Source organism: Nostoc sp. DedSLP03 (genome assembly GCF_034530815.1).
Lineage (GTDB): Bacteria > Cyanobacteriota > Cyanobacteriia > Cyanobacteriales > Nostocaceae > Nostoc.
Genome location: NZ_JAVRCK010000045.1, coordinates 1 through 57,671, shown reverse-complemented (window position 1 = coordinate 57,671; position 57,671 = coordinate 1). Strand labels below are relative to the sequence as shown.

At 41.7% G+C, this 57,671-nt stretch carries 44 protein-coding genes and 1 pseudogene (1 of these 45 running past the window's edge); 20 read left to right on the top strand and 25 right to left on the bottom strand.

Annotation, left to right across the window (positions count from 1 at the left end; genetic code table 11):
* From RM368_RS21495 to RM368_RS21475, 5 genes are all read right to left on the bottom strand, one after another.
* Positions 1-428 carry the 5' end (the start) of a DNA double-strand break repair nuclease NurA gene (locus RM368_RS21495; protein ID WP_322695914.1) on the bottom strand. The gene continues 751 nt to the left of window position 1, outside the view, so 428 of the gene's 1,179 nt are visible here — the first part of the coding sequence; its start codon is at positions 426-428; the stop codon falls past the left edge of the window.
* 105 nt (positions 429-533) lie between these two features.
* Positions 534-1,319 (bottom strand): HAD family hydrolase, encoded by a 786-nt coding sequence (locus tag RM368_RS21490; RefSeq protein ID WP_322695913.1) that lies wholly within the window; start codon positions 1,317-1,319, stop codon positions 534-536.
* Positions 1,320-1,457: 138 nt separating this feature from the next.
* A complete protein-coding gene (locus tag RM368_RS21485; RefSeq protein WP_322695912.1) occupies positions 1,458-1,646 on the bottom strand; it encodes a hypothetical protein in 189 nt (62 codons plus the stop codon).
* Positions 1,621-2,316 carry a pentapeptide repeat-containing protein gene (locus tag RM368_RS21480; protein ID WP_322695911.1) on the bottom strand — a complete coding sequence of 232 codons (696 nt, stop codon included), beginning with the start codon at positions 2,314-2,316 and terminating at the stop codon, positions 1,621-1,623. Before RM368_RS21480 ends, RM368_RS21485 begins: the two co-directional genes overlap by 26 nt.
* A gap of 176 nt (positions 2,317-2,492) precedes the next feature.
* Entirely contained in the window at positions 2,493-3,281 is a 789-nt protein-coding gene (locus RM368_RS21475) for a tryptophan-rich sensory protein (protein ID WP_322695910.1), read from the bottom strand.
* Between the two features lie 252 nt (positions 3,282-3,533).
* Here RM368_RS21475 and hisD point away from each other — a divergent pair, with 252 nt between their 5' ends.
* Entirely contained in the window at positions 3,534-4,811 is a 1,278-nt protein-coding gene (gene hisD, locus RM368_RS21470; RefSeq protein ID WP_322695909.1) for a histidinol dehydrogenase, read from the top strand.
* 42 nt (positions 4,812-4,853) lie between these two features.
* Entirely contained in the window at positions 4,854-7,256 is a 2,403-nt protein-coding gene (locus RM368_RS21465) for a filamentous hemagglutinin N-terminal domain-containing protein (RefSeq protein WP_322695908.1), read from the top strand.
* A 110-nt stretch (positions 7,257-7,366) separates the two neighbouring features.
* Here RM368_RS21465 and RM368_RS21460 read toward each other — a convergent pair whose 3' ends face one another.
* From RM368_RS21460 to RM368_RS21450, 3 genes are all read right to left on the bottom strand, one after another.
* The gene (locus RM368_RS21460) at positions 7,367-8,743 is read right to left on the bottom strand and encodes an alpha-amylase family glycosyl hydrolase (protein WP_322695907.1); all 1,377 of its coding nucleotides are present in this window, start codon (positions 8,741-8,743) and stop codon (positions 7,367-7,369) included.
* A gap of 320 nt (positions 8,744-9,063) precedes the next feature.
* Positions 9,064-12,195 carry an efflux RND transporter permease subunit gene (locus RM368_RS21455; RefSeq protein WP_322695906.1) on the bottom strand — a complete coding sequence of 1,044 codons (3,132 nt, stop codon included), beginning with the start codon at positions 12,193-12,195 and terminating at the stop codon, positions 9,064-9,066.
* A gap of 125 nt (positions 12,196-12,320) precedes the next feature.
* The gene (locus RM368_RS21450; RefSeq protein WP_322695905.1) at positions 12,321-13,778 is read right to left on the bottom strand and encodes an efflux RND transporter periplasmic adaptor subunit; all 1,458 of its coding nucleotides are present in this window, start codon (positions 13,776-13,778) and stop codon (positions 12,321-12,323) included.
* Positions 13,779-14,490: 712 nt separating this feature from the next.
* On the opposite strand from RM368_RS21450, the gene RM368_RS21445 reads away from it, so the two are divergent.
* Together RM368_RS21445 and RM368_RS21440 are read left to right on the top strand one after the other, a co-directional pair.
* On the top strand, positions 14,491-15,372 hold the full coding sequence (locus tag RM368_RS21445; protein WP_322695904.1) for an Npun_R2479 family HD domain-containing metalloprotein: 882 nt from the start codon (positions 14,491-14,493) through the stop codon (positions 15,370-15,372).
* A gap of 131 nt (positions 15,373-15,503) precedes the next feature.
* Positions 15,504-16,619 (top strand): ABC transporter permease, encoded by a 1,116-nt coding sequence (locus RM368_RS21440; protein WP_322695903.1) that lies wholly within the window; start codon positions 15,504-15,506, stop codon positions 16,617-16,619.
* On the opposite strand, the gene RM368_RS21435 is transcribed toward RM368_RS21440, so the two are convergent.
* The 3 genes from RM368_RS21435 to RM368_RS21425 form a co-directional block, all read right to left on the bottom strand.
* The gene (locus tag RM368_RS21435) at positions 16,566-16,895 is read right to left on the bottom strand and encodes a hypothetical protein (RefSeq protein ID WP_322695902.1); all 330 of its coding nucleotides are present in this window, start codon (positions 16,893-16,895) and stop codon (positions 16,566-16,568) included. The genes RM368_RS21440 and RM368_RS21435 overlap by 54 nt on opposite strands.
* 10 nt (positions 16,896-16,905) lie before the next feature.
* Positions 16,906-19,554 (bottom strand): AAA family ATPase, encoded by a 2,649-nt coding sequence (locus RM368_RS21430; protein WP_322695901.1) that lies wholly within the window; start codon positions 19,552-19,554, stop codon positions 16,906-16,908.
* 129 nt (positions 19,555-19,683) lie between these two features.
* Positions 19,684-20,754, bottom strand: coding sequence for an AAA family ATPase (locus RM368_RS21425; protein WP_322695900.1), 1,071 nt, complete (start codon positions 20,752-20,754; stop codon positions 19,684-19,686).
* Between the two features lie 191 nt (positions 20,755-20,945).
* Between RM368_RS21425 and RM368_RS21420 the strand changes: the two genes are divergently transcribed.
* Positions 20,946-21,491 carry a hypothetical protein gene (locus RM368_RS21420; protein ID WP_322695899.1) on the top strand — a complete coding sequence of 182 codons (546 nt, stop codon included), beginning with the start codon at positions 20,946-20,948 and terminating at the stop codon, positions 21,489-21,491.
* A 41-nt stretch (positions 21,492-21,532) separates the two neighbouring features.
* Positions 21,533-22,138: a hypothetical protein gene (locus RM368_RS21415; protein WP_322695898.1), complete on the top strand. Its 606-nt coding sequence runs from the start codon at positions 21,533-21,535 to the stop codon at positions 22,136-22,138.
* On the opposite strand, the gene RM368_RS21410 is transcribed toward RM368_RS21415, so the two are convergent.
* Complete coding sequence (locus RM368_RS21410; RefSeq protein WP_322695897.1) at positions 22,135-23,160, bottom strand: ABC transporter permease; 1,026 nt, start codon at positions 23,158-23,160, stop codon at positions 22,135-22,137. The two genes, RM368_RS21415 and RM368_RS21410, sit on opposite strands and share 4 nt — an antisense overlap.
* Before the next feature lie 221 nt (positions 23,161-23,381).
* The gene (locus RM368_RS21405; protein ID WP_322695896.1) at positions 23,382-25,034 is read right to left on the bottom strand and encodes an ABC transporter substrate-binding protein; all 1,653 of its coding nucleotides are present in this window, start codon (positions 25,032-25,034) and stop codon (positions 23,382-23,384) included.
* 533 nt (positions 25,035-25,567) lie between these two features.
* Between RM368_RS21405 and RM368_RS21400 the strand changes: the two genes are divergently transcribed.
* The 7 genes from RM368_RS21400 (at position 25,568) to RM368_RS21370 (ending at position 31,976) form a co-directional block, all read left to right on the top strand.
* On the top strand, positions 25,568-25,894 hold the full coding sequence (locus RM368_RS21400) for a hypothetical protein (RefSeq protein WP_322695895.1): 327 nt from the start codon (positions 25,568-25,570) through the stop codon (positions 25,892-25,894).
* 16 nt (positions 25,895-25,910) lie between these two features.
* Positions 25,911-26,219, top strand: a complete 309-nt coding sequence (locus RM368_RS21395; RefSeq protein ID WP_322695894.1) for a hypothetical protein — start codon at positions 25,911-25,913, stop codon at positions 26,217-26,219.
* Between the two features lie 142 nt (positions 26,220-26,361).
* Positions 26,362-27,891: a photosystem II chlorophyll-binding protein CP47 gene (psbB, locus tag RM368_RS21390; RefSeq protein ID WP_322695893.1), complete on the top strand. Its 1,530-nt coding sequence runs from the start codon at positions 26,362-26,364 to the stop codon at positions 27,889-27,891.
* A gap of 113 nt (positions 27,892-28,004) precedes the next feature.
* Positions 28,005-28,112, top strand: a complete 108-nt coding sequence (locus RM368_RS21385; RefSeq protein WP_084227385.1) for a photosystem II reaction center protein T — start codon at positions 28,005-28,007, stop codon at positions 28,110-28,112.
* Between the two features lie 361 nt (positions 28,113-28,473).
* Complete coding sequence (locus tag RM368_RS21380; protein WP_322695892.1) at positions 28,474-29,538, top strand: 30S ribosomal protein S1; 1,065 nt, start codon at positions 28,474-28,476, stop codon at positions 29,536-29,538.
* Between the two features lie 161 nt (positions 29,539-29,699).
* A complete protein-coding gene (locus tag RM368_RS21375; RefSeq protein ID WP_322695891.1) occupies positions 29,700-30,434 on the top strand; it encodes an HAD family hydrolase in 735 nt (244 codons plus the stop codon).
* Positions 30,435-30,845: 411 nt separating this feature from the next.
* Positions 30,846-31,976, top strand: a complete 1,131-nt coding sequence (locus RM368_RS21370) for a sensor domain-containing diguanylate cyclase (protein ID WP_322695890.1) — start codon at positions 30,846-30,848, stop codon at positions 31,974-31,976.
* Positions 31,977-32,356: 380 nt separating this feature from the next.
* Here the strand turns inward: RM368_RS21370 and RM368_RS21365 are convergent, their stop codons facing one another.
* From RM368_RS21365 to RM368_RS21345, 5 genes are all read right to left on the bottom strand, one after another.
* Positions 32,357-32,974: a DUF4231 domain-containing protein gene (locus tag RM368_RS21365; protein ID WP_322695889.1), complete on the bottom strand. Its 618-nt coding sequence runs from the start codon at positions 32,972-32,974 to the stop codon at positions 32,357-32,359.
* 9 nt (positions 32,975-32,983) lie between these two features.
* Positions 32,984-33,730 (bottom strand): hypothetical protein, encoded by a 747-nt coding sequence (locus tag RM368_RS21360; protein WP_322695888.1) that lies wholly within the window; start codon positions 33,728-33,730, stop codon positions 32,984-32,986.
* Between the two features lie 386 nt (positions 33,731-34,116).
* A complete protein-coding gene (locus tag RM368_RS21355; protein WP_322695887.1) occupies positions 34,117-35,220 on the bottom strand; it encodes an AI-2E family transporter in 1,104 nt (367 codons plus the stop codon).
* Positions 35,221-35,392: 172 nt separating this feature from the next.
* Positions 35,393-35,827, bottom strand: coding sequence for an NUDIX hydrolase (locus tag RM368_RS21350; RefSeq protein ID WP_322695886.1), 435 nt, complete (start codon positions 35,825-35,827; stop codon positions 35,393-35,395).
* 14 nt (positions 35,828-35,841) lie between these two features.
* Entirely contained in the window at positions 35,842-36,258 is a 417-nt protein-coding gene (locus RM368_RS21345; protein WP_322695885.1) for a hypothetical protein, read from the bottom strand.
* A 292-nt stretch (positions 36,259-36,550) separates the two neighbouring features.
* Between RM368_RS21345 and folD the strand changes: the two genes are divergently transcribed.
* The 3 genes from folD (at position 36,551) to RM368_RS21330 (ending at position 39,266) form a co-directional block, all read left to right on the top strand.
* Positions 36,551-37,447 (top strand): bifunctional methylenetetrahydrofolate dehydrogenase/methenyltetrahydrofolate cyclohydrolase FolD, encoded by an 897-nt coding sequence (gene folD, locus RM368_RS21340; protein WP_322695884.1) that lies wholly within the window; start codon positions 36,551-36,553, stop codon positions 37,445-37,447.
* A gap of 150 nt (positions 37,448-37,597) precedes the next feature.
* On the top strand, positions 37,598-38,530 hold the full coding sequence (crtE, locus tag RM368_RS21335; protein ID WP_322695883.1) for a geranylgeranyl diphosphate synthase CrtE: 933 nt from the start codon (positions 37,598-37,600) through the stop codon (positions 38,528-38,530).
* A gap of 280 nt (positions 38,531-38,810) precedes the next feature.
* A complete protein-coding gene (locus RM368_RS21330; protein ID WP_094350479.1) occupies positions 38,811-39,266 on the top strand; it encodes a divergent PAP2 family protein in 456 nt (151 codons plus the stop codon).
* A gap of 277 nt (positions 39,267-39,543) precedes the next feature.
* On the opposite strand, the gene RM368_RS21325 is transcribed toward RM368_RS21330, so the two are convergent.
* The 4 genes from RM368_RS21325 to RM368_RS21310 all read right to left on the bottom strand — a co-directional run bounded on the left by RM368_RS21325 (position 39,544) and on the right by RM368_RS21310 (position 42,487).
* Positions 39,544-40,197, bottom strand: coding sequence for a hypothetical protein (locus RM368_RS21325; RefSeq protein WP_322695882.1), 654 nt, complete (start codon positions 40,195-40,197; stop codon positions 39,544-39,546).
* Between the two features lie 264 nt (positions 40,198-40,461).
* The gene (locus tag RM368_RS21320) at positions 40,462-40,791 is read right to left on the bottom strand and encodes an MgPME-cyclase complex family protein (RefSeq protein WP_322695881.1); all 330 of its coding nucleotides are present in this window, start codon (positions 40,789-40,791) and stop codon (positions 40,462-40,464) included.
* A 62-nt stretch (positions 40,792-40,853) separates the two neighbouring features.
* A complete protein-coding gene (locus RM368_RS21315; RefSeq protein WP_322695880.1) occupies positions 40,854-41,573 on the bottom strand; it encodes a SnoaL-like polyketide cyclase in 720 nt (239 codons plus the stop codon).
* A gap of 188 nt (positions 41,574-41,761) precedes the next feature.
* Positions 41,762-42,487, bottom strand: coding sequence for a pyridoxine 5'-phosphate synthase (locus RM368_RS21310; protein ID WP_322695879.1), 726 nt, complete (start codon positions 42,485-42,487; stop codon positions 41,762-41,764).
* A 164-nt stretch (positions 42,488-42,651) separates the two neighbouring features.
* Here RM368_RS21310 and RM368_RS21305 point away from each other — a divergent pair, with 164 nt between their 5' ends.
* From RM368_RS21305 to RM368_RS21290, 4 genes and pseudogenes are all read left to right on the top strand, one after another.
* A complete protein-coding gene (locus RM368_RS21305; RefSeq protein ID WP_322695878.1) occupies positions 42,652-48,606 on the top strand; it encodes an AAA family ATPase in 5,955 nt (1,984 codons plus the stop codon).
* Between the two features lie 98 nt (positions 48,607-48,704).
* A complete protein-coding gene (locus RM368_RS21300) occupies positions 48,705-50,624 on the top strand; it encodes an ATP-binding protein (RefSeq protein ID WP_322695877.1) in 1,920 nt (639 codons plus the stop codon).
* A 157-nt stretch (positions 50,625-50,781) separates the two neighbouring features.
* Positions 50,782-51,419: pseudogene (locus RM368_RS21295) on the top strand (Uma2 family endonuclease).
* Positions 51,420-51,455: 36 nt separating this feature from the next.
* The gene (locus RM368_RS21290) at positions 51,456-52,262 is read left to right on the top strand and encodes a Uma2 family endonuclease (RefSeq protein WP_322695876.1); all 807 of its coding nucleotides are present in this window, start codon (positions 51,456-51,458) and stop codon (positions 52,260-52,262) included.
* Between the two features lie 223 nt (positions 52,263-52,485).
* On the opposite strand, the gene RM368_RS21285 is transcribed toward RM368_RS21290, so the two are convergent.
* The 3 genes from RM368_RS21285 to ilvD all read right to left on the bottom strand — a co-directional run bounded on the left by RM368_RS21285 (position 52,486) and on the right by ilvD (position 57,519).
* A complete protein-coding gene (locus tag RM368_RS21285; RefSeq protein WP_322695875.1) occupies positions 52,486-55,008 on the bottom strand; it encodes a caspase, EACC1-associated type in 2,523 nt (840 codons plus the stop codon).
* Positions 55,009-55,038: 30 nt separating this feature from the next.
* Positions 55,039-55,416 carry a hypothetical protein gene (locus tag RM368_RS21280; protein WP_322695874.1) on the bottom strand — a complete coding sequence of 126 codons (378 nt, stop codon included), beginning with the start codon at positions 55,414-55,416 and terminating at the stop codon, positions 55,039-55,041.
* Positions 55,417-55,833: 417 nt separating this feature from the next.
* Positions 55,834-57,519: a dihydroxy-acid dehydratase gene (gene ilvD, locus RM368_RS21275; RefSeq protein ID WP_322695873.1), complete on the bottom strand. Its 1,686-nt coding sequence runs from the start codon at positions 57,517-57,519 to the stop codon at positions 55,834-55,836.
* Positions 57,520-57,671: the final 152 nt, after the last annotated feature.

The following is a 57,671-nucleotide window of genomic DNA, read 5'->3' as shown; positions in this document are numbered from 1 at the left end:
CTAATTCCCCATTGCCTAGACATATATAAATCTTCTGGGCGATAAAATACTTCTGGCAAACTATCGAGTAATGGATGGCGATTTTGTCCGTAGTGCAAGACGACTCTGCCAATATTTAGTAGATAACAGTAAGCAATTTCGTGATGGTTGGGGGCAATTTGGGAACCATCGGTAGCGATGACAGTATGAATTTTTGGGGGAACTGGGATATCGATGCAGGTTTCTAGCGCCTCAATTGGGGTAGCATTAGCAAAGAGAATGCGATCGCGCCATTTTTCCTGGCGATCGATTAAATCTTGTTGACACTCGTAAGCATTTTTTAAATGTTGTTGTGCCAGTTCTAAACGCTGACGACTAGCAGCAGCTTCTAAAGTAAGATGCTGACTTAAACCCTGCATTTGTCGCGCCAGTTTTGTTAGGTCAAGCATAAAAATAAGTGCGAAGTGATACGTCAGAAATTAAATATGCATTATTCAAAATCTTTATAGAGACGTAGCACTACTACGTCTCTTTTTGACTAGATATTTAATATATTAAAGCCAAGCTGAGAAATCTTTGGCAAACTGAGAAAGTGATAACAACTGAATTCGCGGATCGTTTTGAGCAGCTTCTCGTTCTACTTGAGTATTATAGCCCCAGTCTGCAAGAAAAAGTTTCACATCTTCAAGGTCTGCTTGCTGTTGAACTAATTGTAATGTCTTAAGTCTATCTTCTACAAACCAGAGACTAACAGATTTGTCTTCTGATGACTGAATTAATTCTCGCAAAATTTCATATTTGGGACGCTTAACTTCTTTCCCAATGATTGATTCTGGTGGAAAATTTACTCCTTCTTGTTGTAACAACTGCTGTACAAAACGCCCTTCTTTAGTTGTCACAATGTACAGCTTAACTCCGCTGTCAATAGTTAATTTGATTTTTTCGACTACAGCCGGATAAAATCTATGCAGACTCAGCCAACCACTTAAATCCGTGGTAATCCATTCATCTCGTTGATTATCTAGTTTTGCACCAATTTCTCTTGCTTGGAGCTGATCATTTAACAAAATTTGTGGGGCAATACTCACCCATTCATGAAGAATCTTTTCGTCAGGAATTCCATCTATCAAGGCTTTAATTAAAATGGGCATTTCCCAACCTGTTTCAATAACAGGTCTTAATCGATAGAATCTTAAAGCCAAATCATCTGGCGGTGTGTCGTTAGCAGAAGACCAAATTTCACAGTAGGTACGCCATGCTACCTCAAAATATTCAATTAATCCGTCGCAAATCACTCCATCAAAGTCCAGGGCTAAAATTTGGGGACTACTTGTGGTCATTGGGTTGAGAATAAAACTGCTGTTGTCAGCTTACCCGACAAATTTAAATCATGCAGTAATTTTTGTTAGTCTTTTATAATTCATAAATTTGCTGAAAAAGTGTGGTGGCATTGTAAAATTTGATTTGTTAATGGTAGGTTAACGAGCATCTACAGCAGGTTTGCGATCGACTAAACGAATTTGATTTTGCTTGACTACTACGGTGATTAGTGGTAAAGAACGTTTAGCTGGGTCACGAACAACTCGGCCCTGAGCTGGACTTGGGGTGGAATTGGCTAAAGGTAATACTTGAGTCAGGCGCTCATTGTTGAGCAAAAGCCAAGTCACTTTCAATTAACTTGGCTTTTGTTAGGTTAGCCCCACTCAAATTGCACAAGTGAAAATTTGCCCCTCTTAGGTCTGCTAGTGACAGATTAGCTCCTGTTAAATCTGCACCAGTGAGGTTGACTTCACTTAAGTTAGCACTACTCAGGTTAGCGCCCTGAAGTAAAGCTTGTTGCAGGTTTGCCTCGCTTAGGTTAGCCCTCATCAGGTATGCTTTACTTAAATCGGCTCCAGTTAAATTCGCTTGACTGAGGTCTGCTGCTGTTAAATCAGCTTTACTTAGATTGGCTTGACTTAAGTTTGCCCAACTCAATGAGGCATAACTTAAGTTAATTTCACTCAGCTTCATGGTCGCAAGTATTGCACACCTCAAATTAGCATTAACAAAATTTCTTTCTCCAATTGCATAACGGCGTAAAATTTCATCAGTTGTTACTCTGTTTAAAACAGCTTTTGATGCGCCTTGATAACACCATGTAGCTTGTAATAGTTTGGCAGCAGTGTTAACAGCTACCTCATCACTAGAAGCCACAATTACAGCATTGCAGCCATCCCATTGACCGTTAAGCATTAGAGCAATCTCATTAGCGGCAGCAATTGAGTCAAATAGTAAAACAGATTCTTTATGCGGTTTTAACCAGTTATTCCAACCAATCGAGATAATATTTTTCATTTCTATAAATTTTAAATTTTTTAGACGATTACGGCTTTAAAATCGTGTCCGCTAAAAGACTTATCATTAACACCGTAGTTATTGCTGGGAGCAGGAAAGCAGGAGAGAGGGTTTGAAGTTCTTACCCACAATTTAAATTGTGCAACTTGTACGCACAACAGTTTATGTCATCACACTTAAATATGTTCTTGTTGGGTGCGTAAGCTGTTAATCGTAGCGATGAAAAATAGGAAAATGGCCAAAACCAATACGGTATTTCTGAGCATTGAGCTATCAAAATGCTTGAGTGCGATCGCCACTAATGCCCAAAGTATTACTCCTGCATAAGCGATGTCTCGACACTGGATGACCATAACTGCTGCAACTGCTGTTGCTATCAATACCATGATGAGAGTCCAGATGACAGCAGAAATTCCCCAACCGTTCCACCTGTGAAAATCCAAGGCACACGCTACATTGACAATAGTCGCCACGCTAATCCAACCTAGATAAATGCTAATCGGAAAGTGAATACACCATTTTTTTAGCCAAGGTACACGCGATTTGCCAATTTCTAACTGCACATAAACACCAATTAGCGGCAACAGAATCAAGAGCATTGCAATTACAGAAAGAGCAAAAAGCCGAGACAGAAACAGATATACCCAAATACTTTGAGCAATACAGGCGATCGCCAACAGATAATCTGTCTTACGTAAATCAGGCTCATGTAGCTGGTTAGGTAGAGCTTGGTATACCCCAAAAGCAAACAACCCAAGGTAAATCAGCCCCCAGATAGCAAAGGCGTAATTGGCAGGGATAATCAAGACATTTTTAAACAAAGTATTGGAAATTTCCCCAATGCTAAGTCCATTGAGCGGAAAAATGTTCGATACTACATTGATAACAAAAGCACCAAAGATTGCAGCCAAAGTAACAAGCTGCCGCCAAAGATCCCGGTAATTGCCTCTTGTGAACTGCTGCATAGGATGTTAACTCATAATCGAATTCGCACGCTTGTAAAGCCCAAAGACTTATTGTATCCTCGTTAAGAGCCTAGAGGCTCTTAACCACTTGGGGCAAGGGCTGTATCTTAACAAGCGTGCCATTCAACTCATATCTTTTGTGCTTTTAGCTTACATCTGAAAAAGAGTGATGCATATAAACCACAGTCATATCTAGCAAGTTAATCAGGAGTTAAACTGATTATTGACCTCACTGCTTTTAAGGTACTGTCCATGCAGCTACTTCAAACTACCGACAAAGATTTTTCTGTCAAATTCCAAACTCTTGTAAGCGATCGCCGGGAAGTTACAGTTGATGTTAGTGGGACAGTACGTGAGATTCTAGCTGATGTCAAAGTGCGTGGTGATGCCGCAGTCAAAGACTATACTAGCCGCTTCGATCGCAACAATCTCCAGTCTTTGCATTTAAGCGAAACCTTTATTGCCGAACACGCAGCACAATGTCCTGCTGATGTCTTGGCTGCACTGGAATTTGCTGCTGAGAGGATTGTGGCTTTCCATGAAAAACAATTACCACAAGATATTGCCTACAGCGATGCAGTCGGGGTAAAACTGGGATTGAATTGGGTAGCGCTGTCGCAAGTGGGAATTTATGTACCAGGGGGACGGGCTAGCTATCCGAGTTCTTTGTTGATGAATGCCTTACCAGCTAAAATTGCTGGTGTTGAAAGAATTGTCATGACAGTACCAATGCCTGGCGGTGAGATTAATCCCGTGGTATTGGCTGCGGCTCAAGTTGCCGGTGTTACAGAAATATATGGCATTGGTGGGGCGCAAGCGATCGCAGCATTAGCTTATGGTACAGAAAGCATTGCCCCAGTAGATAAAATAGTTGGCCCTGGTAATGCTTATGTTGCTGAAGCCAAGCGTCAAGTCTTTGGCACTGTTGGCATTGATAGCATCGCTGGGCCTTCTGAAATTTTAGTGGTAGCCGACAGCCAGAACAACCCAGATTGGATTGCCTGGGATTTACTATCGCAAGCAGAACACGATCCTAGTGCCCAGTCAATCTTAATTACTGATTCCGAAATCTTCGCGCAACAAGTAATCAAGGCTGTTGAGAAAATTCTCGCCGATTTACCTACCAAAGAAGTTGCCAGTGCAAGTTGGCAAAATTATGCAGCCGTAATTCTAGTTAGCGATTTAGCCGAGAGTATACCACTGCTCAATCAACTAGCTCCAGAACATGTGGAATTGTGTGTGGACAACCCGCAACTCCTTGCTAATCAAATTAAGTGTGCCGGCAGCGTGTTTTTAGGACGTTATACTCCAGAAGCGATTGGCGATTATTTAGGAGGCCCCAACCATGTACTGCCAACTGCCCGTTCTGCCCGCTTTGCTTCTGGTTTGAGTGTCTATGACTTTCTCAAACGAATTACTTTTTTAGAATGTGACAAAGATTCATTACAGACAATAGGCAAAGCAGCTGTCACCTTAGCAGAAGCAGAAGGTTTGCCAGCTCATGCAGGTAGTGTATCTGTACGCTTGTAATAAAAGCTGCTGTTACAAAGCTTAGGGGGTAGAATGCTTGGGATGACTACTCGTTGGTGTTTGGGGATTGGGATGGGAGGTGCGATCGCTTTGGGTGCAAATTGTGCTTCTGCCCAAATCACCACCGATGGCACTTTGCCTAATAATTCCATCATCACATCAGATGGTAACACCATCAATATCACAGGGGGTACACAAGCTGGTGGTAACTTGTTTCACAGCTTTAGGGAGTTTTCTGTCATTACTGGTAGCACAGTTTACTTTAACAATGCAATCAATATTCAGAACATCATCAGTCGGGTGACAGGCAATTCTGTTTCTAATATAGATGGCATTCTCAAAGCTAACGGTGCAGCCAACGTATTTCTGATTAATCCTAACGGCATTGTTTTTGGGCCCAATGCTTCTTTAAATATTGGCGGTTCATTTGTGGCGAGTACGGCGAGTAGTTTGAACTTTGCTGATGGTACAAAGTTTAGTGCTACATCACCTCAAACTACACCTCTACTCACAGAAAGTGTTCCTATAGGTTTACAATTTGGAACAAATGCGGCGTCCATCCGCAATCAATCCCAAGCAAGTCCTAATAATGCAATTAATACCTTCGGACAAGGTGTTGGTCTACAGGTGCAGCAAGGCAAAACCTTAGCACTGATAGGTGGTGATATAACCCTAGAGGGCGGAAATTTAACAGCAAGTGGGGGAAGAATTGAGTTAGGAAGCGTTGCTGGCAATAGTTTGGTCAGTCTGAATTCAATGAATCAAGGTTGGGCATTAGGATATGAAGGTGTTCAAAATTTTCAGAACATTCAACTAACCCAGCAAAGTCAGATTCCATCTACTTTAGATACCAGTGGCAAAGGTGGCGGTAATATCCACCTACAAGGACAACGAGTACTGGTAAGTGACGGTTCACAAATTTTGGCTCTGACTCTGGGAGCGCAACCAGGAGGAAATTTAACACTGAAGGCTTCCGAGTCTGTAGAACTTGGACTAAATGCGCTCTTGGATACTGGGACTCTCGACACTGGAAACTCTGGAGATATAAATATCACTACCAGAAAGTTGATTGTCAAAGATGGAGCGCAAGTTGTAATGTTCAATCTTGGTTCGGGATTAGCGGGGCAATTGAGCATCAACGCCTCAGATTCCGTAGAACTAATTGCAGGTATGCCCATTGCTCCTTTGCCAGATGGTAGTGATTTAATATCGAGTGGATTATTTAGTGCAACTTATGGCGCTCAAAATGCTGGCAGCATAATAGTTAATACTGGAAAGTTACGTATCGAGGGAGGGGCCACAATATCAACAAGTTCTGAGGGTATACTTGGGCGTTTTTTTAACCAATTTATACCAGCTACAGGAAATGCAGGAGATTTGACAGTGAACGCCTTCGAGTCCGTAGAATTAATCGGAACTTCAGTAAATGGTTCTAGGCTCAGTAGCTTATTTGCTGGGACTCAAGGGCCTGGAAATGGCGGCAACTTGACCTTAATTACAGGGCGATTGGTTATCAAAGATGGGGCGGCAATAACTGTGAGCAGTGAAGCTCGAAAGGATGTTAACTATCAAGGGGGTGTACCCAATTTAGGTCTAGCAGGCGGACTCAATATAAACGCTCGTTCCATCCTGCTGGATAAAGGAAAACTTCTAGCTAATTCAGTAGCGGATCGTGGAGGAAATATTAATTTATCAGTACAAGATTTACTGCTGTTGCAGCGTAACAGTGAAATATCTACTGTCTCAGGCAATGAACCGGCTGGTGGAGACGGCGGCAATTTTACGCTTAATATGCCAGATGGCTTCATCTTCGCCACTCCCAATGAAAATAGCGATATCATTACTAACGCCTTCAATGGTAGGGGAGGTAAAATTACGATTACAGCCTTTGGGGTTTTTGGTATGGTAGTGCGTTCTCAAGAAGAATTAGTGAGATTGCTAAGAACTAACGATCCAAGCCAATTAGACCCACGTCGGCTGCCAACAAATGACATCACTTCATTTTCACAGACAGGCTCTTCCTTGGAAGGAACACCAGAACTACAGTTCACTAGAGGAGAACTACCCACAAACCTAGTAGATGCTTCCCAGCTACTTGACACTATCTGTAGCCCTAGAAGCAAGCAACAAGCTAATTCATTTATCATCACTGGACGCGGTGGTTTACCACCCAATCCCAAGGACATTCTCTCTCCTGACACAGTGCAAGTAGATTGGGTAACTCTCAATCCCAGCACCAGAGATGGCAAAAATCCACCTGTTCCCATCAAACCTACTACTGCTACGCCAAAATCCATTGTAGAAGCTACAGGGTGGGTGATAAATGCCAAAGGTGAGTTGGAACTCACAGCGAATGCACCCACTACGCCTCATGGTTTATGGCAGAATCCTGTATCTTGCCATGCTGCTTCTTATCGCTCTTTCATCACTCTCAGAAAACAATAATCGAAGCAGAAAACTGAAACTTTTGTGCTTTTTAGTCTAAAATCCAGATGATAGCGTTGACGCCGTTGCGAAAAAATGGATAAAGTCGAGCTAAGAGCGGCAGGGAACATTTACACTTGACATTGATTAAAAGGTTCTCGAATAAAATAGAGTGCATCGCGTTTTTGAACTTCCATACCGCCTCTATTCCAGCTTCCCCAACGAGTTATAAATTTTTTCCCACCTTGGCGACGTTCAATCGCAACAGTAAAATTATTACGGAGTTCTCGATAACATCCATCTAAATTCGTTAAGGTCAAATCCAGTGCTGGAATATTAAATTTATTCTCCCCTTTATTGACAACAAAAAATCCTTCACTGCCCCGCTCTATTAGCAATACAGTCGGACTATCAATTGCTGCTAAAACATTTTCTTTGGTATTTTTTCCCTGAGTTCCTCGTTGATGCATAATTTGGCGAAATTTGACACCATATTTGATAAAAGAAACATCTTTATTATCCCAGTTGAGTATTAAAGGAGTGCCACTTTCTCTTGCCAAGATATATGCTGTTGCGAGGAAAGAGTCAGAAGGATGGCTATAGGGGTTAATGGCATTAGAATTAATCTCGCGGATCGTATCGTGGTTTCTGCCAAAAGTAACGCTACGCGGATCGTTTATGGCTGTGGGAACTCGCAGAGAACGCAAATCTCCACCAAAACTGAAGGCATTTTTCATTGAATTGTAGAGAACATAATCTGTGACAACAGCAATCCAGTTATAATTTTCTGCACTGGTATCGCTATCTGTGATTACCTCAAGATAATTCCATGCTTTGCCTTTACTTTGTCGATCCACATAGCTAATGTACTCTTTAAGAACATCTGCTGGCATATGCTTGGCAGCATCAAACCGAAATCCATCAATTCCTAAATCTAGCAATTTTTTTAAATGAGCTTTTTGAATTTTTTTAACATTATTGGTAAATCTTAATTCAGGAAGTCCACCTAACCAACAATTAATTTCTGAATCTCTATTGCCATCACTATAATTAATGCTACAAGATTTTTTCCCTGGACGGTTTGAATCCGAATTAAAGTCATTTATAGAAAGACCTGGAAATTTAGTTAAATCTTCAAAATCATCATTGCCATCTAAATTAGCCATGTGATTGAAAACAATATCAGCAATCACTTTGACCTGGCAATTGTGGGCTTGATTAATAAGTTTTTTTAGATTTAAGAGTGAACCTCTACCTTCGATAATGCTGTAATCTACAGGTTGATAGCGGGCCCACCATTCTGGAGCGGGATTAGATTTTTGGGCTGGAGAAATTTGAATGTGAGAGTATCCTTGCTTCCCTATTTCACAGACAAACTTTTCAATATAAGTGTACTGCTGGTCAAATGCATGAAAAATCGCCGAAGGTTGTTCTCCTGCTAATGTCTGAATCGGATAAATACAAGTTGCGCAGATGACAATTGCACAGATGAAGATATTTTTGATCAAAGATATTACTCCTAATCTGTATTGTGTTTTACTATTAGTTGTTCAAGTGAAAGTCTCACACCGAGCAAATATCCCGCCCGGAACTAAAGTTCCGGGCTGATAAGCGAAAGTCCTCTAAAAGAGGACTAAACAAGAAATTTAGTTTAGTCCTCTTTTAGAGGACTTTCGTTATGAGACTCGGAATTTATTCCGAGGCGGGATAGATACACTGCACAAACACTTGTGTGTACACCGTAGCCTACCAGGAGAGGGGAGCAAAAACTTTTCTTTTCTCATTACTCCTTTCTCTCTTTACCCAGAAACCCAAAATTGATTGGGCATTATTGACGCGATGGTTTCTTACCAAAGCCATAGCGCATTGTATCCATAATCCAAGTTTGGAAGTTGTCAATGTAGCTAAATATCACTGGTACTACTACCAGTGTCAACAGAGTGGAAGTTGTAAAACCGCCCATAATGGCAATTCCCATTGGTTGGCGAACTTCAGAACCCGCGCCGATTCCCAATGCTAAGGGCAGAATCCCGGCGATCGTTGCGAAAGAAGTCATTAAAATCGGACGCAGACGTGATACGCCTGATTCAACGAGCGCCTGACGTTGGGTTTTGCCTTCTTGCATGTTGATGATGGTATAGTCAACTAACAGAATCGAGTTTTTGGTGACAATCCCCAACAGCAAGACGATACCAATCAAGGCATATATTCCCAGGGGTTTTTGAGCAACCATCAACGCTACCAATGCCCCGCCTAAACAAAAGGGTAAGGCTGCCATAATCGATAATGGATGGAGAAAGTTGTTATACAGCAACACCAGAATTGCATAGATACACATTAATGCCAGCCCCAATGCACCGCCAAAGCGACCAAAAATTTCTTGCATAATTTTGGCACTACCTGATGGTTGCTGTACTACTCCTGGCGGTAAGTTTTGCATTGCAGGTAGTTTGTTGATTGTCTGGACTGCCTCTCCTAAAGAAAGCCCTTGCAAATTCGCTTCTACAGCTACTTGACGGGCGCGATCGTAACGGTTGATGGTAGCAGGGCCGCTACCAAAGCGGATATCTGCCACTGCTATGAGGGGAACTAATCTGCCATTTTGACTGGGGACTTGGAGATTTGTGATTGTGTTGATATCAGCCCGCGCTTCGGGATCGATTTGCACGCGAATGGGGATTTGACGATCGCTTAAATTAAATTTCGCTAAGTTCGCCTCATTATCGCCGATGGTGGCAAGGGAAGCAGTCCGAGCGATCGCTTGCACTGTCACCCCCAAATCTGCTGCCCGTTGCGGGTTCGGAATTACCAAAATCTCTGGTTTTACCAAACTTGCAGTAGATGCCACTTCTACCAATCCAGCTAGCGATCGCATCTGCTTTTCTAAGGCATCAGCAGCTTGATTCAATGCTGCGGGATTTTCACTTCTGAGGACAATTGATAAACCTTTGCGACTGTCACCCGGTGACTGACTTTGAAAACTAATTCTAGCTCCAGGTATTTGTTCAAAGTCAGGACGCACTTGTTCTTCAAACTGTTTTTGGGAAATATTTCGTTCCTCTCTGGGTTTGAGATTAATCGCAAGACTAGCAGAATTGATCTCTTCTGTTGCTAGTACGCGTTCAACTACAGGATTTTGGCGGATGATATCAGTTGCTTGTGTGACTACCTTGTTAACGTCTTCTAATGTAGAACCAGGAGGAAGTTCTATAGATACATTGGAAATGCCGAAATCGCCATCATCAACAAAACCCTTGGGAATCAAGGGAACTAGCATCAGACTCGCAACAAAAAAAGCGAAAGCGATCGCCATTGTTGTCAATCTATGGCGTAACGCCCACTGTAAAAGCGATCTATAAGGTTGAAAGCCAGGACGCTTTTCAGTTCTAAGTTTTTTGTTTCCCCAGTTCCCACCTGGAAGTGTAAATTTAAAATTAAAAATTTTTATTACTCCCCCTGCTCCCTGCCCCCTGCCCCCTGCCTCTTTTAAAAGATACGCCCCCATCATCGGCGTCACCATCCGCGCCACCAGAGTTGAGAAAATTGTGGAAACGGCAACGGTAACGCCAAATGGTTGAAAAAATTGCCCCGGAATCCCACCCATAAAAGCAACGGGCAGAAACACAGCAATAATCGTCGCTGAACTGGCGATTACCGCTAACCCTACTTCGTCGGAAGACTCAAAAGCCGCTTCCCAAGCTGACTTGCCCATAGCCATGTGGCGTTCCATATTTTCAATTTCCACAACGGCATCATCTACCAAGTTGCCCACCGCCAGCGCTAATGCCAACAAAGTCATGTTGTTGAGGGTGTAACCAAGGGCTTGCTGCACTGCGAAGGTGGGAATTATTGACAAGGGTAAGGCAACAGCGGTAATCAATGTTGCTCGCCAGTCTCGCAAAAACACTAAAATAACGATGACCGCCAGCAGCGAAGCTTGAATCAATTCATCAATAGTGCTTTGGTAAGATTGGCGGACAATATCGGCTCTAGTAAAAATTAAATCCAGTTTGACATCGGGGGGAAGGGTTTTTTCCAGTTGTTTGACTGCTGCTTTCACTCCTTCTTCTACTGTCACCAGAACGCTGCCAGTACTACGTAAGACTTGAAAAGCTACCACGGGTTGATTATTCAAACGGGCGGCTTGGCGCACATCAGCAAATTTATCTTCTACAGTTCCCAGGCTAGATAAAGGTACGGAACCACCTTGTGGTAAAACGATTTCGTAGGTTTTCAAAATATCCACACTGGTGGCACTTCCTAAAGTACGGATACTTTGTTCGCTACCACCAACTTCGGCACGTCCCCCAGGTAAGTTAATATTCAAAGCGCGGATTTGGTCGTTTACCTGAGTGGCGGTGATCGCTAGAGATTGTAAGCGGTCTGGATTCAGATTAATCCGAATTTCTCGGTCAACGCCACCCACACGCTGAATTTGGGCTACGCCACGAACTCCCAACAAGGCACGGCTAATAGTTTGGTCTACGAGATTGCTTAACTCTTCTACAGAACGCCGATCTGATTTAACTGCGTAGGTAATCACCGGGCCGCCGGAAAATTCTAAGCGTTCCACAATGGGATCGTTAATGTCTTGGGGTAAATCTTGGCGAATTTGAGCGATCGCATTTCTAACATCATTGGTGGCGCGATCGCTATCTGTACCCAAAACAAAATTGATTGTCGTCTGAGAATTCCCATCGCTAACGGTAGAAATCATGTAATCGATATTGCCCAACCCCGCCACAGCATCTTCAATTTTTTTCGTCACTTGGGATTCTAGTTCTGCTGGGCCTGCACCTGGTTGGGTGACTTCGATCGAAACTGTTGGTAAATCAATATTGGGGTTTATATCAATCCCCAAGGATATGAATGAGAACCAACCGACAACCGTCAAAATTAAAAATAAAACGATAGTGGGAACAGGTTTTTTAATCGACCAGGCTGAGATATTAAAAGACATTGGGAAATTTTAGATTTGTCATTGGTCATTTGTCATTGGTCATTTGTCACTTGTACTGAGTTTCGACTGCGCTCAACTACCGCGTAGTCGAAGTATTGGTTATTGGTTATTTTTCCCTATTTTCTTCAATTTGCAACTCGAACCCGATCGCCATCTTTGAGATAGCCTGCACCATCAACGACAACGCGATCGCCTAACTGTAACCCACTCTTGATTTCTACTGTGTCGTTATTGCCAGGATCTCCTAACTCGACTTTTTGGCTGCGGACTGTATTTTCACCCGATAAGATGAATACAATTACACTGGCGTCAGCTTGGGATTGCACTGCTTTTTGTGGCACTACCATTTTCATCCCTGAGTCAGTAGTAATTGCAGCACTAGCAAACATTCCTGGTTTTAGTAAAGTTGTTGGTGGCAAGTCAATTTTCACTGTTGCCTCCCGTCTTTGATCGTTTAGCTGTGGTTGTATATCTCTAACTCGTCCTTGCGATCGCACCCGGCGATCGACATCAGAAGTAATTTGCACCGATGCGCCAATTTTCACCTGAGTTAGTTGAGTTTCGGGCACCTTCGCCTGAAGTTCTAACTTTTCATCTCGGATAATCGAAAATAGCTTTTGTGTACCACCAATCACCGTCCCCACCTGAGTTTGCGGCGGTACGCCAGTGACATCACCGACTCTAGCTAGTTTCTCGGCAATTACTCCTGAAACCGGCGCACGTACCACAGTTTGTCCCAATTGAGTTTGCAGTTGTTGCACTTTCGCAGCACTGCTTTTGACATCGGCTTTGGCTTTGTTGACGATCGCTTGGGAGTTATTAATATTAGCTTGGGCACTGCCGATATTAGCCTGGGCACTACGTATATTTTCTTGGGACAGGTTCACAACTTCTATGGCAGTTTTCACAGCGTAAGAACGAGTATCAAGTTCTTGTTTGCTAATCGTCCCAGAGTCAGCGAGTTGTTGATAGCGCTGATAATTTTTGGCTGCTTCCTCCAACCTCGCTTTAGCTTGAGCCAAATCGGCTTGTCTTTGCTGGACTATTGCTTTATTTGATGCCAAATCTGCCTGCTTGGATGCTACATCTGCTTGTTTGGATGTTACATCTGCTTGTTTCGATTCCACATCTGCTTTTGCTTGGCTAATTTGGTTTTGCAGTATGGAACCATCTAACACTGCCAACACTTGACCTTGTTTGACAAAAACTCCTTCTTTGACATTTGCGGGGATGCTTTTAATTTGTAAACCGTTTGTTTGCGGTAGCACCGGAATTAAATCACTCGCGGCTACAGTCCCAGTAGTTTTGAGTGTACGGACAACACGGGCGGTTTCGACTGTGGCGATAGTAACTGTCATCGCTGGGTTAACTTTTTTATCAGCTACCGCGCTTTGTTGACGGGATGGAAAACGATTTAATACACTCATCGCAAGTAAGGCGATCGCAATTCCTAAACCAGTACCCAAAAATAATGGCTTCAACCATGCCCTGGTTTGTTTTTGATCTGATTTGCTCAAAAAATTCCGATCTTCAGAGGTTATAGCTTCTTCCACCTCAACTTCTGAAAGACTTTCATCGCTCACAGTTTCACCTCTACTTGTTGTTTATACATACCAAACCTTGGTATTTTCTTAAGAAAACTTGAAGTTTATTTACTTCGATATCAACTATGACGTATTTCATAGTGAATGTCTTTGATTTGCAACAGTATATAATATAACTTTTTAACTAAGAGAAATTACTACCAAATAATGGTAATAAATTTTATGTAGATTATGATAAAAAAATTCTTTCAGCTCATAGAGCTACTCTATGTCACACACCATCTGTATTGAGATCACTGTCAATTAATGCTCAGATATGAAAAACTAATATAGCCGATCTAGATTTATCTAATTAAAATCGAAAGTATTTATGTACCTTGGTAGACCAAGAAATTATTTTTTACACGTAATCAATCATTTCTCTAAAGCCTTTGTGTTGCTAGGAAGTTATATATCCAGACACACGATAAAGCGTAAGAATTCAGCACCCAGGAGTCAGAAGTCAGAATTTAAAAGCAATGAGCGCATAATTCGTCTATTGACCGAGAAGAATTCGACTAAGTTTTTCAACATTCTGGCTCCTGGATTCTGACTCCTGAATTCTTACGATAAAGCTAGCGTCTACAGGTACCCGTGAGTTACAAAGGAGCAAACTCCATTGCCTGAAATTCCAGCAAGGATGGCCTTGATGATGGAATTTTGAAATCAATCAAAATCAATAAAAAATTGGTATATACCAGAGTCACCAGATATGTTCAATGCCACTGAAATTTTAATTGATGCCTTCGTAAATGAAATTCGAGACGGCTATCGCCGCACTTATGGCTGCTTTAAACATGATTATCAGGATATTATCGCCTGGGCGGGTAACATGGCTTTGGAAAACATTGCCAATAGCGATGCCCTTTACCACAATGTTGAACACACTGTCTTAGTCACCCTAGTGGGACAAGAAATTTTACGTGGCAAACACATCAGGGAAGGCGGTGTTTCTAGTGAAGACTGGTTACATTGTATTATTTCTTTAGTCAGTCATGATATTGGCTATGTTAAGGGAGTTTGCCGACAAGATCGAGAAACAGCAAACTTATATGCCACAGGTAAAAATGGCAGAATGATTTCTGTGGCTGCTGGCGCTTCTGATGCCAGTCTGACACCGTATCATGTTGATAGAGCCAAGCTGTTTATTGATGAGCGGTTTGGAGGTCACAAGTTAATCGATGCTGAGGCAATTAAGAGCAATATCGAATTGACTCGATTTCCCGTACCTGCGGCGGAAGATCATCAAGATACAAAGTGCTTTGCAGGATTAGTTCGTGCTGCTGATTTGATTGGTCAACTAAGCGACCCACGTTACCTAAAGAAAATTACTTCTTTATTTTACGAATTTGAAGAAACTGGTGTAAATAAAGTTTTGGGCTATAATACGCCTGCTGATTTGCGTAACAACTACGCTAAGTTTTACTGGAATGGCGTATATCCTTATATCCAAGAAGGACTGCATTATCTATCTTTGACACAACAGGGAAAACAAATTCTCGCGAATCTTTACTCAAACGTGTTTGTTGTGGAACATGAAAAACAACAGGAAGAACAGCAGCGATATTTAGAGAAGTTAGCAGTTAAGAGTTAGGAGTTAGGAGTAGAGACGCGATTAATCCTTGTCTGTACAAAAGTTGGGAGTTGAAAATTATTGATCGTGAGTTATGAATTAAGATAAAAACTTAATAACTCATAATTCCTAACTTATAACTCCTAACTACTATGGATTGGTGGCGACGACTTAAGAAAAATCCTTTGGCACGATTTGGGGTAACTTTGCTGTTAATTTTCTATATAGCAGTAATTGCAGCTGATTTCGTAGCTCCTTATGACCCCTATGCTTCACAGCCTAATGGTTCACTGCTGCCACCAACGAAGATACACTGGGTTTCTCAGTCAGGGCAGTTTACCTGGCCTTATGTTTATCCGACAACTCAAGGAGATACGAATTTAGATACAGGCGATCGCCAACTCATTGTAGACTCGAAAAAGCCTTCGCCTCTGCGTCTATTTGTCTCCGGGTCAGAATACCGATTGTTACAGATGAGTTTGCCATTACCGCCGAAGTGGGATGAAGTCACAATTTTTCCTGGTATCCCTTTAAATTGGCATTTATTTGGCACCACAACTGGCGCAAAAGTCAATATTTTCGGCACTGATGACCAAGGCCGCGACCAATTTAGTCGCTTGCTACATGGCGGTCGCATCAGTATGTTTATCGGCATTTTTGGCATTATCATTACCTATCCCCTCGGTTTGCTGATCGGGGGAATTTCCGGCTATTTCGGCGGTGTAACTGATAGCATCATTATGCGCTTGGCAGAAGTGCTAATGACTTTCCCTAGTATTTATCTTTTGGTAACATTGGGCGCAGTCTTACCAGCAGGTTTAAGTAGTACCCAGCGCTTTTTGCTGATTGTGGTGATTACTTCAGTGATTAGCTGGGCTGGTTTAGCAAGGGTGATTCGGGGACAGGTACTATCAATTAAAGAGCGAGAATTTGTTCAAGCCGCGCGGGCAATGGGCGCGAACCCAATTTATATAATTATCCGTCATGTTTTACCGCAAACGGCTAGTTATGTAATTATCTCTGCGACTCTTGCAATTCCTAGCTTTATTGGCGCAGAGGCAATACTAAGTCTCATCGGTTTAGGAATTCAACAACCAGACCCCTCTTGGGGAAATATGCTTTCTCTGGCTAGCAATGCTTCAATTTTGGTACTGCAACCTTGGTTAATCTGGCCGCCGGCTGTGCTGATTATCCTCACAGTACTGGCATTCAACTTACTCGGTGATGGGCTGAGAGATGCACTTGACCCTCGTAGTTTGAGAAGATAAGCCTTCAATAATAGCTTTTGCGATCGCCGAAATAGCTTTTGCGAACTCCGAAATAGCTTTTGCGAACTCCGAAATAACAAATGCATACGCCGAAATAGCTTTTGCGAACTCCGAAATAACAAATGCGAACCCCGAAATAGCTTTTGCATACTCCAAAATAACAAATGCGAACCCCGAAATAGCTTTTGCGTACTCCGAAATAACAAATGCGAACCCCGAAATAGCTTTTGCGTACTCCGAAATAACAAATGCGTAGGCGTAGCCAGCCGTAGGCATCGCTTGTACTCTACTGCTGTAAAACCCAACGGCGAAAAAGTTCTACCATAATCCGCCAGCTTCCCTGAGTTTCCTCAACGACATCATGACGCTTCAGAGTATTCAGCGCTTCCTGTAAATTGGTGTCGTTCATACCTGTAGATTGAGCTAAAGCATCCAGACTTAGCCCTTCTGGGTGAGGTGCAAGCACTTGTACAATTGCTTGTTGACCCTCAGCACCCCGCGCTGCCTGACCCCAAACCCCATCAAAGTAGTAGCGTCCCCGTTTGAAAAACTCAGGGTCATTGATAACTGCTTCCACGTCTTCTACTGTGAAAACTGGGTCACGCGATCGTCTTTGCTCAAAAACAAAATCATTGTAGCCGCGCACTAGCTGAAAACCCAGTAGTTGTACTAAATATGGTTGACCATGTGTCAAAGCATAAATTTCATCTAAAGCTTCCGGGATGTAGTCGAGGGGGAAGTCTTCATTAGCTGGGTTAGCTAGAATTTGGCGAGTAGCTGCACGTTCTTGAAAACCTACATGAATAGGAATGACACTGGCAAAGAAGGGTTGAAAATAATCTGCTGTCATCTCTTCTAAAGTGTGCAAACCAGCAAATGCAAAGGCGATTTTAGAACTCATTTGCACTAAACCGCGCAAAAAACCCATAAAGTCGATAGGGATTTTTTTTGCTTCAATTAAATCTTCTATTTTCTCAAATTCGTCTAAGGCAATGATTAACCCACCGTCTAGCTTTGCTTCAACCTGTTTTAAATAGCGTTCAAAAGTCCGGTAGGGGAGATTTAATAAATCAGCGTCAGTTGGGGGTGGAAGTTTTACAGTTTGAGAAATTTCATCACAAATTGCCATTAGCACCTCACCCACACCTTGAGGGCTATCTCCCAAACGTAGCAAGTTGATATAAGCTAGCTGTATTTGTGAGCCTAGACATTGAGCAGCGTTAACCAGAATAGAAGTTTTGCCCATGCGCCTGTGACCGTAGAGAACTATAGACTGGAGTTGATTACCCATCACCCAGAGTTCTTCTAACTGTCTGATGATATCTTCTCGCCCAACGAAGAGATGACCTTGAACGGGGTCGCCTACAACATAAGGATTAACCAGAGGCTTGGTGATGGAAATTTCTCCCACCTCACCAGCGATTTGTAAAAGGCTTTCTTTCCAAGTTTGAACAATATCTATAATTAACCCTTGCTCTGCTTGTGGTAATGTATCGGCTTGATTTAGGATTTTTGTCAGTTGGCCTAATGCTCGATTCAGAGCTAAAGACCTGGCTGAACGTGAGAGGCTGCGGTTAACAAACTGGACATCCTCAACAACTCTACGCAGATTAGCAAGAACTTTCCAAGAAACTGGACGTAAAAGCGGTTCCTGGGGAAAAGGAGGAACTTGGATAGCTGCAATAGACGCTGATGTTTGAGCTTTCTGAAACGCTGTTAGAGTTTGGGCAAGGGTAAACATTTCCTCGCCGTAAAGTAGAGAACGCACTACTGTAAAAGCCTTTACTGCTTTCGCTGGTTCTTTTTCATGTAGATGCCAGAAACCAGCAGCAGCAGCACGTGCAGGAGTATCTAAACGAGTGTGTACTGTTAAAGGAGGGGAGTTTGGTTCTTTTAAATCATGAAAGAAGATAAAACCTTTAACAAATTGTAACTTGATTTGTTGCCTCAAAGAACCTGAAGCAAAACCTACTAATTTCCAATCAAAAGGATCTGCTGCTAGCAGAGAAACACGCCAAACAATGTGCTCTGATGGAGTTATGTTAAGCACTCTATTAACTGCTTGGACAACAGGAATGAATTGTAGGGTATATGCCAGCAGTTCATTAATATTATGTAAACCTATTTCCCAATCATTTTGCAGCCAATTTTCCAAGCGCCAAACAAGATTAGGAAAGGGAAGCAAAGTAATGTGAGGGAGCAGCCAACTACTGTTTTGAATTGTTTGTAAGTTTAAAGGTGAGCCAATGAGCCAGGTTTCTGGGCGCATTACAGCCACGCCTCCCGCCACGCCGAACGCCACGCCGAACGCCACGCCCTCCACGCCTACCCCCATCCCTCCTACCAAGCCTAACGCCACACCTACCCCTACACTTATCCCCACCCCTCCTACCAAGCCTAACGCCACGCCTCCTATCACGCCTCCTGCCATACCTAACGCCACGCCTACCGCCACGCCTCCTATCACGCCTCCTGCCACGCCTATCGCCACGCCTAACGCCACACCTAACACCACGCAGAACGCCACGCCTACCGCCACGCCGAATGCTACGCCTATCGCCACACCTACCGTCACATCGAACACCACGCCGAACGCCACGCCGAATGCTACGCCTCCTACAATGCCGAACCAGTTAACGGGAATGTTTACTGCTTGAAAAATTAGACCTACAGCTAGAGGTGTAATTACTGTTAAAACTAATCCTTGAAAAAGTAACTGACGTTGGATAGCATTTTGACGCAATAACTCCCACCCCTTTCGCCAATTCATTTCTTGTTCAGGAATATACCCACCCCCGAACATATCCACATACCATCGCAAAGCTTGGGGGAAGAAAAACACCCAGTACAAAAGGTGCAGAGAATCCAGCGGGTTCCATAGAGAGAGAGGACGCTTTAATTTAGGTGCTAAGTCTAGGCGGGGTACAGGGGTCAATTCAGCCTCCATCATTAACCGTGAAGAACCTAACCTTCCCAGCTACCTTCCTATAAAGTAAGCGGGAGTAGGAGTAATCTTGCTTCCCTTGTAAGGAAGGGGTTGAGGGAGAAGTCAAAGGGGTATCACTCATCGCATACTCTCCGTATACTGCCAATAAGTTCTATAGCACAGTTGCATCAGTTTGCGAGGATGTCCGCCACTTTCTTGGATGAGTTGGATGATTTTGTCTTCAGTAAAACTTACTGAAGTGTTAGCCAAACGGTTGGTAATAAAAGCACGCATAGTGGCTTCATCCCAAAGATGAATGTGTTCTTCTTGGCAAATACCTGCCAGTGGAGATGTTTTGCCATTATCCTGACTGTCGTTAAATAGCTTGTCCAGAGGTTCGCTAACAGCTAAAATCAACCGCAAAGAAGCATCACGCCCTTCAGCTAAACCGCGCAATTGATCCCTAACTTGGCGAGTAAAGCCGTTTTCGATTAACTTTCCTAAATTATCTATAGCTAATAGCACTTTTTTCTTTTGCAAATTGCGAGTTAGTCTATAGCCTTTGCTTTCAGGAATACCAATTTTATCGCACAAAGCAAAGTAGAATTCATCTTCATCATGAACTCCATTATTTAAATCTAAAAAAACTGGCTCACGTGGTAACTGTAAATAATTTTCTGCCTGTTGGCAAATCACCCATAACAAAGATGACTTACCGATTCCTTCTTCTCCTATGAGCGCGACACTACTATTACTGTTAAGTACTTCAAATACCCGCGATATTTCGCGTTCCCTACCAAAAAACTGTTGTGGATCTTCTATTCTGCCGTGTTGGGGAATAAAAGGATTATGATTTTGCTGCAATAGATTAGCTGACTGTGATTCATCTTTTAATGGTGGATTAATTATTTCTACAATTGGTTCTTGGGAAAGTGAAGCTTGTTCTGAAAACTTTTGATATCCTTCTTTTATTGGATTTTTAAAATTTCTTTTTATAACTTTTAATTCTAAATGTTTTGTAATCTTTTTGCATAACTTTGCACCCACATCTCTCACATGTTCTTCACTATAAGAACCATCATTAACAATCTCTCTATACTCCTTCCCTTCCCACATCCCTAAAAAGAGCTTTTGTTCTAAGTCATTTAAGACTTGCCTATCGTTTGCAAGTAGCTTATTAATGAATGTTAATGCTTTTTGTGAGTCCATTAGGTGTAAGCAAATTGGCAGAGCAAAGTTAAAATCAGTCAGTAGTGTAATACTTTACCCTACAAACCTACATTTGCCTACTTTCCCTTACAACAATTTAATCACTCAAACTCCCTACTAGCGCCTACCTATAGAGCTTATGTCTCAAGTGATGATGGTGTCATACCAAAAAAAGTTGAGGAGTTTGAAAAATGGCAACTTTTAGACAACAGCTTGTACTTGCTCTCATCGCTGCTACCAGTGCCATACTAGCTACAGTAGCGCCTGCATTAATTGAGCGGGATAAAAAATCTGCTTCAGAACCACAGCCTTTTGTCACCGCCACCTCTGCAATATGTGACAAAGTTCTTGCCGATAAAGTCTGTGTCGCCAATCTTACAGTGCAGGTTAATAGCAACGAACTTCAGCAAGTGACAAATCGCGATCGCCTCTTTCTCAAATCTGGAGATGCTCTCAGATTTTCAAACTTTAATTATTGCATACCATCCCAAGCTCTACTCAATAAAATAGAAATCAAAGGATATTTATTTAAAAATGGAGTTAAGAGTTATAAAAATGGGCTTTTCACTCCTAGTACCTTCCCGATTAATGCTGCTTGTCATAATATTGGTAACTTCCAAAAAATCTGGAAGCTTGAAGCAGGACAGCACCGAGTCAATATACTTATTGCTAAATATGTTGGCAGCAACAGAATTGTTGATGATAGTTTCTACTTTAACTTGGATGTTGGACAGTAATTTCAGTCTTCTGTTTAAAAGCGAAAGCGAGTAGTAGTTTTATGGCTTACAGCGAGTTTAGTTTAGCTAAAGCAAAACAAGAGTTTAGTTTAACCATATTAGAAAAACGCGATATTTTCGCTGCTACTCCTGAATTAACAGCGAGTAATTTACTTGCAGAAACACTTAATTATAACCTGGATATCGCTTTAGGTAGTAATAGTGAGAAAGCGCGCTCTGAGTTAATTATTGCGCCAATTTTAGTTGATTTACGCCGACAATTACATGAGCAAGTTAGTTTATTTTCTGGGGTAGATTTCACTGTTGATAATAGCAAAGGATTAAATGGTACTTGCGATTTTATTATTACAAAATCTCCAGAAATTCTAATTTTGACAGCACCAGTAATTACAGTTGTAGAAGCCAAAAAAGAAAATATTAATGCGGGTTTGGGTCAGTGTGCAGCCGAAATGGTAGCAGCCCAAATCTTTAACGAGCAAGCCGCAACTGAGATTAAAACAATTTATGGCGCAGTCACAACAGGCAGTATTTGGCAATTCCTCAAATTACAACAACAAACATTGACCATTGATTTAAGCGAATATTATCTCAAAGAGGTGAATAAAATTCTGGGGATTTTAGCCAGTGGTATTTCTCAAGAAATTTAATATCGAATTCGCGGATCTACATAAGCGTTTAAAATATCAATCAAAATGCTGGCGCTAACAACGATCGCACCAAAAAATACGAGTACTCCCTGGACTGTGGGATAATCGCGATCGGCGATCGCTTGATACAGTCGATTAGCTAACCCAGGCCAAGAAAATGTTACCTCTGTCAAAATCGCTCCACCCAATAGAGATGCAAAGGTTAATCCCAAGACTGTAATTACTGGAATTAGCGCATTTTTTAAAGCGTGGGAGGCTAAAATCTTATTTTCACCAATACCTCTAGCTCTAGCGGCTTCTACATAATCTGCTTGCAAGGTTTGCTTTAAATTCACTCGCACAATTCGCTCAAAAATCCCACTGAGTAAAATTCCCAAAGTGAGACTCGGTAAAGCCAGATGGTGCAAAGATGCGAAAAACTGGGTGAAATTTCCACCGAGTAGGCTATCAATTGTATACAATCCAGTCACAGTAATGGGAGCCGGAAGATTGGGCGGAAAGCGGTTTGAATTGGGAAACCAACCGAGTTGAACTGAGAAAATCAACTGTAAAAGCATTCCCGCCCAAAACATGGGGAGTGCGTAGGTGATGATCCCAAATAGACGCCCGCCGACATCAAAATATGTTCCAGGACGAGAAGCTGAAAGAGTCCCAACCGCAATTCCGACGATGAGTGCAACCGCCATACTACATACTGCTAACTCCACCGTCGCCGGGAAATATTGCCCAATGATGTCCCAAACATTCTCTCCCCGACTCAACAAAGAACTTCCCAAATCAAAGCGCAACAAATTTCCCAAATAATTGAGATATTGTAGCCACAGAGGAAGGTTTAAACCGAGTTGTTTTCGCAATTCTTCTTTAGCTGCTTCTGGCGCACGTCCACCAAGTATTGCATCTGCTGGATCTCCTGGTGTTGCTCTTAGTAAGAGAAATACAATCGTGATAATTGTTAATAGCTGGAGTGGCGCAAGAAGCAACCGAGAAACAATGTAATATTGTAAAGCTTTAGAACGAGACATATTTAGGTAGGAGTTAAGAGTTAGGAGTTAGGAGTTAGGAGTTAGGAATCAATAATTTGCAATTAGGAATTATGAATTAAGATAGACAGCTAGCTTGCAAAAATCCTTTAATTACTATATTTAGTGAAGTTGAACATCTCTATTTTGCTCAGAATCACATTCATGATTTTTTGACTTTTGCAATAAGTCTAATTCCTAATTCTTAACTCCTAACTCCTAACTTACTTTTTAAGTGTCTGGTAAACCAAAATTTGGGTAGGGTTAAGTTTTACGCCATTAACACCATTTCGGGCAAATACATAGTCTTTGTTTTGCCATAAGGGAACGTAAGGTACATCAGTAGTAACTTGTATTTGAATTTCGTTAAAAATTTTCTGACGCGCTTCGGGGTTTTGTTCTTTGCGTTGCCCATCAATCAATTTATTTACGGTTTCGTTATAGTAGAACGAACCCTGAGTTTGACTGCCTCCATCTTCGCATCCTTTAGCCACAGAACCTTTGTTACAAGATAAAAATGGCTGGACGTAATTATCTGGATCTAAAAAGTCTGGATACCAATCAAGTAAAGCTGCCGGATACAAACCTTTGGCAATGTCTTTAAAGAAGGCAGGCCCTTCCGCTTGGGTAACTTCAAATTGCAGTATTCCATCCATTTTGACATCTACAAGAGATTTGAGTGTCTGTGCTGCCAAACTACGAGTAGGCGAACTAGAAGGATACCAAACTTGCACTTTTGCAGGATTTTCTTTAGAGAAGCCAGCAGTAGTTAATAATTTTTTAGCTTGATCGAAGTTAGCATCGCCATATTTATCTTTGAATAATGGCACAGAAACCTTAAATGTTGTGGGAATCATGCTATAGAGCGGATCTGCTTGACCAAATAATACTCGCTCGTTTAAAAGTGGACGGTCAATGATGGACGCGATCGCTTGTCTTACCTCTAATTTATCTAAAGGTTTTTGATTCCGGTTTAATACCAGATAACTTACTACACTACCTTCTGCTGCGATCGCTTGCCAATCCCCTTTTTTACCACCTTCTTCCAAACTCCGATTTTGATCTGGTTGCAGCGATAGATAAGCTACATCGATTGCACCTGTACGGAAAGCATTAAACAAATTAACCGGACTAGTTTGAATTTGGAGATTAACACCCTTGTTAACTGGTTTTTCTCCCCAATATTTATCAAACGCATCAAATCGGATGGAATCAGTACCATACTGTCCTAATTTGTAAGGGCCAGTCCCCACAAAAATATTCGGCTTGAATTTACCAGCGCCGACTTCGTAAGCTTTGGGCGAAACTGCGCACACTCCAGGAAACGCCAGCAGTGAAGGAAAGGCTGCAAATGGCTTTTTCAGTTTGATGGTTAACTCATACTCGCTTGTCGTTTTTACCGAATCTACTATATCCCCTAGTAAGAAAGAAGGTTTTCCTTTATTTTGAATAAAGCGGTTGATGGTAAACGCCATTGCTTGGGCATTGAAGGAAGTCCCATCGTGAAAAACTACACCTTGGCGTAAGGGAATGGTATAAGTTAAGCCATCTTGACTGACTTTAGGTAATGCTGTAGCTAGTTGGGGCTTAATTTCGGTGCTTCCTGGTTCGTAGGTGTAGAGGCGATCGCTCATATTAAACACCAAACCTAAAGCTGCTAACTCATAAGCATCAGCAGGATCGAGGGTTCTTGGCTTGGCTGTTGTACCAATAGTAATCCGACCATCACCTGTAGGGGTATTTACAGAACCAGATGGCGGCGTAGTTGACTGCGGACGAGGAGCGCAACTAACAACTAAAAATAAACATAGACAGAACAAAGATAGGAATTGTGTAATCCGACCCCATCGTTTCACGAACAAGGAAAACCAGGTCATAGCAATAATATATTTGATATCAGCGGTCAGCAATTTTACTACATTTGTGACTCTTATGCTGAATCTTCACAATTTTATAGTGGTTCTTGTTTTAATAGAACACTCCGTAGCCATCTAAATCAAAAATTTGTGGCAGATACCCAACTTCATAATCAAGTTTATTGCTGTGATCCCGACGACGGGATACACTTATGCACTATTTGGTTAAAAAAATCATTAATAAAATACGAAATTTAATATTTAAGATTTGTAAAGTATTGAAAAGTTTTTATGTAATTAAATTTTTTAACAGTTGGTTAAATTTGTCGTAAATTCATATTTACTAAAAAATAGGTTTTGTTAAGCTTTGACACTTAGCCCAAGTAGTGTACGTTGAGATTTTACCTGTTGCTGCTTGGGAACAGACACCGACAAAGCGTTTTCTCGTCAAGATCGGCTGTACTCTCAAAAAGAAGTGTGTTTGAACATCAGCGACTAAAGCGATCGCGATATTGTTAACAGCAGATTGAAAGTCTAATAGTGAGACTAAGACCGTGAAGTATTTCTTTCTATCTGAGGGATGGGCAGTTGCCAGAGTCTGGGCATCTGATGGACTCTGGCAAATAACTGCATGGCGACGCCAACCAGATATTCAGCGAATGAATATTTGTTTAGTCGAAGAAAATGAATTACTCTGGCTTTATCGAGTTGAAGAAGCCGTTTTAACCGTGGAAGTGAAGCCAACAACACCAGTAAGTGGTAGTCAGACCATCGGTCAAGTAGTACTTAAGCGTCTGATGAGCGCCGAACAGGTAATCGAACGCCTGGGTACAGCTGAAGCGAAGTGTCAACTGCAAAATATCCACTTGGTTGTTCAGTAAAGATTGGGCATGGGGTATGGGGCATGGGGCATGGGAAGGAGGAGAGAAATTTTTCCCCTGCTCCTTCTTCTTGGAACCTTTTATCCTCAATGCCCAATGCCCCTCTCATCGTAAAGAAAAGATAAGCAAATTTAATCCCCGACGGGTATTAGTAGCGAAAAAACTTGGATATGCTACGCGATCGCATCAATTTACACGCTTGCAAACAATTCCATCAATAGTTACACTTTTTAAAACATTCTCATTTTTGCTTGGCGATGGCTACCCTAACATAGGTAAACCTCCCGAAGCGAGTAAGCATTGCCAAAGCACCCACGCTGTCTGACTTATTAAGACTAAGCTGTGGTGATACTCTGGTGGCAATAACAAAAAACAAGAGAGAGTTTTATGAGTGGCGATTTTCGTCTCTCGTAACCTCAGTAAGAAAATTGCTTTGTAAACTAACTCATCGAGGAGGAGCGTAGTCGATGGGACTACCCTGGTACCGAGTACATACAGTCGTTCTGAATGATCCAGGGCGACTGATTTCTGTACACCTAATGCACACAGCCTTAGTAGCAGGCTGGGCTGGTTCGATGGCACTCTACGAACTAGCTGTTTTTGACCCTAGCGATGCAGTTCTCAACCCAATGTGGCGTCAAGGGATGTTCGTCCTACCCTTTATGGCACGTTTGGGTGTTACCCAATCTTGGGGTGGTTGGAACGTTACTGGCGGGCCATCAACCGATCCTGGCTTTTGGTCATTTGAAGGCGTTGCTGCCGCTCACATTGTTCTTTCCGGTTTGCTGTTCCTAGCCGCCGTATGGCACTGGGTTTACTGGGATTTGGAACTCTTTAGAGATCCCCGCACCGGTGAACCTGCCTTAGACTTGCCAAAAATGTTTGGCATTCACCTGTTCTTATCTGGTCTTCTTTGTTTTGGATTTGGTGCTTTTCACGTCACCGGACTATTTGGGCCGGGAATATGGGTTTCTGACGCTTATGGTGTAACTGGTGCCGCCCAGGCAGTAGCACCAGAATGGGGCCCAGATGGTTTTAACCCCTATAACCCTGGTGGCATTGCGGCTCATCACATTGCCGCTGGTGTCGTTGGTATTATTGCAGGCTTATTCCACCTCACAGTTAGACCTCCCGAACGGCTCTACAAAGCCCTACGGATGGGGAACATTGAAACAGTACTTTCTAGCAGTATTGCAGCAGTCTTCTTTGCTGCTTTCGTTGTTGCTGGTACTATGTGGTACGGTAACGCCGCCACTCCTATTGAATTGTTTGGCCCCACCCGCTATCAATGGGATCAAAACTATTTCCGTCAAGAAATTCAGCGCCGCGTCCAAACAAACGTTAGCCAAGGTGCAACTCTTGAGCAAGCTTGGTCGCAGATTCCTGAAAAATTGGCTTTCTATGATTATGTTGGAAATAGCCCCGCTAAAGGCGGTCTATTCCGTACAGGGCCAATGGTGAAGGGTGATGGCATTGCCCAATCTTGGCAAGGTCATGCCGTATTCAAAGACTCTGAAGGACGGGAATTGACCGTGCGTCGTCTCCCCAACTTCTTTGAAACCTTCCCAGTGATTTTGACTGATGCAGATGGAATTGTCCGCGCTGACATTCCCTTCCGTCGGGCAGAATCTAAGTATAGCTTCGAGCAGTCTGGTGTTACCGTTAGTTTCTACGGTGGCAATCTGAATGGTCAGACCTTTACAGAGCCAGCTGATGTGAAGAAGTTCGCTCGTAAGGCTCAAGGCGGTGAAATCTTTGAATTTGACCGGGAAACCTTGAACTCTGATGGTGTATTCCGCACCAGTCCTAGAGGTTGGTTTACCTTTGGACACGCCGTATTTGCTCTGTTGTTCTTCTTTGGTCATCTCTGGCATGGCGCTCGGACAATCTACCGAGACGTATTTGCTGGTGTTGACGCCGATCTTGAAGAGCAAGTTGAGTGGGGTCTGTTCCAGAAAGTGGGTGACAAGTCAACCCGCCGGAAAGAAGCCCTTTAATTTCAGTGCTGAGTAAAGAAGTGCTGAGTTCTGAGTTAAGCCTCTGACTCAGCACTCAGGTGACTCAGCATTAAAAACTTTAACTACTGGCTGGATAAAGAGGAAATCGTAATATGGAAAGCGTTGCGTACATCTTGATTTTTACTCTGTGTATAGGTACTCTCTTCTTTGCGATCGCATTTCGCGAACCCCCTCGCTTTGAGAAACCAAAAGATAAGTAGATCCTATCCACAGACTTTTAAGCGGATTTAATCTTAATATCCGTTGCTACTAAGTATGGTGGCAACGGATATTATTGTGTTTGTCCTTTGTCCTTTGTCATTTGTCATTTGTCCTTTATGTATGTTGTTTCTCACTATTAACCAATGACCAATGACCAATGACCAATGACCAATGACCAATGACTAAAGACTAAATATTGTGATATAATTTCCAATCTTGGGAGTTGATATGTGTTAATGCTAGCTTTTCTGCGCTAGGATGAAAAAGGATGTTTTGTGTAAGCTGCCATAGTACTGCTTACATAACGCATCGCAATTGTCGCACCACCTTTACGGAGACTAGAACCAGGAACAAATCAGCATGGTCAATCAGAATTTAACCGCTACAGAAATTGGATTCACTCACGAAGATTTCGCTGCTCTACTTGACAAATACGATTATCATTTTAGCCCTGGTGATGTTGTCCCAGGAACAGTTTTCAGTATAGAGCCGCGCGGCGCTCTGATTGACATTGGTGCTAAAACCGCAGCATATATTCCTATACAAGAAATGTCTATTAACCGGGTGGATAGCCCGGAAGAAGTACTACAATCAAACGAAACGCGCGAATTTTTTATCCTTACCGATGAAAACGAAGATGGTCAATTAACCCTTTCCATTCGCCGTATTGAATATATGCGGGCTTGGGAACGCGTGCGGCAGTTACAAGCAGAAGATGCGACTGTCCGTTCTGGCGTATTTGCAACCAATCGCGGTGGAGCATTGGTACGAATTGAGGGATTACGTGGCTTTATCCCAGGTTCCCACATCAGTACCCGCAAACCTAAAGAAGAATTGGTCGGCGAGGATCTGCCGTTGAAATTCCTAGAGGTGGACGAAGAACGCAATCGCCTCGTTCTATCTCACCGTCGGGCGCTGGTTGAGCGCAAGATGAACCGCTTAGAAGTCGGCGAAGTAGTAATTGGTACTGTTCGTGGGATCAAACCCTACGGTGCTTTCATCGACATTGGCGGCGTCAGTGGTCTACTGCATATTTCTGAGATTTCTCACGAACATATTGATACACCTCATAGCGTGTTCAATGTCAATGATGAAGTAAAAGTTATGATCATTGATTTGGATGCAGAAAGGGGTCGCATTTCCCTATCTACCAAGCAGCTAGAACCCGAACCCGGTGACATGATTAAAAACCGAGATTTGGTTTACGATAAGGCGGAAGAAATGGCTGCTAAGTATCGCGAACAGTTATTAGCCAAGCAGCAAGGTGCTACTGCTGCGGCTATACCGGGGGAAGTTCTTGCAGACGAAGATATTCCACCAGCAACAGAACTTGACGAAGATATTCCAGTAGTTGCGGCAATTGAAACAGAGATTCCAGCAGCGACGGAAATTGAAGAGGAAATTCCAGCAGCTATTGAAGAGTAATAGATTTTTTATAGTTTTACTTGTTTTTAAGTAAGAGTATCAAATCATTTTATAAAGAGGGAAAAACCCTCTTTTTTTATGTGGAGAATCGAGAATAATTTGGAGAGACGTGATTAATCCAAGTCTTTCCAGGAGTTGAGAGTAGTTATAAGTTAAATATTATGGCAACCATTCAATGTAGAAATATCACTTTTGATAATATCCAGGCAATTTTGTTTGACAAAAACGGTACTCTAGAAGATTCAGAAACTTATTTGCGATCGCTCGCACAAAAAGCAGCGAGGTTAATAGATGCTCAAATCCCTGGAACTGGGGAACCCTTATTAATGGCATTTGGCATCAATGGCAATTTTCTAGATCCCGCAGGTTTAATCTCAGTAGCAAGCCGCCGCGAAACAGAAGTTGCGGCGGCGGCATATATTGCCGAAACAGGAAGAGGATGGTTTGAGTGCTTAAAAATAGCCCGTCAAGCTTTGGATGAAGCGGAAAAATACATTGGAGAAACTCCTTCACCACTGTTTGTAGGTAGCCTAGAAATTTTGAAATACCTGCAAGAGGGTGGTCTAAAACTTGGCATTCTCTCGGCTGCGACAACTGAAGAAGTACGCAATTTTGTAGCCAATCACCAATTAAGTAATTATATCCAGTTAGAAATGGGCGTAGATGAAGGGCCAAGTAAACCAGATCCAGTGCTATTTTTACAAGCTTGCCAAGCTTTGGGAGTTGAACCGAGCGCTACCTTGATGGTAGGTGATTCAGTTGGTGATATGCAAATGGCGCGTAATGCTAAAGCCGCAGGTTGTATTGGTATCACTTGGGTAGGTAAGTCAGATAATGTCCGAGGTGCAGATGTGATAATTAATCAACTTGATGAAATCCAAATTTTAGAAGATTAATTTAACCTGAGTTTAATTAACTCAAAAAAATGGCAGTTGGGGCGTTTTCTGCCACACTATCCTAGTGTTTATCTATACCTGATAACAACCTTTCTATTTTATTCGCAAAAATCATATTAACTTAACATATCAAGATAGTTTTGCAATCTTTCTTTAGATAGATCGTTAAAAAATCCGTAATATCTCTAATAGAATAAAATGGGAAATTTTTTAGAATCAGGGTAAAGGCATTCTGTAATCCTTGTCCAGCAAGGGTTAAAAATTTAGTCCCAAAAAGAAATAATGCTTAAGCCTTTTGCCCAGTAAGCATTATAAAAATAAGATACGTTTACCTTGTTTTTGAGAATAAAGACATTGCGATCCGATCGCAGTCTCAACTAATTTTTGATCCTTTTTTATTGGTGTAAGCACATGAATTTTCAAAGCTCTGCTTCACCTGTCATCATTTCTGATTCTAATAATGTCAAAGCTGAAATGTCTTATGTTCAGGGAATAGAGCATTTAATTGAGGTTGTTCAAGCATTGTCACTAGCACGGACGCTAGAGCAAATCATGGAGATTGTACGAAAGTCTGCGCGTGAGTTAACTGGGGCAGATGGGGCTAGTTTTGTGTTACGAGATGGAGATCAATGTTATTACGCAGATGAAGATGCGATCGCTCCTTTATGGAAAGGGCAACGCTTCCCGATGAGTATTTGCATTAGTGGGTATACAATGCAAAACCGTCAGTCCGTTGTGATTAGCGATATTTATGGAGATGAACGGATTCCATTTGCAGCTTACCAACCAACTTTTGTCAAAAGTTTGGCAATGGTGCCGATCCGAGCGTGTAACCCCATCGGTGCAATTGGAACATATTGGGCAACGTTATATCAGCCAACGGTTGAAAAAGTAAAGCTATTACAGGCATTGGCAGACACAACGGCTGTCGCAATGGAAAACGTACAGATTTATCATGAATTAGAACAAAGAGTCCACAATCGAACTGCTGCACTAGAAAAAGAAATAGAGGGGTATCAAAAAGTTGAAGCAGAAGTTAGACGCTTATCCATAACAGATGAATTAACTGGAGTGTACAATCGACGAGGCTTTTTTCTATTTGCAGATCAGCAATTAAAACTAGCCCATCAGCTACAAAAGCCCTGTTGTCTCTTATTTATAGATATAGATGGATTGAAGCAAATCAATGATACGTTTGGACATGAAGTTGGAGATCGTGTAATAGTTGACGCCGCAGACTTACTAAGCCAAACCTATCGAGATTCTGACATCGTTGCCCGATTAGGGGGTGATGAGTTTGTTGTATTCATTCCAAAATGTTCAGATCGTACGAATGCAATTAGTGTTCGCCTACAAACTAACATTGATTTATTTAATCAAAATTCAAGTAGAAGTTATCATCTATCAATGAGTATTGGAGTTCAAGAGTGCGTTATCAATGAAGATATTTCCTTGGAAAAACTCATATTCCAGGCAGATGAGTTAATGTACCAGCAAAAACGTACCAAGCGAAGTTCTAGCAATAACAACAATAGCTTTTAATCCTTTAGAAACCATATCTAATGTTAATACTCAGCTTTTTTATCTCTTTGTTCATTCCCGATCGTCTACTGTCTCGAGCTGATTCTCAATAAACACTATTGTAATACCAATTCAATTAATCATTGCAACACATCCTTGGGTAAAGACGCGATGAATCGCGTCTCTATAAATGGTCTATTTATCTCATTCTTTTTTCCAATTGTTATAATCTTTACAACTTATACTTTTTAGTTTTTTATTCGTTTTATTCGCGTTAATTTATGCAATTTAGATAAAGTTCATAAATAATCAAAACTTAATTATCCAGATTACTCTACTGGACTTTATTTATAACTATTATTATATTTTTATCTAACAGAGGAGAGTTTATTGAATTAATTTTATTCTTCGTCTTTATTCTCTTCTAAATTGGTTATCTTTGTATTTTGCAGAAGGATATGGTCTTCAGGATTATGTTTTTCCTCTTTCTTTTCTTGTACAACTTGAGTGGCATATATTTCCACATCTCGCTGAATAATATCTTCTACATGACTTGCAAATAGATTAAATGCCTGTTGATGACTTGGATAAATCCGATAAGGACCTGTCAATTGCGAGAATTGCCACCCTTGGGTTTTTAAAGACTCAACTGTTCGGCGATAGTGTCGCCAGCGTTCCCCATAGTGAAAAAACTCTTCAATGGCAGCACTAATAGCAACTACTTGGCTCAGACCAAAAGTTAACCACATGATGATATCCCTATCCCGATTATTAGGTTTGAAATTAGTGTTAATATTTAAACTTACCAATGCCGGGAGAATTACACCACCAATAATAGTTGTTATTCGTAAAAAATAATGGCGATCGCGCGATGTATTCGCCTTACTTTCCATCCATAGTACTTGCTCTAACCAGCGCGATCGCAAAAAATGTTTTTGCACATCACCTAAGTTAATATCTGCAAATAACTTGTTAAAATCTTCTTTTAAAAATTTTTGATAACTATCTTTTTTAGCCATTTTTTACTCCTAATTAGAAAGTAACCCCTTAATTACTTTGCCTAAACTATTAACTCCTTTCTCTATGTCGATTAAGTCGATGTATTGTAATGTACCAGATTTAGCTAGCTTTTTGGCTCGTTCATCAGTAGCCTTTCCATGCAAAGCATCTACAAGTATATCTGCGGTTCTACCACTACCAGCAATCACAATAACTAATCTTCCACTATCAACGCTAGAAAACGCATCCTTAAAGGTAATTTCGCCACCGTTCAAGAGTAGTGTCATCGAAGGTGCATCATTGGCCAGCATAGTCGCAACGTAAGATATCCAAGGAGACTCGTCGCCCCAATCATTACCAGGAACTAGCACAAAATGAGTATGGTTTGGCTCTAAGGGTATTAAATCAGCAGCAGTTTCCGAATGATTAGGTAAAGCCACTTTGCTTTCGGGTGTCACACCAACCAAAGCAAACTTAGCACCTATCTGGGTACGAGCTGCACCCATCATTCGCATAATTCCTACATCTGTACCTCCATCCACAACATAAGCTCCTAGAGTTTCGGCAATGGGGGCTAAAACTTCCACAAACAACCGTTGAATACGGAGAAAATCAGCTTCACTGATGTTACTTGCACCCCCCACTATTACTAAAACAGGACGCGAACCGCCAAGCCCTATTTCCTCAAGAGCATTTGGCAATTCCGCTTGCTGCTCAACTTGAGTAGCTAATGCTGTTTGCCCATTGTCAAAGGTAAGCTTTAAACAACTTTTCATTTTTTAAAAATACTGACTGCTTAGGTTTCCCAGCGTAGTGCCTCGCAGTCATTTTCTGCAAGTGTTGTATTCCGTTCTCACCTGAAGGATAAAGAATTTTATGATGCTTTTGTAAGGATTAGTTGTTGATTAATGCGCTACCAGATTTCCTCTTATATGTAAATGACGATGCCTGCTGTGGTAACAGAGCTTTGTCATTTGCGTAGTATCTCGTAGAGAAGTACAGACTACACTTACACTCAAGTTTTTTACGATTATTTTGCTTGCTAAAAAATTTTTGATGCACAAAGTAATAGCTTTTTATTTGTTAGCATTACAAATTAAGATTTTGCACTTTATTGATGGACAAAATCGCCAAATTTGAAGTTAATTTGAATGATTTGATTTTAACTATAAGTTCCTGCTCTATCAGTTATTACCGTAACAGGTTCTGACTCTATATCCTCTATCTTATTAAACTCTCCAGCCCGCCAGCTATCTGTTGTATCTTTGATAAAACTGGCAATCGGGATCGCAATTAACAAACCCAGGACTCCTCCCAACTTTGCGCCCAGCAATAAAGAAATCACCACCCACACAGGATTTAAGCCAGTCAAATTGCTAAGAATTCGAGGTGCAATAATATTAGAATTAATTTGATCGATCGCAACAGCTACACCTAAGACTTCCACCCCTAACCAGAAATTTTGCAGCGCTACCAACAAACTTACTATGGCGATACCTACCCCCGTACCAAAGGGGAAGAGTGAAAATAAGCCAATACCAATACCAAAAAGTAAAGCTAGGGGAACTTGCAGCGCCAAAAACACCAGAGTAATTGTCACCCCTAATACAGCTCCCAATGTTGCTTGACCGATGAAGTAATTGTGGAAATCCTCTTGCAGTAATTCCCGTACTCTTGGCCCAATATTAGGGGGAAACCACTGAAAAATTCCGTCCCAAAGACGTTCACCATTTAATATTAAGTATATAGTCAGCACTACCGCCAGCAGCACATTGAGGACAATACCAATGGTATCGACAGCAAAACCAAGAATTCTACCAGTAAAGGACTGAAGTTGGTTAGATAATCGTTCCAGAACTTGGGTGAATAAACCACTTAAATTAATCGGAAGTTGCTGTTGACTTAACGCCCAATCTTGAAAAGCTTGCAGCTGCTGAGTACCAGAATCAATCCAACTGGGCAAAATATTAGCCAGTTCAACGAGCTGTTGAATAATCAGGGGAACTAAGGTAATGCCTAAAGCTACTAAAACCACCACAGTCAAAAGTAACACTCCCCCGATCGCTAAGTTGGGTTTCACTCCTTGTTCCTGGAGAAACTGGATTGGATAGTTCAAGACAAAAGCTAGTAGGATAGCGGCGGCAATAATGCTAACTAAGGGTTGAAAATACTGTATAAGTTGGAGCAATAGCCAGCCGTTGAGAATGGCAATAGGAAATGCCAATCCTATAGTTAACCATCGCGGCAGTTTGTTTGCTGATTGCATTAGCGATCACCTCATAAGAGTTTTAACTTTATTTTGGCTTCTAGGGATGTGAGGAGTGGGGGAGAAATCAATTCAAAATTCAAAATTCAAAATTCAAACATTTTAGAACTTCTGCCTCCTGCCTCCTCTTTTCCAATGACAAATGACAAATGACAAATGACTAATCCCCAAATTATGTTGGATTTTTCTCAATAAAATCCAACATAATTTTCTGATGCATTGCCCCTAAAGGTCGCACTTCGCCAGCATTTTGTGAATAACAGTTACCTTGGCGAATATTTTCTGGCGTAAATAAGGCCATATCCCAGCCCTCATTTAGAACTAGTTGATTTAATTCCACCAAGAGTGGTGCATGAAAGACATGACGAACAACTTTTTCGTTGGGATAACAGCCAAATTCAACAAAGGGTGGTAAATTATAACCGATTTCTTCTAAAATTTCTCGTTTTACCGCTACATCTGGCGTTTCACCAGGTTCGATGTGACCGCCAAATAGCGCCCAGTAACCAGGGTAGAGAATACCAGGGATGTTGTCACGCAACTGCATGAGAAACTTGTTTTTCTGATAGAGAATTGCGATCGCTACGTGCACCTGTTGATTGTTCATATTTTAATTTTTAATTACTCTTCTTCTAAATAAACTTCCCCCAATTCTTTGCCAGCTAAAGGAATACTTCGGTAGCGAACTTTACCCTTAATTACAACTTCTGAACCTTCACCCAAATTCTTTTGATTGGTGACAACCCAAATTTTGCCCGTTGAGTCCTTAATTTTATAAGCCCACTGTTTGATCAGGGGAGCTTGCTTTTCTACTTGACCCTGGATGTAAACTATAGCCTGATTGTCTTGTTTTGGTTTAATCTCTCCAATTGGAGTGACATTTGTACCAATTTTTAAGCCAGCACCACGCAAACCAGGCGATGTCAAGTTACCACAACTACAAAGTCCTGTTATCAGAAAAAAAGTCAACCCCAAACGGTAAGGAACAATACTGTGCCCGTACAAGAACGAAAGAGATAAATTTCTTATTTGTCGCATAAAAGCCACCGATTTATTTATTTTGGGCATTTGGCACAAGAGGCAGAGGTGCACAAGCAAAAGACTTACTTCTCCTCTGCTCCTCTGCCCCTCTGCTTCCCCACTCCCACTCTCCCAATTCTTTATTCTTCAGATGATGCCGCTGATCTGAGAAAATAAACATTATGGATTTACTGTGAGAGAAACGCTACGACATCAAACAGCAACACAATAATAGTCGAAAGTCAAGAGTTAAAAATCAATATTTTCATTTTGGACTTTGGACAAAAAGCGAACATAGCTGGGAATTTTCATGGAAACAAAAACTGCCAAAATCCTTGATGGGAAAGCATTAGCTGCAAAAATTCAGCAAGAAATTTCTGTTGCGATTACACAATTACAACCAAAAATTGGACGACCACCTGGTTTAGCAGTGTTGATGGTTGGTGATAACCCAGCGTCAGCCGCTTATGTACGCAATAAAGAAAAAGCCTGCGCTAAAGTCGGGATCGCTTCTTTTGGTAAGCATTTTCCTGCCGAAACTACCCTTGAGGAGTTAGAAGAGGTAATTGCTGCACTCAACCACGACAAAAGAGTGGATGGCATTCTTGTGCAATTGCCCTTACCGAACCACCTGGATGCTGTAACTCTGCTACATCAAATCGATCCCGATAAAGATGCTGATGGACTGCATCCAGTTAACTTGGGGCGACTAGTACGGGGAGAAACTGGGTTACGTAGCTGCACCCCGGCTGGTGTGATGCGGCTTTTACAAGAATATGAGATTGCTTTGCAGGGAAAACAGGCAGTAGTGGTAGGGCGCAGTATTTTGGTGGGTAAACCGATGGCGCTGATGCTATTAGAAGCTGATGCCACAGTCACGATCGCTCACTCGCGATCGCATGACCTCAAAACCATCACCCAAAATGCTGATATTCTAATTGCAGCAGTAGGTCGTCCCGGATTGATCTCTGCTGATATGGTGAAACCGGGCGCTGTTGTGGTAGATGTGGGGATGAATCGCGTCACTGATGCTAATGGCAAAAGTCGTCTCATTGGCGATGTCCATTTGGAATCAACCGCTGATGTCGCAGGATTTATCACCCCAGTTCCTGGTGGTGTTGGCCCGATGACTGTTGCCATATTGTTGGCAAATACATTTGCTAGCTATTCTAGAGCGGCAAAAGAAGAAAGAGTAGTGAAGAGTTAAAAGTTATTCTTAATAACTCTTAACTTCTAAATCCCGCACAGACAAGGGTTAATCGCGTCTTTGCTCCTAACTCTTCATTTTTTTCAGTCCCCCTGCACCTTAAAATTGTGACGTATAAGGCAAAAATCGCAAAATGTCAGGAATTAAAGAATGGTAGCAACTGATAACGTCCAAAAGACACCACCAGAAGAAGCCACATTTAACTTAGCAGCTTATTTAAAAGAGCGACAAAAGCTTTGTGATAATGCTTTGGATCGGTCTATCTCGGTCATTTATCCAGAGAAGATTTATGAGGCGATGCGCTACTCATTATTAGCTGGAGGTAAGCGTGTACGTCCCATTCTTTGTCTTGCTACCTGTGAAATGATGGGTGGAACCATTGACATGGCCATGCCAACAGCTTGTGCTGTGGAGATGATCCACACAATGTCGTTGATACATGACGACCTGCCAGCGATGGATAATGACGATTACCGTCGGGGAAAGCTGACGAATCATAAAGTCTATGGTGAAGATGTAGCAATTTTGGCTGGGGATGGCTTGTTGGCTCTTGCTTTTGAGTCTGTTGCTATTGAAACCCCTCAAAGCGTTAAAAGAGAAGTAGTCTTGCAGGTTATTGCCCGTCTTGGTCGAGCCTTGGGGGCAGGTGGTTTGGTCGGCGGTCAAGTTGTCGATTTAGAGTCGGAAGGTAAATCTGATATTTCCTTAGAAACCCTAAATTTTATTCATAAACACAAAACAGCCGCCCTTTTGGAAGCTTGCGTAGTTTGTGGCGGGCTGATTGCTAATGCATCACCTGAAGATGTGCAGCGGCTAACCCGTTATGCTCAAAATATTGGGCTAGCATTCCAAATCATCGATGATATTTTGGATATCACTTCTACTCAAGAGCAATTAGGTAAAACAGCTGGCAAAGACCAAAAAGCTCAGAAAGTTACCTATCCCAGCCTTTGGGGACTTGAGGAATCGCGATCAATTGCCCAAGAGCTAGTTAAAGAAGCTTGTGTGGAATTAGAACCATTTGGAGACAGAGCTAAACCACTCCAAGCGATCGCTCATTTTATTATCAGCCGTAATAACTAGTAACGCTTTGGGTAATTCGTAATTCGTAATTCCTATACCGCAAGCGTTTCATTGATTGGGAATGGGTAGTTTATTTACACCATACTGTACTACTACTGCCCAACGAAATTAAAAATTCACTGATTCAAAATTACAAAAGCTTATCAAATAAGCTTTTAGGTTATTTTGAATCGCTGGTCTTTTTCTAACCTGATAAATTAATTTAGGAATTTTGGGTTGAATCTAAATGTTTCCTCAACCAACAACTGCTGCTAATATTTACTAACCTAACCAAAATAACATGCAGGACATAGGCAACATTTTAGACAACCGGGTACTGCTGGTTGCTCTGGTAGCTTGTTTAATTGCTCAAGCATTAAAGCTCGTAGTTGAGATCGTCAAACATCGCAAATTGAATGTGCGTGTATTGGTGACAACCGGAGGTATGCCCAGTGCCCATTCGGCTCTGGTTACGGCTCTAGCCGCTGGTGTAGGGCAAACACTGGGTTGGGCATCTCCTGATTTTGCCGTTGCGATCGTTTTTGCCATCATTGTCATGTATGATGCAGCCGGAGTTCGCCAAGCAGCTGGTAAGCAAGCTCGTATTCTTAATCAAATGATTGATGAATTATTCCATGAAAAACCAGACTTTAGCCAAGACCGTCTGAAAGAATTACTCGGACATACACCAGTCCAAGTAATCGCTGGATCGGCTTTGGGTATAACCATCTATTGGTTAGCTAGGTCTGCTTATTAAACTAGAGCAATAAATCTTTGTTTGAGGGGCTATTGATAATTAATAACTGGTAATTTGTCAATCAATTTTGGATTTTGGATTTTAAATTTACCCTGTGAATAAATTTAGGGAATTAAGGATGAAAGGATTTGTTCCAAATAACTTGCTTCACGCAAAGCGAGTATAAATATATTCGCTGAAAACCCTTTGAAATTTTAAATTTAAAATCACAAATTAGGTCAATTGACAAATTACCACTCTGGTATGTCGCATCAGGATACCAGTGAACTTAAGATCGCTAAAACCGCACAGTCGAGCGCAGCAGAATCACTTTACGACTATCTACTAGGCTGGCAACGAAACCGCCATTGTTTAGCTTTTGCAATGTATTATACGCTTCAGTTTGGTTAGTGGTATGAACTGCTAGCAAGTAAGGGCGTTGTCCATAAGAAACAAAACCGACGTTACCTCCGACCAATTGCTGCACACTATTTACGAGTTCTGGACGGTTGTAATAATCTACCAATACTGCATAACCTTCTCCTAATGCTTGAGGATTATAGCTGACTGTCTGCTGAGGTGGTTTGGGCTGTGACTGTGGCTGCACATCTGCCGTTGTCGTTGGTCGAGTGGTAATTATGGCAGACAAGCCAACAATATTGCTGACATATCTTGCCCAACGATTGGCGTCGTCAATTTTGTTAAAGCCCCCAACTCGCGTCACAGTTTCGTTGAGATATTTGCAGGTGATAGTTTTCAGTTCAGGTGGTAAGGCGCTACGTAACTGCTTTTGATTATTTGTTGTGGGACTGACTACTAATAAAAGATACTCACCCGCATTTGGTGGTTGACAAGAGGGAATGGTTTTTTGAGCAAGTACAGAACTCATGCCACCAATCAACCCTACAATCGCTAATCCTAAAACACTTGGGAAATTCTGAAATCTATGCACAAAAGTTAGATTATGTAAATTAAGGTGTCTTAGAAGATTTTATAAGAAAAAAGCTGAAAACCTAGCTACTTCAGTATGGTGATGAAATATATGTCAAAAAATATATTTTGTTACTCAAAAATAAAATTAGGGAGTGGGGAAGAGGCAGAGGGGCAGAAGAGCAGAGGAGACAAGGGGACAAAGGGGAATTATTCAACAAGTCTCTCCCTTGTCTCCCCTATCTTCCTTGTCTTTTCTCCATACCCAATGTCTAATGCGCTATGCCTAAGATACGGTAGTAAGCGATGCTAAAGCATCTGGTATTGCCTCAGAAGGAGCCTGGAATTCTCCAGTAATTACGTACTCTAAACGCAGTTTTAACCAAGTAATAAATTGAGGATTTGTAGAAATAATTGCTACTGCTGGTTGGGGACACTTCGCTTTTAGCTCTTTAAACTGCGGTGCTTCCAAGAAAGCTGGTTGCTCAACTAACCAAAAATCTATTTGTTTTTCTTGTTCGTGGTAGTTACGAGTGCGTTCTTTGAGAACTTCGTGTATCGGTTCTTCTTCGAGAAGAAAGCGTTGACTTGCCAAAACGTAATGGTATGTTTGCATTTTCATCCTTTGGTTGCTATGTGAATAATTTCAGGGGACAGTAACTCTGTACCCTGACAAAACTAACTTTTCTGGGATTTCTTGAACCAAGAGCTGAACGGACAAGCACTTTTTTGGTTTTCAGATTTTATCTGTTTGCCACCAGATGTTAGCTTTTCCAAGAACAGATTATTGTCGAAGTAATGTTCTAAGGAAATAATCTTCAAGTCATCGGTAACTTTTGCAATGGTCATGCCGATAATTTCTATCGTCTCTCCAGTAGGTGCATGGTTTTTGTATTCTCCGTTAAAATGTCCCCAATGCCGCCATTTAAATGTTACATTCGGTGGCCCTGAGAAAACTTCCAGCACTTCCCAAGGAAATCCTTGAGGAAATGTTGTGTGGAAGACTTTTGCGGATGATTCAAAGCTTTCTTCTGAAGCCTTATAATGCTCTGAATCAGCCATAAATAAATTGTAAGTACCTTGGGCTGATAAATCTGCTGCGGTATACTCTACTCCGCCATTGGTACTGACGCGAAAGTTGTCATTTACAATAGATAACCACTCTTGCGGGTTAGCTTTGAAAGATACCTCCATCTCAAAGGTTCTCACCAAGTTTTGCACGATCGCTTCCAGTGTTCCTTCAAGATGATTATAGATACTTTCTTTAGCAAGATTCTCTTTGGAACGGGAATAATCAGGCGGTGTCTGATAGCGCCACTCGACATCAGTGCTTTCTGCTATCACCCGATCGCGATCCTGTACCCAAAGTGGCAGGTTGTTAGATTGTGTTGCGCTCATAGAAGTTTTTGCTGAAGATTCGATCCCAATTTCTAGATTTCGCAGTGACAACCCCTCTTTTTATATAGGGAGCAGGGAAGGCAGGGGGAGCAGGGGAGAAATCAATTCAAAATTCAAAATTCAAAATTCAAAATTCAAAATTCAAACATTGTAGAACTTCTGCCTCCTGTCTCGTCTTTCCCAATGCCCTATTCCCCATTCCCTCTTATAGCTTGCTTCATCTCGCGGACTGCCCTTTCTATACCTACTAATGCTGCCCGACTGATAATGGTATGACCAATGTTTAGTTCTTCCATGCCTGGAAGCGCAGCCACCGGATAGACGTTCCAGTAGGTGAGTCCGTGACCAGCGTTAACTCGCAATCCGGCTTGAATCGCTTGTTCACACCCTTTGGCTAATATGGCTAATTCTCGCTGGCGATTTGTTTCATCTTTAGCCTCAGCATATTGTCCGGTGTGTAATTCAATAAACTGCGCCTGTGTCTTGACAGATGCTTCAATTTGTGCTGGTTCGGCATCGATAAATAAACTAACTGGAATGCTAGCGCTTTGCAATTTATCGACTATCTCACCTATTCTAGCAATTTGCCCGACAATATCTAGTCCGCCTTCTGTTGTGACTTCTTCGCGCTTTTCGGGGACTAAAGTCACGTAATCTGGTTTGATATCGAGAGCGATCGCCAGCATTTCATCTGTAGCGGCCATTTCTAAATTAAGATGCGATCGCACTGTTTGCCGCAATATTCGCACATCCCTGTCTTGGATATGCCGCCGATCTTCGCGCAAATGCACTGTAATTCCATCAGCACCCGCTAATTCTGCCAGCACCGCCGCCGCGACTGGATCTGGTTCCACCGTCCGCCGCGCTTGCCGGATAGTGGCGATGTGGTCAATATTAACGCCAAGTGTAGCCACCCCAAGTTTCTCCCAAATCCACAGTCCTCAGAACTTGATTTTACCGGAAATAGTGAAAGTTTTGCTTGAGATGCCTACGCTCAAAAGAAAACTGAGTTAGCAAAAGCTTATTCTTGGGCAAACTACTTTAAATAAGTAGCTGATTTCACAAGAGTTGATGAAGTATGAATACAGCAGTTGAGCCGATGGACAAGCTTTTGAACTATCAAATTAGCGAACAACTTTATGCAGGCTCTAGAACCGTAGTTTACCGTGCTATTCGAGAAGCCGATCGACTTCCGGTTGTGATTAAACTGCTTCAGCAAGAGTATCCTAACTTCAATGAACTGCTGCTGTTCCGTAATCAGTACACTATTGCTAAAAATCTTGACCTACCCGGTATTGTTCATCCCTACAGCTTGGAACCTTACCGCAACAGCTATGCTTTGGTGATGGAGGATTTTGGTGGTATTTCCCTCAGAGATTGGCTCAACAAAAAAATGGCGAGCAATCAATATACTTTGACAGAGTTCTTGGATATTGCGATCGCTCTAAGTAATATTCTTGAAGGACTATATCGCCATCGGGTTATCCACAAAGATATTAAGCCTGCCAACATCCTCATCAACCCGGAAACTAAGCAAGTCAAGTTAATTGACTTTAGTATTGCCTCTCTTTTACCTAGAGAAACCCGTGAAATTCATAATCCCAACGTCTTAGAAGGTACTCTCGCTTACCTTTCTCCAGAACAAACCGGACGGATGAATCGCGGAATTGACTATCGCAGTGATTACTATTCCCTTGGCGTTACCTTCTATGAATTGCTGGCTGGACATCTACCCTTTGAGTCTAACGATCCGATGGAGTTGGTTCACTGTCATATTGCAAAGCTTCCAAATCAATTCAAAATTCAAGTTGCGCTGGAAGCGCACCAAAGGTGCGACTCAAAATTCAAAAATGAAGAATTTATTCCCGAAGTTCTTTCTGCGATTGTGATGAAATTGATGGCGAAAAATGCTGAAGATCGCTATCAGAGTGCATTAGGGCTAAAATTTGATTTAGAAAAATGTTTGTCTCAATTGCAAGAAATTGGCAGGGTTAAATCCCTTCAATTAGGTGAGCGAGATATTTGCGATCGCTTTATCATCCCAGAAAAGCTCTACGGTCGCCAAGGCGAAGTTCAAAGTTTACTGGATGCCTTTGAAAGAGTCAGTCAGGGAAGCACTGAAATTATGTTGGTAGCGGGCTTCTCTGGCATTGGCAAAACTGCTGTGGTAAACGAAGTCCACAAGCCAATTGTACGACAACGGGGTTATTTCATTAAAGGTAAATTTGACCAATTTCAACGCGATATCCCTTTATCTGCCTTTGTGCAAGCCTTTCGAGACTTAATCAGGCAACTGCTGAGTGAAACAGACGCTCAATTCGAGCAATGGAAGTGCAAAATTCTCTCTGCTTTGGGTGACAACGGACAAGTGATGATTGAGATCATTCCAGAACTGGAAAGCATGATTGGTAAACAGCCACCCGTAACAGAACTTTCTGGAAGTGCGGCACAAAATCGCTTCAATTCGCTGTTTTTGAAATTTACTCAAGTCTTCACTGCATCAGAACATCCATTAGCGATCTTTATTGACGATCTGCAATGGGCAGATTCTGCTTCTTTAAAGTTAATGCACCTGTTAATGAGCAAAGCTGACATCGGCTATCTACTATTAATTGGGGCTTATCGAGATCATGAAGTCAACCCAATGCATCCACTGATGCTGGCTTTGGAAGAGATTCAGAAGTTGGGCGCTACAGCCAATACGATTACCTTAGCTCCTCTCGATCAAACGTCTGTCAATCATTTGGTTGCAGATACATTGAGTTGCTCCCTAGCATTAGCTACACCATTAACTGAGTTGGTATTGAGCAAAACTCAAGGTAATCCTTTCTTCAGCACCCAGTTTCTCAAAGCACTATATCAGGATCGACTAATTACATTTAACCCCCCTCAGTCCCCCCTTCGTAAGGGGGGAAGTCAAGGGGGGTGGGAATGTGATATTGCTCAAGTGCGATCGCTTGCCCTTACAGATAATGTAGTAGAGTTTATGGCAATTCAGCTTCAAAAATTGTCAATAGAAACTCAAGAGGTTTTAAAATTAGCGGCTTGTATAGGAAACTCTTTTGATTTAGCAACATTAGCGATCGTTTATGAACAGTCTGAGGCAACAACGGCAGATGGGTTATGGAAAGCACTCCAAGAAGGATTTATCATTCCTACCAGTGATGTTTACAAGTTTTATCAACAGCATTCATTGGTCAATAGCCACAATGACTATGGACAAATAACCATCAGCTACAAATTTATTCACGATCGCATTCAGCAAGCTGCCTATTCACTAATTCCTGACAATCAAAAGCAAGTTACTCACCTGCATATTGGGCGTTTGCTGCAACAAGCCATGACTGCAAATGAACGAGATGAGAAAATTTTTGCGATCGTCAACCACCTCAATCAAGGGGCCGCTTTGATTAGCGATCGGCAGGAGCAACAGGAACTAGTGCAGTTAAACTTGGCGGCTGGGCTTAAAGCCAAGAGTGCAACAGCTTACGCAGCAGCTTTAGACTATTTCAACACAGGTATTACTATGCTAACAGCTAACTGTTGGCACAGCCAATACAATCTCGCCCTGATCTTGTATGAAGGAGCAACAGAATCAGCTTACCTCTGCACCGATTTTGAACAGATGGAACAGTTAGCTGAGATAGCGGTAAATCATGCCCAATCTTGGCTGGATCGAGTAAATATCTACAGTATTAAAATCCAGGCTTGCATGGCACAACATCAACAGCTAGAAGCCTTGCAATTAGCACGAGAAATCCTCAAGCATCTGGGTGTACATTTGCCGGAACGACCCACCCCAGCAGACATCGAACAAGCACTGAAACACACCCAAACCTTGCTCAACGATAGGTCAATCGAATCTTTATTGGAATTACCGCAAATGGCCGCACCGGAGAAAAAAGCGGCAATGGTCATTTTATCCAGCATTATTTCTGCTGCCTATCAAGCTGCCCCTGACCTTTTGCCCCTGGTGATCTTTGCCGAGTTCGATTTATCAGTAAAATATGGTAATGCTCCAGAATCGACTCATGGCTATGTAATGTATGGGTTAATTTTGGTTGCCATATTGGGAGATATTGACGCAGGCTATCGGTTTGGGCAACTAGGGGCAAATCTCCTACAACGCATTCATACCCCCAAGCTAACCGCTAAAACCATTTTTGCTTTTAACTGCTTCCTCAGACATTGGCAAGAACCTGCAAAATATACCCTGGAAGGATATTTGCAAAGTTACTCCAGTGGGCTGGAAATCGGTGACATTGAGTATGTCGCTCTCAGTCTAATGTGTTATTGCTACACAGCTTACTGGAGTGGTCAGGAACTATCTTCCTTTAGACAAAGGATAGAAGCTCATCGCCAGGTTATTCAGCAATTGCGCCAAGATAGTTGTCTCCACACACAAAATATTTATCATCAGGTTGTAGTCAATCTGTTGGAGGTTGCGGCTGAACCTGAGCGGTTGCTTGGCGAATACTGCGATGAGAACGAAATAATTCAGCTTTTCCTCAAAACGAATCAGGGAGCAGGACTATATCAGGTTTATTTCAACAAACTGTTCCTCTCCTACCTGTTTCAACACTATGAACAAGCTCTGCAAAACGCCAAACTGGCAGAATCGTATTTGGGTGCAGTCACCGGACTAGTGCTGGTTCCGATCTTCTATTTCTACGATGCATTGGTTCGATTAGCAGTTTATTCAAATGCCAGTGAGACAGACCAAATCAGCATTCTACAAAGGGTGACAGCCCATCAAGAAAAACTTAGTATCTGGGCAGATCGTGCACCCAGCAATCAAGCTCACCGCCATGCTTTACTTGTCGCAGAAAAATGTCGAGTTTTGGGGGCGAAAGCAGAGGCAATTGAGTATTACGATCGCGCCATTACCAAAGCCAAAGAAAACGAATACCTCAACGAAGAAGCTCTCGCCAATGAACTTGCAGCCAAGTTTTATTTAGAGTGGGATAAAGAACGCATTGCTCAAGAGTATTTGATTAATGCTTACTATTGCTACACACGCTGGGGTGCTAAAGCCAAAGTCGATGACTTAGAACAGCGTTATCCACAACTCCTAGCTCCAATTTTACAACAGACGCGTTCACGAAGTGACTCTGAAAGAGTATCGCTACTCACACCCAATGACACAATCGCAAATATTGACAGCATTGCTACCTTCCACCCAAGCATTCATAAATCAGTAACATCTAGCAGCAACACATCAGTAATGCTAGATTTGGCAACAGTTTTAAAAGCCTCTCAGACTCTCTCCAGTGAAATTGAACTAGATAAATTACTTACGAAGTTGCTACAAGTAGTGATTGAAAATGCTGGAGCAGATAAGTGTGCGTTACTACTGCTTAAAGAAGACAGATTGCTAGTTGAGGCGATGGCTCAAGTTGGGCAACAATCAACGGTGTTACAGTCCATTTTTGTAGAAGATAGTGCAGACGTTCCCCATAGCCTAATTTACGCCGTTAAACGCAGCCTACAACCTACCGTTATCTTTGATACAACATTGCATACGGCGCTAATAGGCGATCCCTATATTATTCGTCAGCAACCCAAAAGCTTGCTGTGTACGCCGATTCTCTATCAAGGGAAATTCTTGGGGATTTTATATTTAGAAAACAATTTGATGACTGGGGCGTTTACTAGCGATCGCGTTGAAATTCTCAATCTATTATGTACTCAAGCTGCAATTTCCCTAGAAAACGCTAGGCTTTATCAGCAAGCACAAAATACTCTAGAAAACCTGGGACAGACGGAACAATTTTTGCGATTAATTATTGATAATATTCCACAATCTGTTTTCTGGAAAGACTGCAAGAGTGTTTATTTAGGCTGTAATCATAAATTTACGCAAACTTGGGGTCTAGGAATGCCAGAAGATGTTATTGGTAAAAAAGATTATGACCTTCGCTGGACTAAGGAGCAATCAGATTTTTTTGTAGCGCGCGATCGCCGCATCATTGAGTCTGGAGAAGCAGAACTCAATATTATTGAAACAGTGCAACAAGTAGATGGAAAACAAAAGTGGTCTAATACAAATAAAATTCCTCTAAAAGATAGAGAAGGAAACATTTTTGGCATCCTAACCACATCTGAAGATATCACTGAACGCCAACAAGCACAACAATTGTTACAGGAACAAAAACAACAGTTGGAGCAAGCATTGCAAGAACTCAAAACGATGCAATTGCAAGTGGTGCAAAATGAAAAAATGTCTGCCCTTGGTAATCTGGTAGCAGGTGTTGCTCATGAAATCAACAATCCTGTAGGCTTCATTGCTGGTAATATTGAACCTGCCAAAGATTATGTTAAAGATTTGTTTGGATTAATTAATCTTTATCAGCAAAATTTTCCCAATCCCGGTTTAGATATTCAAGATGAAATTGATGCCATCGACTTGAATTATTTACGCGAAGATTTGCCGAAATTACTAGATTCGATGAAATTGGGTGTTAACCGGATTCGTAGTATCAGTACCAGTTTGCGAACCTTTTCCAGAGCAGATAAGGATTATAAAGTTCCTTTTGATATTCACGAAGGGATTGATAGTACTATTCTGATTCTCAGACACCGTTTAAAAGCTAATGAAAACCGTCCAGCAATTGAAGTGGTGAAGAATTATGGCAAACTACCCCTAGTGGAATGCTTTGCGGGACAACTTAATCAAGTGTTTATGAACTTGTTAGCCAATGCCATTGATGCGCTTGAACAATACAATACAGAACGCAGTTTGGAAGCGATTCTTGCCAACCCCAATTGCATCACTATTCAAACTCGTGTAGTAGATTCAGGTCAAAATGTTTTGATTAAGATTGCTGATAATGGCGTGGGGATGTCACCAGAGGTTAAACAAAAAGTGTTTGACCATTTGTTCACCACCAAGGCTGTAGGAAAAGGCACTGGATTAGGATTAGCGATCGCTCGTCAAATTGTGGTAGAAGCACATGGTGGTTCGCTCTCTTGTACTTCCGAACTTGGAAAAGGTACAGAGTTTGTCATTCAAATCTCTGCTCAACAACAATAATTAGTGTTGAGTTCTGAGTTATAAGTGCTGAGTAATTTCCACTTTACTCGGCACTTTTCATTTTTGCTTTTTAAATTGTAGTTTGGAGGAAAGCGACGATGATGCTTAAATTGCGGAAAATCTGGTCGAAAATTAATCTCCGATGGAATGCCCAAAGCAACAAAAAATACTACTCATTTAAATGGCGATCGCGAAAGTTTATATTATTATCAATTGTGATAATTCTGTCTATTAGCATTAGTGCCACAGCTATCACTAGTTACAAGATTGTTAAGGGATTGCTACTCACTAGTCTCAAAGAACAAGTACTGTTAAAAACACGGCGAGGTCAAGACGATATAGATAACTGGTTAGCCATTCGGAAAACAGAAATTAAAACTTTGGCAAATTCTACTGTGGTGCGATCGCTCGATTGGCCTGTAATGGAACCTTACTTGCAATCTGAGTTGAAGCGGCTGCAAACGTTTTTGCTCATGGGGTTGGTAACACCGGATGCTGCATTAATTAATACTCACCACGATCATCTCAATGTTAAAGACCGAGAATTTTTTCAGCGGAGTATAGCGGGTGAAACAGTAGCAACCGATCCAATTATTGGACGCACAACTAAACAGTTACAGATTCAGATTAGTTCGCCGATTCCTGCTGAAACAGGCATAAAGGCAGCAGGTGTTTTAATGGGAGGAATTCCAATTAACCGAGTCGTTGAGGCGATCGGCAATTTACATCAAGGTAAAGTCAGCTATGCCTTTGCGCTGAATTCTCAAGGAGTTCCCATCGCCCATCCCAACAAAGAACTAATTGGTACACCCGAAAAAGCTGCCAAAAGTTTTCTGAACTCGCGCAATCCCAGATTAGCTGAAATTAGCCAAAAAATGGTAGCTAAACGCACAAATATTGAATTGATTCAACTGGATGGTAAATGGAGCTATATTGCTTACACTCCTCTGAGAGAAGCAAATTGGTCAGTAGCGTTAATTGTGCCAAAAGAAAATATTGAATCGCCATTACACGCATTGAACCTGTTGACTACAGTTTTAGGAGGATTGCTATTAATTGGGTTGATTAGTGGATGGCGACAGGTGCAACTATACGAACAGATTCGCGATCGCGCCTTGATTGCTAGCAAGCAAGCGCAACAACTCAGCAAAACCTTAAAAGAATTGCAAAATACTCAAGCTCAACTCATCCACACCGAAAAGATGTCTAGTCTGGGACAATTAGTGGCTGGAGTGGCACATGAAATCAATAATCCCGCCAATTTTATCCATGCCAATCTCAACCATGCCAGCGTTTACAGCCAAGATATTCTCGATTTACTCAGGCTTTATCAACAAACCTACCCAAATCCTACCCCCGAAATTAGCGATCGCATTCAAGACCTTGATATTGAGTTTCTAGCAGAAGATTTACCCAAATTAATGGCATCAATGCAAGTGGGAACCAAACGCATTCGTGAAATTGTGCTGTCGCTGCGTAATTTCTCGCGCCTCGATGAAGCAGATATGAAATTTGTAGATATTCACGAAGGATTAGATAACACTCTGATGATTTTGAACCGTCGCCTTACAGCCACGCCCAATCTACCAGAAATTCAGATCGTTAAGCAATACAGCAATCTACCGCTAGTAGAATGCTACGCAGGGCAACTCAATCAAGTGTTTATGAATGTTCTCGTGAATGCAATCGATGCACTAGAAGAAGCCAGCCAAAAACGAAGTTTTGAGGAGCTTAAAACTAACCCCAATCAAATTAAGCTCCAAACCCAAATTGACAAATCAAGTCATTGCGCGATCGTTCAGATTTACGACAATGGTATTGGGATGTCAGAGAATGTCAAGCAACGGGTATTTGACCACATGTTTACTACTAAACCTGTGGGTAAAGGAATCGGATTAGGAATGGCGATCGCCTATCAAATTGTTGTAGATAAACATCGAGGGACTATTGAAGTTGATTCAACTCCAGGATATGGAACAGAGTTTACCATCCGTATTCCTTTAACAAGTAAGAATTAAAAATTGCTGACAAAATTGAAACAATCAAAGATTATATCAATGAATTATTTTGGTTAATTTATACACTAATGGTCATAGGCGATATACTTTAAGAAAGTTGATTTGTAAATTTTATCTGCTATATACAATTACTACTACATCAACTCTTTGAGGTGATATGCTTTTAAAACTGCAACAAATTGTTGTTAAACCTGGTCAACAAATGTTACTCCAAGATATTAGTTGGCAGCAGTTAGAAGATATTTTAGAAGAAATGGGAGAAAGACGTGCAGCACGTATTTCTTATAGCGATGGTTGGTTAGAAATTATGGTTCCGCTATCAGAACACGAAAAAGATAAAGAATATATTGGGGAATTAGTGAGAGGTTTATTAGACAAACTCAAAATTGATTTTGAGCCTTTTGGTTCCACAACACTTAAAAATGAGCGAATGCGACAAGCAGTAGAACCAGATACAAGTTTTTATATTCAAAATCAAGCTGCTATAATTGGCAAAAATCGTATTGATTTAAATATAGACCCACCACCAGATTTAGCAATCGAAATTGATATTACTTCTCGCACTCGATTTCAAAATTATGAAATTTTGGAGTTCCTGAACTTTGGCGACATACACAACAAGGTTTAGAAATTTTATTGCTAAAAGAAGGGAAATATATAAAATCTGAATCTAGTCCTTATTTTCCTGGTATCCCAATTGTTGAATTAGTCAATGAATATGTTCAGCAGTGTTTAACAATTGGCAGAAGTCAAGCTATGCGTAATTTTAGAGATTGGGTAAAGAATAATTTATGATAAAAATCTAAGGCTTTCTGAGAAAGGCGATCGCTCATGACTACCGAAAACAATCCAAGAGCCATTATAGACTGGGAACACCCCACACCACCTACAGATTTAATTTTTGATGATGGTGAACCCTTAGAATCAAATCGCCACCGTATTGCCATGAATGTGTTGATTCGGTCATTGCAACAAGCTTGGATCGATCGGAATGATTTCTTCGCCGGGGGCAATATGTTTATTTATTACAGCAGCGCCCAAGTACGTAACCAGGATTTCCGCGGCCCCGATTTCTTTGCTGTCTTGAATGTGGACGGGACTAATTCTCGTCAAGGTTGGGTAGTATGGGAAGAAAACGGTCGTTATCCTGATGTGATTGTAGAATTAATGTCACCATCTACAGCCAAAATAGATAAAATTGTTAAGAAAGACCTTTACGAACAAACTTTTCATACTTCAGATTATTTTGTCTATGACCCCTTTGACCCGACTTCTTTGCAAGGGTGGCATTTAGATCGTAATCAGCAATATCAATCTTTGACACCGAATGAGCGTGGTTGGTTGTGGTGTCAAAAATTAGGTTTATGGTTGGGAACGTATGAAGGAACAATAGACAGAGAAACGGCGGTATGGTTGCGGTTTTACGATGTAGCTGGTAATTTAGTTTTGTTACCAGACGAGGCTGCTGCTGCACAAGCACAAGCCGCAGTCACCCAGGCGGAAATTGCTATTGCACAAGCACAAGCCGCAGTTGCACAAGCCGAAGCTGCTGGTGTACGAGAAGAAGCCGCAGCTGCAAAAGCGGCTCGTTTAGCAGCTAGATTGAGAGAATTGGGTGAAAATTCAGATATTTTGTGAGGGATTTTAGCAAAGAAGCTATTTCGCAATACCTAGATCCCTGACTTCTTTGAAAAGTCGGGGATCTAAATTTTCACAAATAATTTAGGAATGGTATATTTTTTTTAAATATAAATTAAAAACTAGATGCGATCGCTATTTCCAAATCTCACAACAAATAAGTGCGATCGCTATTTTGAAATATCAGAATGAGTAAGTGCGATCGCTATTAATTGCTACAAAACTAAGGTTGAATAGGCACAAATTGATATTTATCCTTGCCAGATATTTGTTGAACTTTAACTAAGAAGATTTCATTGTTTATGCGATCGCCTGATGGTAAAAACTGAATCTTTCCCGTTGCACCATCGATTGAAAAACTCGAACTATGCAATACCTTTTGCAATTCATCGCGTCTGTTGGTTCGTTGTAAACCTGCGATGATCGCCAAAGTTGCATCATAAGCCGTAGCTGTTCGCCAATTGACAGTTGCACCCCAAACTTTTTGGGCTTTTTGCGGAAAGATGTTATTAGGAAAAGCTGCGGGATACCAAGGTGCAGAGATTATCAGTCCGTTGATACCTCTGCCATTCTTTAAGGTTTCGTCAGTGAAAAGTGTAGGACTACCAAATACAGTCAACTGCCCTTGATTAGATTCTGCCACCGCTAGACCTTGTTTTATTTTGTCTATATAAAGACCTAACACCAAAGCATTAGCACCACTACTTACAGCTTGAGAAATGACAACACTAGGGTTAAAGTCACGGGCAGAAATATCACACTCTGTAGAATTGATCTGACTGCCAGCAGCCTTTATCGCTTTAACAAACTCACTTTTAAACGACTGATTATCTATCCCTTGGTAATCAACACAGATAAGAAAATTGGTTTTCCCCGCTATTTTAATAGCGTAATAAGAGACGCTATCTGCTATAGATTTAACACTAGGAGCAGTGCGGAAGATATAATTGCCAACACTAGTAAGATTTTGGGCAAAACTGGTGGGAGAGATCATCACTAACCCGTCTCTTTGATAGACTGGGGCTGCCGAGAGAGAAGCATTACTAGAATTATGTCCCACGACAGCTAAGATGTTGGTATCTTTGCCAAACCGAGTGGCAAGCTGTGCAGATTCACTTGGATCATTATCATCATTAGCAATCGCGACTTCTAAAGCTTTGCCATTGATACCACCACTGTTATTCACCTCATCTTGAGCTTGAGCCACACCGCGTAGGATCTCCTTTGCTACGTTTGGATTTGTACCAATGGGTATGCTCACGGCAATTTTGAGTTTATCTTCTTTCTGACGAGCCTTAGCGTTGTTCAAGTAAATTAATGCTTCTGGGTCTGTGCGGTTAGCTTTGCGATATGAATTTAACTTATCAATAGCAACCTGACACTTACCCTCGAAAAATGCATTAACTCCAGCTTCTTTATCTGAGTTTGTATCTTTTTTTAATAAAATTTCTTCACCCAAGCTAATTCTGTCATTCAAATTATACGCATCTTTAGTACATAAATTTATTGGAGTCTGAACTATCGGTTGAGGCGTATTTGGGGTTTTGCGCGGTAAAAAGTAGACTAAAATACCACCAAGAAATACTCCAATTATGCTGGTTCCCACATATTGTAGAAAATTGCTATTTCGGAGACGTGAAGGTGGAAAAACTACTGGAGATGTGATAAGTGGCTGTTCGACAATTATCGGAGCTTCGATTAGAGCTATATCTTCATCTCTGAGTCCCAATGCTTGCTGAAGACGTTTCAAATTAGTGCGAGTTTTATCACTGGGAGGAAACCCAAGTTTAATCTCATTGCGGAACGCCTGTTCATATCGCTGCAATTTTTTCTTGTAGACTTCCACAGGTTCTAAAACCTTAGTTTCAATTGCAGCAGCCTCCTCAGATGTTAGTTCCAGTTCCTCTTGTAGTCCTTCCAATGCAGCGCGACCCGTAAAAGAAATCTCACCGTTACCACTCTCTACCCAATACTCAACTTCTCGACGATATTTGAGCTTAGGATCATCTATAGGTGCTTTAGCAATATTGATTTTATAGCCTTCTTTGATGGCATATATCTCCGGTTTCATTGCAGGAGTAGCTTCTTGTACTGCTTTAGTGGCATATTCATGCAATTCATCAACGGAAATCAAACCATCTTCATTCTTATCTGCTGCACCAGTTTCCAGACCCTCAACTATGTAGCGGGTGTAGGTCGAAGTATCTGAACCTTGCTGTTCAAAAGAATACTGGGTGGAAGTTGAAGATGTTAGAATAGCTCGCCCTTCTCCGCCCAATTGGTTTTTGATATCCACAAAACCATCATCTCTTGCTAGCATACCCTCGGCAAACGCACCACTAAAGCAACAATCAAGAATGACTACCTCACGTTTGCAACGGCTATTATTCATGACTTCATGTACAAAACTAGCTGCTACTGTTGTTGCCTTAACTAATACTCCTTTGTCAGTTTTGCGGGTATTACGAGCTGCAAAGTAAAGCTTACCACTCTCATCTTTAATTCCATGTCCAGAGAAAAACAGCAGTAAGAGGTCATCTTTTTGACGACCATCAAACAAGGTTTCGATAGCTACCGCCATCTCATGCTGTTGAGGATTTAGTAGCAGTGTTACGTCATCAAAACCACCAATCTTTGAGTGCAACAAAACTCGCTGCATGGCTTCGACATCTTTTATTGTTGCTGGTAATGGACTAAGACCAGGCTCATACTCACTGACTCCTATTAGAAGTGCTACTTTCGCCATCTTGTTATTTTTCCTTACTGCTGGAATTTCTTAGTTACCTGCGATAAACTTTTGAGCTTGTTCGATGGCAGCGTTTAACTCTTCCTGACTGCTAGCTTTCACCTTCAGTTTCTTACCATTAGCCTCAACTTCCAATTCAATGGTTTTGTTGCCCAAGCGATCGCCTAAAAATCCCAGTAATTTCTTAAAATTGGCAAGACTCACCTCTGTCTGCAACACCCCCACTAGAAAACCACCAACAGATTTGGCTCCTTGAGGTATTTCTGTAGCTGCTACTAGTTCAGCACTTTCAACATCTAAGTCTTTGATTTCTCGCAGCAGATTCCGTGCTTCTCGTTCTTGCTCCTCTGCATCTAAATCTGGATTAGAAAGAGCGATCGTCAGTTTGACGTTAGATTCAGAACTCATTTTGTGCCCTTTTAGGTTTTTCAGCAGTTGATGGTCAATGGTATTTCTGTAGTATATCGATTGACATCACTTCTTCTATGTAAATTTCCTGAAACTTTTTCAAGATTTTTCCAAAAACTCATAAAATTCAGGCAAAAATCTGGTATAAATACAGAACATCCCTCTTCAATAGCTTCCAAACTTAGAGGCAATCAACAGTATTTCATCTGACAAGTTGTTTCGATACAGCAGTTTGTTCTACACGCTTGCGATCGCAAAGTAAGTTAGTGAGTTTGTCCTTGCAAATTCTTTAGAAGCGATCGCTAGATCGAACTATTACAGAACAGCATAAATTCAGCGACCATCTCAAATAGCCAGACAAGGGGCTGAAGCCCCTTGTTAAAGGTAGGCAAACTTGCGCCACAGTTGTCAGGTTAACTAAAACAAGTCCAAATCTGTCACAGCACCAATACTGCTAGAAGACACCAATTTGGCATATTTTGCCAACACGCCTTTAATGTAACGCGGAGCCGGAGGTTGCCAGTTGGCACGACGACGAGCCAATTCTTCTTCGGATACGTTCAACTGCAATAAACGAGCGGGTGCATCAATAGTAATACTATCGCCTTCTTCTACAAGCGCGATCGCACCACCAACTGCTGCTTCTGGAGCAACATGACCAACCACCATACCGTAAGTCCCGCCAGAAAAACGTCCATCGGTAATTAATCCTACAGCATCACCCAAACCAGCCCCGATAATTGCCGAAGTGGGAGCCAACATTTCTCGCATTCCAGGGCCGCCTTTGGGCCCTTCGTAGCGGATGACTAGAATATCACCAGCTTGAATCTTACCAGCCAAAATTGCATCTAAAGAGGCTTCTTCTGATTCAAATACTCGTGCAGGCCCGGTAATGATTGGTTTTTTCACCCCGGTAATTTTGGCGACAGCCCCTTCTGTTGCCAAATTACCTCTGAGGATGGCTAAATGTCCTTGAGGATACATAGGGTTATCCCAAGTCCGAATCACATCTTGATTGGCAGATGGTTCTTCTGGGATGTCTGCTAATATCTCTGCAATGGTTTGACCGCTGATGGTGAGGCTATCACCGTGTAATAAATCATGCACAAGTAACATCTTCATTACTTGCGGAATGCCACCAGCTTTGTGCAAATCTGTAGCGACATATTTACCACTTGGTTTTAGATCGCACAAAACGGGAACGCGAGCGCGGATAGTTTCAAAGTCGTCTATAGTTAAATCTACCTCAGCGGCGCGAGCGATCGCTAAAAAGTGCAGTACTGCATTGGTCGAACCACCCACCGCCATAATCACAGAAATAGCATTCTCTATAGATTTGCGGGTGATAATTTGCCGGGGTAATATTTGTTTGCGAATCGCTTCGACTAACACATAAGCTGATTTTTCGGTGCTGTCGGCTTTTTCGGCATCTTCGGCTGCCATTGTCGAAGAATAGGGTAAACTCATTCCCAGCGCTTCAAATGCTGAAGACATGGTGTTAGCTGTGAACATTCCCCCACAGGAACCAGCACCAGGACAAGCTCGACCTTCAACTTCTAATAATTCCTTTTCGTCAATTTTTCCAGCACTGTATTGACCAACAGCTTCAAAAGAACTGACAACAGTTAAATCGCGTCCATTATAGTGACCGGGTTTAATTGTACCACCGTAAACGAATATTGCAGGGATATTCATCCGAGCGATCGCTAGCATTGCCCCTGGCATATTTTTATCACAACCGCCAATGGCTAGTACACCATCCATACTTTGTCCGGTACAGGCGGTTTCAATGGAATCGGCAATCACTTCCCGCGATACTAAGGAATATTTCATCCCTTCAGTTCCCATCGAAATCCCATCGCTAATGGTAATCGTACCGAATACTTGCGGCATTGCTCCGGCGGTTTTAATCCCCACCTCTGCCCTTTGTGCCAGTTGATTTATCCCCATATTACAGGGAGTGATCGTACTGTAGCCGTTGGCAATGCCCACAATAGCTTTATTGAAATCTTCATCTTTAAAACCAACTGCACGCAGCATAGCTCGATTAGGCGATCGCTGCACTCCTTGCGTTACAACTTGGCTTCTCAAATTCTCCGACATCTTTTTTCCTTCCGTGCCATCATCGCAACTGTTGCGATTGTATTACCTGATGATTTTCTCATGCCTGGGCGGTGCGATCGAATATGAGTAATTCTCTATCAGGACTTACGCAACTGGCACAGCGCGATCACTAATTAATAGTATTTATGTAC

What these genes read in the sequence shown, in the direction of transcription:
- RM368_RS21475 (WP_322695910.1), bottom strand. Translation starts at nt 3,281, where the DNA reads ATGCAGCAGTTCACAAGAGGCAATTACCGGGATCTTTGGCGGCAGCTT.
- RM368_RS21330 (WP_094350479.1), top strand. Translation starts at nt 38,811, where the DNA reads ATGCAGGACATAGGCAACATTTTAGACAACCGGGTACTGCTGGTTGCT.
- RM368_RS21435 (WP_322695902.1), bottom strand. Translation starts at nt 16,895, where the DNA reads ATGCCTACGGCTGGCTACGCCTACGCATTTGTTATTTCGGAGTACGCA.
- RM368_RS21415 (WP_322695898.1), top strand. Translation starts at nt 21,533, where the DNA reads ATGGCTTACAGCGAGTTTAGTTTAGCTAAAGCAAAACAAGAGTTTAGT.
- psbB (WP_322695893.1), top strand. Translation starts at nt 26,362, where the DNA reads ATGGGACTACCCTGGTACCGAGTACATACAGTCGTTCTGAATGATCCA.
- RM368_RS21350 (WP_322695886.1), bottom strand. Translation starts at nt 35,827, where the DNA reads ATGAACAATCAACAGGTGCACGTAGCGATCGCAATTCTCTATCAGAAA.
- RM368_RS21320 (WP_322695881.1), bottom strand. Translation starts at nt 40,791, where the DNA reads ATGCAAACATACCATTACGTTTTGGCAAGTCAACGCTTTCTTCTCGAA.
- RM368_RS21360 (WP_322695888.1), bottom strand. Translation starts at nt 33,730, where the DNA reads ATGAAAAGTTGTTTAAAGCTTACCTTTGACAATGGGCAAACAGCATTA.
- RM368_RS21375 (WP_322695891.1), top strand. Translation starts at nt 29,700, where the DNA reads ATGGCAACCATTCAATGTAGAAATATCACTTTTGATAATATCCAGGCA.
- RM368_RS21480 (WP_322695911.1), bottom strand. Translation starts at nt 2,316, where the DNA reads ATGAAAAATATTATCTCGATTGGTTGGAATAACTGGTTAAAACCGCAT.
- RM368_RS21465 (WP_322695908.1), top strand. Translation starts at nt 4,854, where the DNA reads ATGACTACTCGTTGGTGTTTGGGGATTGGGATGGGAGGTGCGATCGCT.
- RM368_RS21490 (WP_322695913.1), bottom strand. Translation starts at nt 1,319, where the DNA reads ATGACCACAAGTAGTCCCCAAATTTTAGCCCTGGACTTTGATGGAGTG.
- RM368_RS21455 (WP_322695906.1), bottom strand. Translation starts at nt 12,195, where the DNA reads ATGTCTTTTAATATCTCAGCCTGGTCGATTAAAAAACCTGTTCCCACT.
- RM368_RS21355 (WP_322695887.1), bottom strand. Translation starts at nt 35,220, where the DNA reads ATGCAATCAGCAAACAAACTGCCGCGATGGTTAACTATAGGATTGGCA.
- folD (WP_322695884.1), top strand. Translation starts at nt 36,551, where the DNA reads ATGGAAACAAAAACTGCCAAAATCCTTGATGGGAAAGCATTAGCTGCA.
- RM368_RS21285 (WP_322695875.1), bottom strand. Translation starts at nt 55,008, where the DNA reads ATGGCGAAAGTAGCACTTCTAATAGGAGTCAGTGAGTATGAGCCTGGT.
- RM368_RS21440 (WP_322695903.1), top strand. Translation starts at nt 15,504, where the DNA reads ATGGATTGGTGGCGACGACTTAAGAAAAATCCTTTGGCACGATTTGGG.
- hisD (WP_322695909.1), top strand. Translation starts at nt 3,534, where the DNA reads ATGCAGCTACTTCAAACTACCGACAAAGATTTTTCTGTCAAATTCCAA.
- RM368_RS21300 (WP_322695877.1), top strand. Translation starts at nt 48,705, where the DNA reads ATGATGCTTAAATTGCGGAAAATCTGGTCGAAAATTAATCTCCGATGG.
- RM368_RS21405 (WP_322695896.1), bottom strand. Translation starts at nt 25,034, where the DNA reads ATGACCTGGTTTTCCTTGTTCGTGAAACGATGGGGTCGGATTACACAA.
- RM368_RS21425 (WP_322695900.1), bottom strand. Translation starts at nt 20,754, where the DNA reads ATGGACTCACAAAAAGCATTAACATTCATTAATAAGCTACTTGCAAAC.
- RM368_RS21315 (WP_322695880.1), bottom strand. Translation starts at nt 41,573, where the DNA reads ATGAGCGCAACACAATCTAACAACCTGCCACTTTGGGTACAGGATCGC.
- RM368_RS21305 (WP_322695878.1), top strand. Translation starts at nt 42,652, where the DNA reads ATGAATACAGCAGTTGAGCCGATGGACAAGCTTTTGAACTATCAAATT.
- RM368_RS21445 (WP_322695904.1), top strand. Translation starts at nt 14,491, where the DNA reads ATGTTCAATGCCACTGAAATTTTAATTGATGCCTTCGTAAATGAAATT.
- RM368_RS21370 (WP_322695890.1), top strand. Translation starts at nt 30,846, where the DNA reads ATGAATTTTCAAAGCTCTGCTTCACCTGTCATCATTTCTGATTCTAAT.
- RM368_RS21420 (WP_322695899.1), top strand. Translation starts at nt 20,946, where the DNA reads ATGGCAACTTTTAGACAACAGCTTGTACTTGCTCTCATCGCTGCTACC.
- RM368_RS21395 (WP_322695894.1), top strand. Translation starts at nt 25,911, where the DNA reads ATGGGGCATGGGGCATGGGAAGGAGGAGAGAAATTTTTCCCCTGCTCC.
- ilvD (WP_322695873.1), bottom strand. Translation starts at nt 57,519, where the DNA reads ATGTCGGAGAATTTGAGAAGCCAAGTTGTAACGCAAGGAGTGCAGCGA.
- RM368_RS21365 (WP_322695889.1), bottom strand. Translation starts at nt 32,974, where the DNA reads ATGGCTAAAAAAGATAGTTATCAAAAATTTTTAAAAGAAGATTTTAAC.
- RM368_RS21280 (WP_322695874.1), bottom strand. Translation starts at nt 55,416, where the DNA reads ATGAGTTCTGAATCTAACGTCAAACTGACGATCGCTCTTTCTAATCCA.
- RM368_RS21385 (WP_084227385.1), top strand. Translation starts at nt 28,005, where the DNA reads ATGGAAAGCGTTGCGTACATCTTGATTTTTACTCTGTGTATAGGTACT.
- RM368_RS21290 (WP_322695876.1), top strand. Translation starts at nt 51,456, where the DNA reads ATGACTACCGAAAACAATCCAAGAGCCATTATAGACTGGGAACACCCC.
- RM368_RS21345 (WP_322695885.1), bottom strand. Translation starts at nt 36,258, where the DNA reads ATGCGACAAATAAGAAATTTATCTCTTTCGTTCTTGTACGGGCACAGT.
- crtE (WP_322695883.1), top strand. Translation starts at nt 37,598, where the DNA reads ATGGTAGCAACTGATAACGTCCAAAAGACACCACCAGAAGAAGCCACA.
- RM368_RS21380 (WP_322695892.1), top strand. Translation starts at nt 28,474, where the DNA reads ATGGTCAATCAGAATTTAACCGCTACAGAAATTGGATTCACTCACGAA.
- RM368_RS21410 (WP_322695897.1), bottom strand. Translation starts at nt 23,160, where the DNA reads ATGTCTCGTTCTAAAGCTTTACAATATTACATTGTTTCTCGGTTGCTT.